41 protein-coding genes, 2 tRNA genes, 1 pseudogene and 2 riboswitches (1 of these 46 cut by a window edge) are annotated in these 46,936 nt (G+C 66.9%); of the genes and pseudogenes, 20 read left to right on the top strand and 24 right to left on the bottom strand.

Annotated features, from left to right (window positions below; all coding sequences use genetic code 11):
• The 8 genes from alr to rnr all read right to left on the bottom strand — a co-directional run.
• The coding region (alr, locus tag IP89_RS15055) for an alanine racemase (RefSeq protein ID WP_043310395.1) at window positions 1-873 on the bottom strand (873 nt) is incomplete at its 3' end.
• A gap of 83 nt (window positions 874-956) precedes the next feature.
• On the bottom strand, window positions 957-2,351 hold the full coding sequence (gene dnaB / locus IP89_RS15050) for a replicative DNA helicase (RefSeq protein WP_043310394.1): 1,395 nt from the start codon (window positions 2,349-2,351) through the stop codon (window positions 957-959).
• A gap of 149 nt (window positions 2,352-2,500) precedes the next feature.
• Window positions 2,501-2,947, bottom strand: a complete 447-nt coding sequence (gene rplI, locus IP89_RS15045; RefSeq protein WP_043310393.1) for a 50S ribosomal protein L9 — start codon at window positions 2,945-2,947, stop codon at window positions 2,501-2,503.
• A gap of 21 nt (window positions 2,948-2,968) precedes the next feature.
• Entirely contained in the window at window positions 2,969-3,862 is an 894-nt protein-coding gene (locus tag IP89_RS15040) for a hypothetical protein (protein WP_043310392.1), read from the bottom strand.
• 37 nt (window positions 3,863-3,899) lie between these two features.
• Complete coding sequence (rpsR, locus tag IP89_RS15035) at window positions 3,900-4,130, bottom strand: 30S ribosomal protein S18 (RefSeq protein ID WP_043310391.1); 231 nt, start codon at window positions 4,128-4,130, stop codon at window positions 3,900-3,902.
• Window positions 4,131-4,158: 28 nt separating this feature from the next.
• On the bottom strand, window positions 4,159-4,572 hold the full coding sequence (gene rpsF / locus IP89_RS15030; RefSeq protein WP_043310390.1) for a 30S ribosomal protein S6: 414 nt from the start codon (window positions 4,570-4,572) through the stop codon (window positions 4,159-4,161).
• Between the two features lie 176 nt (window positions 4,573-4,748).
• On the bottom strand, window positions 4,749-5,504 hold the full coding sequence (gene rlmB / locus IP89_RS15025) for a 23S rRNA (guanosine(2251)-2'-O)-methyltransferase RlmB (protein ID WP_043310389.1): 756 nt from the start codon (window positions 5,502-5,504) through the stop codon (window positions 4,749-4,751).
• Window positions 5,501-8,029, bottom strand: a complete 2,529-nt coding sequence (rnr, locus tag IP89_RS15020; RefSeq protein WP_043310388.1) for a ribonuclease R — start codon at window positions 8,027-8,029, stop codon at window positions 5,501-5,503. The genes rlmB and rnr overlap by 4 nt, the downstream gene beginning before the upstream one ends.
• Before the next feature lie 196 nt (window positions 8,030-8,225).
• On the opposite strand from rnr, the gene IP89_RS15015 reads away from it, so the two are divergent.
• Window positions 8,226-8,312 (top strand) — tRNA-Leu (locus IP89_RS15015).
• 107 nt (window positions 8,313-8,419) lie between these two features.
• Window positions 8,420-8,506 (top strand) — tRNA-Leu (locus tag IP89_RS15010).
• A gap of 99 nt (window positions 8,507-8,605) precedes the next feature.
• Here the strand turns inward: IP89_RS15010 and IP89_RS23915 are convergent.
• The 3 genes and pseudogenes from IP89_RS23915 to IP89_RS15000 form a co-directional block, all read right to left on the bottom strand.
• A complete protein-coding gene (locus IP89_RS23915; protein ID WP_371261953.1) occupies window positions 8,606-9,490 on the bottom strand; it encodes a methyl-accepting chemotaxis protein in 885 nt (294 codons plus the stop codon).
• Window positions 9,464-9,724 (bottom strand): annotated as a pseudogene (locus tag IP89_RS23910) (HAMP domain-containing protein); the annotation flags it as partial. The gene IP89_RS23915 and the pseudogene IP89_RS23910, both read right to left, overlap by 27 nt.
• Window positions 9,725-10,679: 955 nt before the next feature.
• Entirely contained in the window at window positions 10,680-12,125 is a 1,446-nt protein-coding gene (locus IP89_RS15000) for a TolC family outer membrane protein (protein WP_043310386.1), read from the bottom strand.
• Between the two features lie 219 nt (window positions 12,126-12,344).
• Window positions 12,345-12,451, top strand: a riboswitch (TPP riboswitch).
• A gap of 86 nt (window positions 12,452-12,537) precedes the next feature.
• On the opposite strand from IP89_RS15000, the gene thiC reads away from it, so the two are divergent.
• Both thiC and cytX read left to right on the top strand, forming a co-directional pair.
• Window positions 12,538-14,424, top strand: coding sequence for a phosphomethylpyrimidine synthase ThiC (gene thiC, locus IP89_RS14995; RefSeq protein ID WP_043310385.1), 1,887 nt, complete (start codon window positions 12,538-12,540; stop codon window positions 14,422-14,424).
• Between the two features lie 68 nt (window positions 14,425-14,492).
• Window positions 14,493-15,758 carry a putative hydroxymethylpyrimidine transporter CytX gene (cytX, locus tag IP89_RS14990; RefSeq protein WP_043310384.1) on the top strand — a complete coding sequence of 422 codons (1,266 nt, stop codon included), beginning with the start codon at window positions 14,493-14,495 and terminating at the stop codon, window positions 15,756-15,758.
• Here cytX and IP89_RS14985 read toward each other — a convergent pair whose 3' ends face one another.
• Window positions 15,759-16,508, bottom strand: coding sequence for a DUF3298 and DUF4163 domain-containing protein (locus IP89_RS14985; RefSeq protein WP_081963261.1), 750 nt, complete (start codon window positions 16,506-16,508; stop codon window positions 15,759-15,761).
• A 279-nt stretch (window positions 16,509-16,787) separates the two neighbouring features.
• On the opposite strand from IP89_RS14985, the gene IP89_RS14980 reads away from it, so the two are divergent.
• The 11 genes from IP89_RS14980 (at window position 16,788) to ispA (ending at window position 27,296) form a co-directional block, all read left to right on the top strand.
• The gene (locus IP89_RS14980) at window positions 16,788-17,387 is read left to right on the top strand and encodes an NUDIX domain-containing protein (RefSeq protein WP_043310383.1); all 600 of its coding nucleotides are present in this window, start codon (window positions 16,788-16,790) and stop codon (window positions 17,385-17,387) included.
• Window positions 17,378-17,830: a DUF1249 domain-containing protein gene (locus IP89_RS14975; RefSeq protein WP_043310382.1), complete on the top strand. Its 453-nt coding sequence runs from the start codon at window positions 17,378-17,380 to the stop codon at window positions 17,828-17,830. The genes IP89_RS14980 and IP89_RS14975 overlap by 10 nt, the downstream gene beginning before the upstream one ends.
• A gap of 96 nt (window positions 17,831-17,926) precedes the next feature.
• Entirely contained in the window at window positions 17,927-18,742 is an 816-nt protein-coding gene (gene cpdA / locus IP89_RS14970; RefSeq protein ID WP_043310381.1) for a 3',5'-cyclic-AMP phosphodiesterase, read from the top strand.
• A gap of 220 nt (window positions 18,743-18,962) precedes the next feature.
• The gene (locus IP89_RS14965; protein WP_043310380.1) at window positions 18,963-19,571 is read left to right on the top strand and encodes a YqiA/YcfP family alpha/beta fold hydrolase; all 609 of its coding nucleotides are present in this window, start codon (window positions 18,963-18,965) and stop codon (window positions 19,569-19,571) included.
• Between the two features lie 15 nt (window positions 19,572-19,586).
• Window positions 19,587-21,485, top strand: a complete 1,899-nt coding sequence (gene parE, locus IP89_RS14960) for a DNA topoisomerase IV subunit B (protein ID WP_043310379.1) — start codon at window positions 19,587-19,589, stop codon at window positions 21,483-21,485.
• Window positions 21,482-22,474 (top strand): esterase-like activity of phytase family protein, encoded by a 993-nt coding sequence (locus IP89_RS14955; protein WP_081963260.1) that lies wholly within the window; start codon window positions 21,482-21,484, stop codon window positions 22,472-22,474. Before parE ends, IP89_RS14955 begins: the two co-directional genes overlap by 4 nt.
• On the top strand, window positions 22,471-22,998 hold the full coding sequence (locus IP89_RS14950) for a TIGR02281 family clan AA aspartic protease (RefSeq protein ID WP_043310378.1): 528 nt from the start codon (window positions 22,471-22,473) through the stop codon (window positions 22,996-22,998). Before IP89_RS14955 ends, IP89_RS14950 begins: the two co-directional genes overlap by 4 nt.
• 13 nt (window positions 22,999-23,011) lie before the next feature.
• Window positions 23,012-25,270, top strand: a complete 2,259-nt coding sequence (gene parC, locus IP89_RS14945) for a DNA topoisomerase IV subunit A (protein ID WP_043310377.1) — start codon at window positions 23,012-23,014, stop codon at window positions 25,268-25,270.
• Between the two features lie 121 nt (window positions 25,271-25,391).
• A complete protein-coding gene (locus IP89_RS14940; RefSeq protein WP_043310376.1) occupies window positions 25,392-26,099 on the top strand; it encodes a membrane integrity-associated transporter subunit PqiC in 708 nt (235 codons plus the stop codon).
• A 70-nt stretch (window positions 26,100-26,169) separates the two neighbouring features.
• Window positions 26,170-26,412 carry an exodeoxyribonuclease VII small subunit gene (locus IP89_RS14935; RefSeq protein ID WP_043310375.1) on the top strand — a complete coding sequence of 81 codons (243 nt, stop codon included), beginning with the start codon at window positions 26,170-26,172 and terminating at the stop codon, window positions 26,410-26,412.
• The gene (gene ispA / locus IP89_RS14930; protein WP_043310374.1) at window positions 26,409-27,296 is read left to right on the top strand and encodes a (2E,6E)-farnesyl diphosphate synthase; all 888 of its coding nucleotides are present in this window, start codon (window positions 26,409-26,411) and stop codon (window positions 27,294-27,296) included. Before IP89_RS14935 ends, ispA begins: the two co-directional genes overlap by 4 nt.
• A gap of 19 nt (window positions 27,297-27,315) precedes the next feature.
• On the opposite strand, the gene IP89_RS22805 is transcribed toward ispA, so the two are convergent.
• On the bottom strand, window positions 27,316-28,218 hold the full coding sequence (locus tag IP89_RS22805) for a phosphatase PAP2 family protein (protein WP_052081096.1): 903 nt from the start codon (window positions 28,216-28,218) through the stop codon (window positions 27,316-27,318).
• A gap of 188 nt (window positions 28,219-28,406) precedes the next feature.
• On the opposite strand from IP89_RS22805, the gene IP89_RS14920 reads away from it, so the two are divergent.
• From IP89_RS14920 to IP89_RS14900, 5 genes are all read left to right on the top strand, one after another.
• Complete coding sequence (locus tag IP89_RS14920) at window positions 28,407-31,679, top strand: carboxyl transferase domain-containing protein (RefSeq protein WP_043310373.1); 3,273 nt, start codon at window positions 28,407-28,409, stop codon at window positions 31,677-31,679.
• Window positions 31,680-31,690: 11 nt separating this feature from the next.
• Complete coding sequence (locus IP89_RS14915; RefSeq protein ID WP_043310372.1) at window positions 31,691-32,641, top strand: alpha/beta fold hydrolase; 951 nt, start codon at window positions 31,691-31,693, stop codon at window positions 32,639-32,641.
• A gap of 82 nt (window positions 32,642-32,723) precedes the next feature.
• Window positions 32,724-34,619 carry a 1-deoxy-D-xylulose-5-phosphate synthase gene (gene dxs / locus IP89_RS14910; protein WP_043310371.1) on the top strand — a complete coding sequence of 632 codons (1,896 nt, stop codon included), beginning with the start codon at window positions 32,724-32,726 and terminating at the stop codon, window positions 34,617-34,619.
• A 92-nt stretch (window positions 34,620-34,711) separates the two neighbouring features.
• Window positions 34,712-36,925: a methyl-accepting chemotaxis protein gene (locus tag IP89_RS14905; RefSeq protein WP_052081095.1), complete on the top strand. Its 2,214-nt coding sequence runs from the start codon at window positions 34,712-34,714 to the stop codon at window positions 36,923-36,925.
• Between the two features lie 86 nt (window positions 36,926-37,011).
• A riboswitch (cobalamin riboswitch) is annotated at window positions 37,012-37,223 on the top strand.
• A gap of 80 nt (window positions 37,224-37,303) precedes the next feature.
• Window positions 37,304-39,211: a TonB-dependent receptor domain-containing protein gene (locus tag IP89_RS14900; RefSeq protein ID WP_043310370.1), complete on the top strand. Its 1,908-nt coding sequence runs from the start codon at window positions 37,304-37,306 to the stop codon at window positions 39,209-39,211.
• Window positions 39,212-39,270: 59 nt separating this feature from the next.
• On the opposite strand, the gene IP89_RS14895 is transcribed toward IP89_RS14900, so the two are convergent.
• From IP89_RS14895 to IP89_RS14845, 11 genes are all read right to left on the bottom strand, one after another.
• A complete protein-coding gene (locus IP89_RS14895) occupies window positions 39,271-40,074 on the bottom strand; it encodes a helical backbone metal receptor (RefSeq protein ID WP_043310369.1) in 804 nt (267 codons plus the stop codon).
• The gene (locus IP89_RS14890; protein ID WP_043310368.1) at window positions 40,074-40,493 is read right to left on the bottom strand and encodes a hypothetical protein; all 420 of its coding nucleotides are present in this window, start codon (window positions 40,491-40,493) and stop codon (window positions 40,074-40,076) included. The genes IP89_RS14895 and IP89_RS14890 overlap by 1 nt, the downstream gene beginning before the upstream one ends.
• Entirely contained in the window at window positions 40,490-41,101 is a 612-nt protein-coding gene (ribA, locus tag IP89_RS14885; protein ID WP_043310367.1) for a GTP cyclohydrolase II, read from the bottom strand. Before ribA ends, IP89_RS14890 begins: the two co-directional genes overlap by 4 nt.
• Before the next feature lie 123 nt (window positions 41,102-41,224).
• On the bottom strand, window positions 41,225-41,878 hold the full coding sequence (locus IP89_RS14880; protein ID WP_043310366.1) for a TIGR02281 family clan AA aspartic protease: 654 nt from the start codon (window positions 41,876-41,878) through the stop codon (window positions 41,225-41,227).
• Complete coding sequence (locus IP89_RS14875; RefSeq protein WP_156115060.1) at window positions 41,865-42,620, bottom strand: ABC transporter substrate-binding protein; 756 nt, start codon at window positions 42,618-42,620, stop codon at window positions 41,865-41,867. The genes IP89_RS14880 and IP89_RS14875 overlap by 14 nt, the downstream gene beginning before the upstream one ends.
• Window positions 42,621-42,634: 14 nt before the next feature.
• On the bottom strand, window positions 42,635-43,123 hold the full coding sequence (locus IP89_RS14870) for a phosphatidylglycerophosphatase A (protein ID WP_043310365.1): 489 nt from the start codon (window positions 43,121-43,123) through the stop codon (window positions 42,635-42,637).
• A 6-nt stretch (window positions 43,124-43,129) separates the two neighbouring features.
• Window positions 43,130-44,092, bottom strand: coding sequence for a thiamine-phosphate kinase (gene thiL, locus IP89_RS14865; protein WP_043310364.1), 963 nt, complete (start codon window positions 44,090-44,092; stop codon window positions 43,130-43,132).
• A 4-nt stretch (window positions 44,093-44,096) separates the two neighbouring features.
• Window positions 44,097-44,582 (bottom strand): transcription antitermination factor NusB, encoded by a 486-nt coding sequence (nusB, locus tag IP89_RS14860; RefSeq protein ID WP_052081094.1) that lies wholly within the window; start codon window positions 44,580-44,582, stop codon window positions 44,097-44,099.
• The gene (gene ribE, locus IP89_RS14855; protein ID WP_043310363.1) at window positions 44,579-45,055 is read right to left on the bottom strand and encodes a 6,7-dimethyl-8-ribityllumazine synthase; all 477 of its coding nucleotides are present in this window, start codon (window positions 45,053-45,055) and stop codon (window positions 44,579-44,581) included. The genes nusB and ribE overlap by 4 nt, the downstream gene beginning before the upstream one ends.
• A 136-nt stretch (window positions 45,056-45,191) precedes the next feature.
• A complete protein-coding gene (gene ribBA / locus IP89_RS14850; RefSeq protein WP_043310362.1) occupies window positions 45,192-46,271 on the bottom strand; it encodes a bifunctional 3,4-dihydroxy-2-butanone-4-phosphate synthase/GTP cyclohydrolase II in 1,080 nt (359 codons plus the stop codon).
• Window positions 46,272-46,281: 10 nt separating this feature from the next.
• Window positions 46,282-46,936: the 3' portion of a riboflavin synthase gene (locus tag IP89_RS14845; protein WP_043310361.1), read on the bottom strand. The gene runs 8 nt beyond the window's last position; the window shows 655 of its 663 coding nt (coding positions 9-663); its start codon lies beyond the right edge, outside the window — the gene reads right to left on this strand; it ends in the stop codon at window positions 46,282-46,284.

Raw genomic sequence — 46,936 nt, 5'->3', positions numbered from 1 at the left:
CCCGCCGATCCACAGCGGAGTGCCGGCTGGCGCGTGGCGCGGATAACCGTCGGCGTAGCCGCAGCTCACCGTGCCGATGCGCGAGGGCCGCTCGGCGACCCAGCCAGCGCCATAACCAACGCTCTCGCCCGGCGCGACCTCACGCACGGCGATCAGCTGCGCGCTCAGGCTCATCGCCGGCCTCAGGCCCAACTCGGTGGCGGCCAGGTCGGCGAAGGGCGTGGCGCCGTAGAGCATGATGCCGGGACGAATCCAGTCCATGTGCGCGGCCGGAATCATCAGCAGCGCCGCCGAGTTGGCCAGGCTGCGCTGGTCGAAATCCAGGTCGAGCAGCTCGAGGAAGCATTCGAGCTGCACCTCGGTCAGCGAGTGGCCGCGCTCGTCGGCGCAGGCGAAGTGACTGAGTAGGTTCAGCTCGGCCACCTGAGGTGCGCTGCGCAGGCGCGGGAAGCACTGGCGCACGGTCTCCGGGGAGAGCCCCAGGCGATGCATGCCGGAGTCCAGCTTGAGCCAGACATTCAGCGGCCGCGTCAGCTCGGCGGCGAGCAGCGCTTCGAGCTGTTCCGCGCCTTGCACCACCAGGTCCAGGCCCAGGTGCGCCGCCATCGGCAGCTCATCGGCCGAGAAGCAGCCCTCCAGCAGCAGGATGCGCGCCGCATCGTGCATGGCGCGCACCTCGGCGGCCTCCTCCAGGCTAGCCACGGCGAAGCCATCCGCCTCGCTGTACAACGCACTGACCACCTCGCGCACGCCATGCCCGTAGGCATTGGCCTTGACCACGGCAAAGGCCTGACGCCCCGGCGCGCAGCGCTTGGCCAGCTGGTAGTTATGGACGATGGCGGCCAGATCGATGGTGGCGACGAGGGGACGCATGACAGCCTTCCGGAAATGAAACGGGCGCCCATCTTAACCGTTGGGCGCCCGTTTTCATTGAGCAGGATCAGCTCCGTAGAGGGTCAATCCTCTTCGAAGTTGTAGAGCCCCGGCGCCAGGTTGTCGAAGCGCGTGTACTTGCCGATGAACGCCAGGCGGCAGGTGCCGATGGGGCCGTTACGCTGCTTGCCGATGATGATCTCGGCCACGCCCTTGTACTCGGTCTCCGGGTGATACACCTCGTCGCGGTAGACGAACATGATGATGTCGGCGTCCTGCTCGATCGCCCCGGATTCCCGCAGGTCGGAGTTGACCGGGCGCTTGTTGGGGCGCTGTTCCAGCGAGCGGTTGAGCTGCGACAGGGCGATCACCGGGCAGTTGAATTCCTTGGCCAGCGCCTTGAGCGAGCGCGAAATCTCGGAAATCTCGTTGGTGCGGTTGTCGCCGCTGGAGCCCGGGATACGCATCAGCTGCAGGTAGTCGACCATGATCATGCCGATCTCGCCGTGCTCGCGAGCCAGGCGGCGCGCGCGGGCGCGCATCTCGGTCGGCGAGATGCCGGCGGTGTCGTCGATGAACAGCTTGCGCTCGTTGAGCAGGTTGACCGCCGAGGTCAGGCGCGGCCAATCGTCGTCGTCCAGCTTGCCGGAACGCACCTTGGTCTGGTCGATGCGGCCGAGCGAGGAGAGCATACGCATCACGATCGAGTCGCTGGGCATCTCCAGGGAGAACACCAGGATCACCTTGTCGGAACGCAGTACGGCGTTCTCCACCAGGTTCATGGCGAAGGTGGTCTTACCCATGGACGGACGGCCAGCGACGATCACCAGGTCGGCCGGCTGCAGGCCGCTGGTCATGCCATCGAGGTCGGTGAAGCCGGTGGAGATACCGGTCAGGCCCTCGTTGGTGTTGAACAGCTCGTCGATACGGTCGATGGTCTTGACCAGGATCTCGTTGATCCCCACCGGGCCGCCGACCTTGGGCCGCGCCTCGGCGATCTGGAAGATCTGTCGCTCGGCCTCGTCGAGCACTTCCACCGCGCTCTTGCCCTGCGGCGCATAGGCCATGTCGGCGATGTCGTTGCTGATGCCGATCAGCTGGCGCAGGGTGGCGCGCTCGCGGGTGATCTGCGCATAGGCCTTGATGTTGGCCACGGACGGGGTGTTGTTGACCAGCTCGCCCAAGTAACCGAGGCCACCGACCTGGCTCAGGTGGCCTTCCTTGTCCAGCTGCTCGGACACGGTCACCACGTCGAATGGCGAGTTGCGCTCGGCCAGGGTGACGATGGAGCGGAAGATCAGGCGGTGGTCATGGCGGTAGAAGTCGCCATCGGACACCGCATCGGAGACCCGCTCCCAGGCGTTGTTGTCCTTCATCAGGCCGCCCAGCACGGCCTGCTCGGCCTCGATGGAATGCGGCGGCACCTTGAGTGCGGCGGTTTCCAGGTCGTACTGCTGGGGGACGCTGATATCGTTCATGGCACCTGTGATTCCGTAAGCGCAGAGGCTTTGGCAAAGGCCGGCTTTGCGAAAGGCTCTAGAAAAAACAACGGGCACGCACCGCAAAGCAGTGAGTGCCCGATTGTCGGCAGGCTCGCACCTTCGTGCAAGCCCGCAGGTCGCATGCCTTAAGCAGCTACCACGATCACCTTGACGGTGGCTTCTACGTCGGTGTGCAGGTGCACAGCTACGTCGAATTCGCCGACTTGGCGGATGGTGCCGTTCGGCAGACGCACTTCGGCTTTGGCCACTTCGACGCCGGAGGCGGTCAGGGCTTCAGCGATGTCGTGGGTACCGATGGAACCGAACAGCTTGCCTTCGTCACCGGCCACGGCAGTGATGGTGACTTCCAGCTCGGCCAGCTGAGCAGCGCGAGATTCGGCGGAAGCCTTCTTCTCGGCAGCGGCTTTTTCCAGCTCGGCGCGACGAGCTTCGAACGCAGCAACGTTCTCAGCGGTAGCGGCGGTGGCCTTGCCTTGCGGCAGCAGGTAGTTACGACCGTAACCGGCCTTGACGTTCACCTTGTCGCCCAGGTTGCCCAGGTTGGCGATTTTTTCCAGCAGGATAACTTCCATTTGGGTCTTACCTCTTAACTTTTAACCTTCACCGTTCGCGGGACCGGCGCCGTTATTGCGCGTTCGGCGACCGCGAAAATCCATCAGACTATCGATGGTGGCCGCAGCCACCAGTAACGGATAAACCAGCTGCATAAACAGCAGCAGCGACACGTACAGCCCCACCAGCCAGAAGCGCGCCAGGCGCCCTGTTGCGGCCAGGCCATGCAGCAAAGCCACACCGGCAAACGCCAGGGGCACACTGCACAGCGGCGTCAGCATGGCCAGCTCCAGACCCAGATTGGGCGCCAGGAGCATGACCGCCAACAGCCCGAAGGCCAGCGGTGCGGGCAGGCGCAGGGCACGAAACTCGAGCCCGAAGCCGCCGGGGTTGTACAGCGCCGCCTGCCAGTACCGCCCGAGCATCAGGCAGAGCAGGCTGACGATCTGCAGCAACGCAGCCATCAATCCGGTGAGTACCGGGGCGATCAGCGCCTCCAGGCGGGTCCGCTCTTCTACCGACATCTGTTGGTAGACCCCATCGAGCATTTGCGGCATCAGCTTGTACAGCTCACCCGCCATTGCTGTGATGGGTTCGCGGAACACCGCCCCCAGAATCACGCCATACACCAGACCAAGGGGGATGCTGGCCAGCACAACCCTCACCCAGGAGTGACCGGCGCGCAACAACAACGCCAGCCCCAGCGAACCGAGCAGCACCAGCAAGGTGCGCGGTTCACCGAAATGCCACCAGACCACGGCCGGCAGCATCGCCCAGGCGAGGATGCCAACGGCATCTCTCGGCCCCCGCCGCAGCAGCACTAGGCAACTGGCAGCGGCACTCAACCAGAACAACAGCGGCACTGCCGCCGAACCGACCACCACTAGGGTGGCCTGCATGCGGCCGCGCATGATGAAATCAGCCAAGGCGCGCATGCGATTTATCCCTTACTACGAAATCGACGGTCTGCTATCAACGGCCGTGGCTGTCGGTGTAGGGCAGCAGGGCCAGGTAGCGGGCGCGCTTGATAGCGACGGCCAGCTGACGCTGGTACTTGGCCTTGGTACCGGTGATACGGCTAGGAACGATCTTGCCGGTTTCGGATACGTAGGCTTTCAGGGTGTTGAGATCTTTGAAGTCGATCTCTTTCACGCCTTCAGCGGTGAAACGGCAGAATTTACGACGACGGAAGAAACGTGCCATGAATGTGGCTCCTCAATAGATCCGTGGATTACTCGTCAGCGTTGTCGCTGTTGTCACCGTCTTCGCCTTCGGCGGATTCGGTTTCAACGCGCTCACGGCGCTCGCGGCGCTCGCTGCGGTTTTCTTCGGCCTTGAGCATCTCGGACTGACCGGTAACGGCTTCGTCGCGACGGATGACCAGGTTACGGATCACGGCGTCGTTGTAGCGGAAGTTGTCTTCCAGCTCGGCCAGGGCTTTGCCGCTGCACTCAACGTTCAGCATCACGTAGTGAGCCTTGTGAACATTGTTGATGGCGTAGGCCAGCTGGCGACGACCCCAGTCTTCCAGACGGTGGATTTTGCCGCCGTCTTCTTCGATCAGCTTGGTGTAACGCTCGACCATGCCGCCGACTTGCTCGCTCTGGTCCGGGTGAACCAGGAAGATGATTTCGTAATGACGCATGAATGCTCCTTACGGGTTGTAGCCTGCCAACAGAAGGTGGTCAGGCAAGGAGTGAATGACTCGTTTGAACTTGCCGAAGCGAAGGCGCGCAAGCGCCTGCCGTCACGGCAAGGGGCGACATTCTAGAGAAGCCCCCTGCCGCACGCAAGGCGAATTGGCGATTATTTGAACAGCCGTCAGGCCTTGGGCTTGACCGCGCGGCGCTGGCGCACCACCTCGAACAGACAGACGCCGGTGGCGACCGAGACGTTGAGACTGCTGACGCTGCCGCCCATAGGCAGCTTCACCAGATAGTCGCAGTGCTCGCGGGTCAGGCGGCGCATACCCTTACCCTCGGCGCCCATGACCAGCACCGTGGGGCCGGTCATGTCGAGCTGATACAGCTCCTGGTCGACCTCGCCAGCGGTGCCGACGATCCACAAGCCTTTCTTCTGCAGCTTTTCCAGGGTGCGCGCCAGGTTGGTCACCGCCACCAGCGGGATCACCTCGGCAGCGCCGCATGCCACCTTGCGCACGGTGGCGTTGAGAGTGGCCGACTTGTCCTTGGGCACGATCACCGCCTGGGCGCCAGCAGCATCGGCGGTGCGCAGGCAGGCACCGAGGTTGTGCGGGTCGGTCACGCCGTCCAGCACCAGCAACAGCGCCGGGCCTTCGCTACGCTCGAGCAGCTCGTCGAGCATGTTCTCGCCCCAGACCTGGCTCGGGCTGACCTCGGCGACCACACCCTGGTGCACCCCCTCGGCCCACTCATCCAGTTCCTGGCGATCCTTGTTGCCGACCGGGACGCGATTCTGTCCGGCCAGCTCCAGCAGGGCCTGCACTCGCGGGTCCTGGCGACTCTCGGCCAGCCACAGCTGCTTGACCCGCTTGGGATGGTGGCGCAGCAATGCTTCTACAGCGTGCACGCCGTAGACCTTCTCCAGCTGGCTCATCGCTTCGCCTTACGCTTGCTGCTCGGCTTGCCGGCCGCAGGCGCGGCGCCGCCCGGCTTGGGCGCGCCCTTGCGATGGGACGAAGGCTTCTTGGCCGCACCACTCTTGCTCGCCGGTGCCTTGCCGCCACTCTTCTTGGCGCCATCGAGCAGCGCCTTCTTCACGTCGCGACTCTTCTGCACGTCGGTATTGCCGAAGCCGGCAGACTTCGGTGCAGGCTTCTTGCGCCCGTCGCTACCGGCGCGACCACGACCGGCCGGCGCCTTGTCGGCCTTGCCTTCGCTCAGCTCGAACTCGATCTTGCGCTCGTCCAGATCGACGCGCATGACCTTCACTTCCACGCTGTCGCCGAGGCGGAAGCTGCGCCCGCTGCGCTCGCCGGACAGGCGATGGTGCACCGGGTCGAAGTGGTAGTAGTCGCCCGGCAGCGCGGTGACGTGGACCAGGCCCTCGACATAGATGTCCTTCAGCTCGACGAAGATGCCGAAGCCGGTCGCCGCGGTGATCACGCCCTCGAAGGTCTCACCGACGCGGTCCTGCATGAACTCGCACTTGAGCCAGTTGACCACGTCACGGGTCGCCTCGTCGGCACGACGCTCGGTCATCGAGCACTGCTCGCCGAGTTTCTCCAGCGCCGCCTCGTCGTACGGATAGATGCGCGCCTTGGGCATGCTCGCCGCACCGGCGCGCTGCACGTGCTTGGTCTCACGCTTGGAGCGGATCACGCTGCGAATGGCGCGATGCACCAGCAGGTCCGGATAGCGGCGGATCGGCGAGGTGAAGTGGGTGTAGGCCTCGTAATTCAGACCGAAGTGGCCGTTGTTGTCGGCGCTGTACACCGCCTGACTCAGCGAACGCAGCATCACGGTCTGGATCAGATGGAAGTCCGGACGCCCCTGAATGCTGGCCAGCAGCTTCTGGTAGTCCTTCGGCACCGGCGCCTGCTTGCCCTTGTGCAGGGCCAGGCCCAGCTCACCGAGGAAAGCCTTGAGCTTCTCCACGCGCTCGGCCGGCGGGCCGTCGTGCACGCGATACAGCGAGGGCATCGAGTGATCGAGCATGAAGCGCGCGGTAGCCACGTTGGCCGCCAGCATGCATTCCTCGATCAGCTTGTGCGCGTCGTTGCGCTGGGTCGGACGGATCTCGGCGATCTTGCGCCCGGCACCGAAGACGATACGCGTCTCCTGGGTCTCGAAGTCGATGGCGCCACGCTCGTGACGGGCGGCCAGCAGCACCTGATACAAGGAATAGAGCTGCTTGAGGTGCGGCAGGACTTCCTTGTATTCCTCGCGCAGGGACTTGCCTTCGCTGCTCTTGGGCTGCTCCAGCATGTAGCTGACCTTGTTGTAGGTCAGGCGCGCATGGGAATGGATGACCGCTTCGTAGAACTGGTAGTCGACCAGCTCACCGGACTTGGACATGCTCATCTCGCAGACCATGGCCAGCCGGTCGACGTGCGGGTTCAGCGAGCACAGGCCGTTGGACAGCTCTTCCGGCAGCATGGGCACCACGCGCTCGGGGAAGTACACCGAGTTGCCGCGCTTCTGCGCCTCTTCGTCCAGCGCCGAGCCGACCTTGACGTAGTGCGACACGTCAGCGATGGCGACATAGAGCTTCCAGCCCCCGGAGAATAGCTTCCAGCGACTGCTGTTCTTCTCGCAGTAGACGGCGTCGTCGAAGTCGCGGGCGTCCTCACCGTCGATGGTGACGAACGGCAGGTGACGCAGGTCGACCCGGTTCTCCTTGTCCTTCTCTTCCACCTGCGGCTTGAGCTTGCGCACCTCTTTGGTCACCGCATCCGGCCAGACATGCGGGATGTCGTAGCTGCGCAGCGCCACGTCGATCTCCATGCCCGGCGCCATGTAGTTGCCGATCACTTCGACGATGTCGCCCTGCGGCTGGAAGCGCGAGGTGGGCCAGTGGGTGATCTTGATCGCGACGAACTGGCCGATCCTGGCACCACCGGTACGCCCCGGAGTGACCAGCACTTCCTGCTGGATCTTCGGATTGTCGGCCTCGACGAAGCCGATGCCAGCCTCCTCGAAGTAGCGGCCGACGATGGTCTCGTGGGCGCGCTCGATGACTTCGACAATGGCGCCTTCGCGGCGACCACGGCGATCCAGACCGGAAACACGGGCCAGCACGCGGTCGCCATCGAACACCAGGCGCATCTGCGCCGGGCTGAGGAACAGATCGTCACTGCCGTCATCCGGGATCATGAAGCCGAAGCCGTCGCGGTGGCCGCTGATGCGACCGCGGAGCAGGTCGAGCTTATCCACCGGCGCGTAGGTGCCACGGCGGGTGTAGATAAGCTGGCCGTCGCGCTCCATGGCGCGCAGGCGACGACGCAGCGCTTCGAGCTGCTCGTCGGTGGTCAGACCGAACTCCTCCACCAGCTCCTCGCGGGCAGCAGGCGAACCGCGCTCGGACAGGTGCTGCAGGATCAGCTCGCGGCTGGGAATGGGGTTGTCGTATTTTTCCGCCTCACGGGCGGCCTCGGGATCGAGGGATTGCCAATCGGCCATTAAGTGAAATTACCTTTGCGCATATATAGATGGCTTGCCATGTGTGTATTGAAGCGCGAAACGGCACCCAGGGTCAGCAGAATAATTTTTTCGACATCAGGGGTTTACAAGCAAAAACCGCGTCCGTATAGTTCGCCGCCACAACGTTGCTGAGACGTTGTAACACGGAAGCGACTGAGCAATCATAGCTTTCAGTGCCCAGGTGGCGGAATTGGTAGACGCACTAGGTTCAGGTCCTAGCGGTGGCAACACCGTGGAAGTTCGAGTCTTCTCCTGGGCACCACTCTTCAGAAATTGAGCCACCGGCTTGATTTCGAATAAACGGAGCAGCTTCCGTACCGTCAAAAGCGGTGAATGCTGCAAAAAGTCGGCGAGCGATCGTCGCAATGTGCCCAGGTGGCGGAATTGGTAGACGCACTAGGTTCAGGTCCTAGCGGTGGCAACACCGTGGAAGTTCGAGTCTTCTCCTGGGCACCACTCTTCAAGAAAAAACCGAGCCACTGGCTCGGTTTTTTCGTTTCTGCCTGCTGAAAAACCTCTCGACGGGAGCGACCAGGCCGCCCCCTCCGCTCGTTATCAGACCTTGAACTGGGCGAAGCTCGCACGCAGCTGAGCGACGAGGCCATCCACCAGCCTGCCACTGGCCGCCGTCTCGCTCACCGCCTGCGCCGCGCGCTGGGCTTCGCTGTGGATCACCTCGACCCGGCCACGCACGGCCGCAGCTCCCGCGGCCTGCTCGGTCGCGGAGCGTGTGGCACTGTCGATGGCGCCATGTACCTCATCCACCGAAGCCTGCACCGACTGCTGCAGGCGCGCACTGTCGCGCAGCGCCTGCAAACCTTCAGCCGCCTGCCCGCCAGCCTGACCGATCACCGCCACCGCCTCGCGCGCACCCTGCTGCAGAGCGGTGATATGCGCCTGGATATCGCCGGTGGATTGCTGGGTCTTGCTGGCCAGGGCGCGCACTTCATCGGCCACCACGGCGAAGCCACGACCACTCTCGCCCGCCCGCGCCGCCTCGATGGCCGCGTTCAGCGCCAGCAGGTTGGTCTGCTCGGCGATGGACTGGATCACCGTCAGCACCACCTCGATCTGCTCGCTCTGCTGGGCCAGCTTCTCGATTACCGCCGAACCATTCTCTACTCGCGCCACCAGCGCCTCGATCAGGCGCCCGACCTTGTCGGCGATGGCAGCGTTTTCGTGCGCCGCCTGGCGGATCGCCACGACCCGTTGCTGCGCATCGTGCATGGCCTGGCTCTCGTGCTGCGCCGCAGCGGCCATGTCTTCCAGCGCCTGCAGGCTACCGGCCACCTCGTCGCGCTGGCGCCCGGCCGCGGCTTCCGCCGCTGCACTGCGCTGCGCCAGGCTGCGAATTTCCTCGCCGGTGCGCTGCGCCACATCTCCCGCCTCACGGACGATGGGTTGCAGCTTGGCGATGAACTGGTTGACCGCATCGGCCATTTCGCCAACTTCGTCATTGCTGTCGAGCTGCACGCGACGAGTCAGATCGCCCTCGCCGGCCGCCAGATCCTTGAGCGCGCCAATCAGCAACTGCAGGCGGCTGAGCACCCGCCAGCCAAGCACCAGTGCCACGGCGGCCAGGGTCAGCAGGCCAACCACCAGCAGGCCGGTCGCAATCCGCCAACGCAGGCTGTCGGCGGCCTGCTGCACGGTTTCGCTGCCGTTGCGCGCCATGTCGTTGGTCGCCTGCTCGGCCAGCTGCAGGCGCTGCTGCAGGGCCTGGGTACTGTCCTGGGCGGCACCGGAAAGGCTCTTGTCGACCAGCTCGCCGGCATTGCCCACCAGCGTGGCGAAACGGGCGTCCAGCGCGGTCAGCTCCTGCTCGACGCCGTCCAGCGACATACCCAGCTGCACCTTGCCGATGGAGGCGCCCATCGGGTTGATGTCGACCTCGACCATGTGCACCTTGGGATCGCGCGAGGCGGCGTCGACCAGCTTGGCCAGCGCACCATCGCCCTGCCCGGCCGCGACCAGCTCGCGCACCCGCGGGCTGCTGCGATTGAAGTTGCGGGTCAGGCGCTGGCCCTGGGCATCGTAGAACACCGCGAAGAGCACCGCCGGATCACGCTGAACGATACGGGTCAGCGCGGTCAGCGCCGGAGCGTCGTTGTCCCAGATGGCCTTGGGCGCCACACCGGCAAGCATCTGCGCGATGGAGTTGCCGGACTGTTTGAGGTTCTCCTCCAGCACCTTGCGCAGCTGCGCCTGTTCATCCTTGAGCTGGGTGGAGAGGCCACCGGAAAGGCGCTCGCGAGTATTGGTGGAGAGCGCGGCCAGGCCGGCGCGCATCTCATCCTCGGCGCTGCCCAGCTCGCTGGCCAGGCGTTGGCTCTCGCCGCCCAGGCGCTGGGTCAGGTCGTTGACCAGGTTATCGACGGTCGCCCGCGTCAGCCAGACGGCGATACCGACCTGCGCCAGCATGGCCAGGCCGAGAGCGATGAAGACAGGGCGCAGCAGGCGGCTGCGCAGCAGAGAGAACAGAACGGACACAACGAAACTCCTTCCGGTCAGGCGACCCGATGACAGCGCATCGGCCGCTCTTACAAAAGCTGTAACCAAAGCAAGGTATAGGCCAAAAGCGCGCATAAAAAAGCCCCGCACTAGGCGGGGCTTCGATCATCGCACTGACTCAGTAGTCGGAGTTGCCCTTGAGCTGGGCTTCTGCGGCTTTGGCCAGATCCGGCGGCAGGAAGTCCTTGTCCGGGTTGTAGTCCGGCTTGAGGAAGCCGGACAGGGCTTCCAGGTCGCTCGGCGCCAGAGTGCCGGCGGCCTGCTTCAGGCGCAGGTTGTTGAGGATGTAGTCGTAGCGCGCATCGTTGTAGTTACGCACCGAGCTGTACAGCTGACGCTGGGCATCGAGCACGTCGACGATGTTGCGGGTGCCGACCTGGTAGCCGATCTCGGTGGCTTCCAGGGCGCTCTGGTTGGAGATGATCGACTGACGGCGAGCCTGCACGGTCTCCACGTCGGTGTTCACCGCGCGGTGCAGGTTGCGGGTGTTCTCGACGATCTGCCGACGCAGGCTCTCGCGCTCCTGCTCGCTCTGGTTGACGCGCTGGTAAGCCTCGCGCACCTGGGAGCTGGTCAGGCCACCGCTGTAGATCGGGATGTTCAGCTGCAGGCCGATGCTGGTCTGCTCGGCTTCGTCGTTGTAGCGCAGGCCGGAGCCGGTCGGATTGGAGAAGCCGAGGTTGTCGTTGTCGCCTTTCTGGTACTGGGCCACGGCGTCCAGGGTCGGCGCATGGCCGGCCTTGCGCTGGCGCAGGGTCTCTTCGGCGGCGTCGACTGCGTAGTTGCTGGCCTGCAGGTTGAGGTTCTGCTGGGCGGCAGTGTCGACCCAGGCCTTGGCGTCGTTCGGCGTCGGCACCAGCACCGGCAGGGTGTGCAGGATGCCCTCGATCGAGGCGTACTCGTGGTTGGTCAAGGTGACCAGCGCCTGGAAGGCGTCATCCACGGCGCGCTCGGCGAGGATGCGGTTGGCGCGGGCGGTATCGTAACCGGCCTGGGCCTCGAGCACGTCGGTCTTGTCCGACAGGCCCACGTCGAAGCGCTCGTTGGCCTGGTCCAGCTGACGCTTGAACGCCGCTTCCTCGGCCTTGGTCGAGGCCAGGGTGTCCTGGGCGCGCAGCACGGCGAAGTAGGTCTCGGCGCTCTGCAGAATCAGGTTCTGCTCGGTGGCAGAGAGCTGCAGGGCGTACTGCTGGTCGGTGGCCTTGGCCGCCTGGAACTGGAACCAGCGGTCAGCGCGGAACAGCGGCTGACTCAGGTTGGCGCGGTAGGACAGGCCGCTGCGGGTGGCGTCCACGTCGCTGACGTTGGTGTCCACCTTGGTGTCGGTGTGCAGGCTGTCGGCACCGGCAGTCAGGTTCGGCAGCAGACCCGCGCGGGCCTGCGGCACCACTTCGCTGATCGCCGCGTAGTTGGCACGCGCGGCAGCCAGGTCGGCGTTGTTCTTCACGGCTTCGTTATAGACGGTGACCAGATCGGTCTTGGTCGCCAGAGGAGCGTCTTCGGCCCAAGCCATTCCAGAGGTGGCAGCAGCTACTGCGAGCGCCAGCGAGAGTCTGCGTAGCATGATCAGTCCTAGATACGGGGGAATCGGGCAAGGCTAAGGCTGCCGCTGGCGGCGGTCAAGGCGAGCGCAGCGCAACGGTAGGCCGGTTTGCGACAAGCTTTGTTGCTTGTTCGCAACAATGCCCAAGCTTTATAGACCAGAACCCGCTCCGCCGACGAAACGCAGCGTAGAAATAGGTCGGCGATTGCTGCTGTGTACAATTTTTGATTAGACTGCGACCAGTTCTTGTCGGGGCGCCCAGAATCGTGGGCTGAGATCGGAAAGTTCCGGATCCCGTTGAACCTGATCAGGTTAAGGCCTGCGTAGGGAACAAGATGCACTCGCCGCACTACGCGCGAGTTCTCTCGGCACCACCCGTGGTGCGCCTCTCGTCCTCAGGTTCGCTCCGACATCCCACCGAGGAGCCGAGCCGATGAGCGTCAAACAACAACAGAAAAACCTCAGCGAGAGCGCACAGGTCGATCAGCAGTCAATCCAGCCCTTTCCCCGTTCGCAGAAAATCTATGTACAGGGTTCGCGCCCGGACATCCGCGTGCCGATGCGCGAGATCAGCCTGGACGTGACGCCTACCGCGTTCGGCGGCGAAATCAACGCCCCGGTCACCGTCTACGACACCTCCGGCCCCTACACCGACCCGAACGTACAGATCGACGTACGCCAGGGCCTGGCCGACGTGCGCAGCGCCTGGATCGAGGACCGCGGCGACACCGAGAAGCTACCGGGTTTGTCCTCCGAATTCGGCCAGCGCCGCCTGAATGATGCCGAGCTTTCCGCCATGCGTTTCGCCCATGTGCGCAATCCGCGCCGGGCCAAGGCGGGCAAGAACGTCAGCCAGATGCACTATGCCAAGCAGGGCATCATCACGCCCGAGATGGAGTTCGTCGCCATCCGCGAGAACATGAAGCTGATCGAGGCCCGCGAGGCGGGGCTGCTGAAAGAGCAGCACGCCGGCCACAGCTTCGGCGCCAACATCCCCAAGGAAATCACCCCCGAGTTCGTCCGCAGCGAGATCGCCCGTGGCCGCGCCATCATCCCGGCGAACATCAACCACGTGGAGCTGGAGCCGATGATCATCGGCCGCAACTTCCTGGTGAAGATCAACGGCAATATCGGCAACAGCGCGCTGGGTTCGTCCATCGAAGAGGAAGTGGCCAAGCTGACCTGGGGCATCCGCTGGGGCTCGGACACGGTCATGGATCTGTCCACCGGCAAGCATATCCACGAGACCCGCGAGTGGATCATCCGCAACTCGCCGGTACCGATCGGCACCGTGCCGGTCTATCAGGCGCTGGAGAAGGTCGGCGGCATCGCCGAGGACCTCACCTGGGAGCTGTTCCGCGACACCCTGATCGAGCAGGCCGAGCAGGGCGTGGACTACTTCACCATCCACGCCGGCGTGTTGCTGCGCTATGTGCCGCTGACCGCCAAGCGGGTTACCGGTATTGTCAGCCGCGGCGGCTCGATCATGGCCAAGTGGTGCCTGGCGCATCACCAGGAGAATTTCCTCTACACCCACTTCGAGGAAATCTGCGAAATCATGAAGGCCTACGACGTCAGCTTCTCGCTGGGCGACGGCCTGCGTCCGGGCTCCATCGCCGACGCCAACGACGCCGCGCAGTTCGGCGAGCTGGAGACCCTCGGCGAGCTGACCAAGATCGCCTGGAAACACGACGTGCAGACCATGATCGAAGGCCCCGGCCATGTGCCGATGCAGCTGATCAAGGAGAACATGGACAAGCAGCTGGAATGCTGCGACGAGGCGCCGTTCTACACCCTCGGCCCGCTGACCACCGACATCGCCCCTGGCTACGACCACATCACCAGCGGCATCGGCGCGGCGATGATCGGCTGGTTCGGCTGCGCCATGCTCTGCTACGTCACGCCCAAGGAGCACCTGGGCCTGCCGAACAAGGATGACGTGAAGACCGGGATCATTACCTACAAGATCGCCGCGCATGCCGCCGACCTGGCCAAGGGTCATCCGGGCGCGCAGATCCGCGACAACGCCCTGTCCAAGGCGCGTTTCGAGTTCCGCTGGGAAGACCAGTTCAACCTCGGCCTCGACCCGGATACCGCGCGCGCCTTCCACGACGAGACCCTGCCGAAGGACTCGGCCAAGGTGGCGCACTTCTGTTCCATGTGCGGACCGAAGTTCTGCTCGATGAAGATCACCCAGGAAGTGCGTGACTACGCCAAGGACAACGGCCTGACCGACGAGCAGAAGGCCATCGAGGCCGGCTTCGCCGAGCAGGCCGGGCGCTTCAAGGAAGAAGGTTCGCTGATCTACAAGCAGGTCTGACCTGCGCCCAACAGGCCCCGCCCCGCATCGCGGGGCCTTTTCATTCCATCGCTGAGAAAAATAACTAAGTGACCACTGCCAACTACTCCCCCAACCTCGCCGTGCCGCTCACCGAGCGTGCCTTCGGTGCCCGCGACCTGCTCGCCCTGTGGTTCTCCCTCGGCATGGGCCTGATGGTGCTGCAGGCCGGCGCTCTGCTCGCCCCCGGCCTGGGCCTGGCCGGCTCGCTGCTGGCGCTGGTGCTCGGCGTCGGCCTCGGCGCCCTGCTGCTCGGCGCGGTTGGCGTGATCGGCAGCGACACCGGCATGGCCTCGATGGCCGCCCTGCGTCTGAGCCTGGGCCGCCAGGGTGCAGCTCTGCCGGCGCTGCTCAACTTGCTGCAGCTGATCGGCTGGGGCGCGTTCGAAATCATCGTCATGCGTGACGCCGCCAGCCTGCTGGCCGGCAAGTACCTGGGCGCGGACAGCGCCTGGACCAACGCCACCCTGTGGACCCTGGTGTTCGGCGCCCTGGCCACTCTGCTGGCAGTGGCCGGCCCGCTGGCCTTCGTCCGTCGCGTGCTGCGCAAGTGGGGCATCTGGCTGCTGCTCGGCGCCTGCACCTGGCTGACCTGGAACCTGTTCAGCAAGGCCGACCTGGCCACGCTGTGGGCCAGCCCGGGTGACGGCTCGATGAGTTTCGCCCTGGGCTTCGACCTGGCCATCGCCATGCCGCTGTCCTGGCTGCCGCTGATCGCCGACTACTCGCGCTTCGGTAAGCGTGCCGGCGGCGTGTTCGCCGGTGCGGCGCTGGGCTTCTTCGTCGGCTGCCTGTGGCTGATGAGCCTGGGCGTGGCCTACACCCTGGCCTTCGCGGCGCCGGAAGAAGCCAACAGCCTGCTGCTGGCCCTGGCCGGTGCTGGCATGGGTATTCCGCTGCTGCTGATCCTGCTCGACGAGTCGGAGAAGGCCTTTGCCGACATCCATTCGGCCGCCGTCTCCAGCGGCACCCTACTGCCGCTCAAGGTCGAGCACCTGGCGCTGGCCATCGGCGTGCTGTGCACCCTGATCGCCTGGTTCGCGCCGCTGGCGCAGTACGAGCACTTCCTGCTGCTGATCGGCTCGGTGTTCGCCCCGCTGTTCGGCGTGGTGCTGATGGACCACTTCGGCCTGCGCCGCCGCCAGCTGCCGAGCAGCGTACCGCTGCTGCGCTGGGACAGCCTGCTGGCCTGGGCCTGCGGCGTGGCCACCTTCCATGTGCTGGTCAACTTCTACCCCGCCGTCGGCGCCACCCTGCCGGCGCTGAGCCTGGCCGCCGCCCTGCAACTGCTGCTGGGCAAGCTGGCCGGGCGCTGATCAGCCGCGACCGGGGAAGTAGATCGGCTTGAGGATGCCGTTGAGGCGCGAGTAGGGAATGCGCAGGTCGGGGTGGCCGCTGGCATAGGGCGCGATGCGGCCGACCTCGTACTTGAGCATCACCGAGTCGCGCAGCAGGGCCACGTTGGCGGTGCGCACAAAGGGCCAGTTGGCCTGGTATTCCAGGTCCTGGTCCAGGCCATTGGTCTTGAGCCAGGCCTGATAGGCCAACTCGGCCTGCAGCCAGAAAGCCGTCTCGCCGTCCGGCAGCAACAGGTCGTCCTGGCTCAGCAGGCGGCCCTTCTCGCGGTCGTAATTGAGGTAGGCGCGCCCGGGAATGCCGTGGGCGCCACCGGTAAAGCGATAGCTGGACAGCTCGATCACCACCAGGCGGTCGTGCTGTTCCAGCACCTTGGCCTGCAGGTAGCTCATCCAGCCCGGCTGGGCGCTGGCCAGGAACTCCTTCTCGTAAAGTTCCAACGAAGCTGGCGGCGGATCGCCCGGCAGCTCGATGGTCAGCTTGAGCAGCTCCTGCTCGATGCGCGCGTTCAGCTCGGGCAGCTCATTCAGCGTCTGCAGGTCGATGTTGACCAGCGCGCAGTCCTTGGCCGCGCAACCCGGCGCCCGGTGCTCCCAGGCCTGACGGCTGGTGGCCAGCCCCGACTCCGGTTTGGCGGCGAGCAGCATGGCCTGGCAGCCGCCGAGCAGCAGCGTCAGGGACAACAGACCGACAGTGGCGATGCAACGCATGAATTCTCCTCGGGGCGGCGACGGGCGTTTCGACTGCGCGCCGCTACGCGTGTTCCCGGCGCGGCGGCCATTGTCGCCGCGGCCGCGTCACCCTCCAAGCCCAAGCTGTGCAGCAGCGCCAAACAAAAGGTCACATGCGCACCGCTATAATCCGCTGCAGAACGCCGGGGAACGAACACTTCGCCGGCTTGCCAAAGCACCGCCAGGGCGCGCACATTCAAGCCAAGCGCAACGCGCTCGTACATGACGCAGGCACGCCTGCGTAACAGGGGGAAATACATGTCACATGCCGATGTCGAGGTCATCCAGCGCGAGATCTGCTTCAAGGGCTTCTATCGCCTGGACCGCCTGCATCTGCGCCACCGCCAGTTCGCCGGCGGCATGGGCCCGCAGCTCAGCCGCGAACTGTTCGTGCGCCACGACGCCGTCTGCGTGCTGCCGTACGACCCACAACGCGACACCGTGGTCCTGCTCGAGCAGTTCCGCGTCGGCGCCATGGAAAAGAGCGCCAATCCCTGGCTGCTGGAGCTGGTCGCCGGGCTGATCGACAAGGACGAACAACCCGAGGAAGTGGCCCACCGCGAGGCCGAGGAAGAGGCCGACCTCAAGCTCGGCGCGCTCTGGCCCATCACCCAGTACTACCCCTCCCCCGGCGGCTCCGACGAGCTGGTGCACCTGTATGTCGGCCGTTGCGACAGCGAAGGCGTCGGCGGCGTGCATGGCCTGGCCGAGGAAGGCGAGGACATCCGCGTGCACGTCTGGCCGCTGGAAGATGCCCTGCAGGCAGTCAAGGACGGGCGCATCAATAACGCCGCCAGCATCATCGCCCTGCAGTGGCTGGCGCTGAACCGCGCCGAAGTGCGGGGGCTGTGGTCATGAACCTGCTGCGCGAGCGTTACCGGGTCGACCTGGTCGAGCTGCAGGCCGCTTGCGAAGCCAACTACGCGCGCCTGCTGCGCCTGCTGCCGGACATGCGCGCCGCGCAAGGCGAGCGCCGCGTCGCCCTGAGCCAGGGCGACCTGCTGCTCGGCGTGCTGCTAATCCGGGTCACCGAGAACTGCCCCTACACCACCACCCTGGAGGTGCGCCAGGAGCACAGCCTGACCTGGCTGCCGGTGCCGCGCCTGGAAGTGCGCGCCTACCACGACGCGCGCATGGCCGAGGTGATCGGCGCGGAAAATGCCCGGCGCTTCCGCGGCATCTACCCCTATCCCAACGCTGCCATGCACCAGCCGGACGAGAAGACTCAGCTCAACCTGTTCCTCGGCGAATGGCTGAGCCACTGCATCGCCTGCGGTCACGAGCTGGTGCCCGTGCTGTGATCACAACCACGCAAATGTGACGGGTTCACGTTTGCCGGGTTTACCGAATCGCATTTCACCCACCATAATCCTGGGAACCCGCTCAGGAGTTGGCCTTTGTCGCGCCCGTCGTCTCTTGTCCCCGACCGTCCGATACTGCTCGTGCAGTTGTCGGACAGCCACCTTTTTGCCGAACAGGACGGCAAACTGCTGGGCATGGACACCCAGGACAGCCTGCAAAAGGTGATCGAACGGGTACAGGCCGAGCAGACCGACATCGACCTGATCCTCGCCACCGGCGACCTCTCTCAAGACGGCAGCGTGGCTTCCTACCAGCGCTTCCGCGAACTGACCGCCTGTTTCGACAGCGCCGCCCGCTGGTTCCCTGGCAACCATGACGAACTGCCCGCCATGCACCAGGTCTGCGCCGACAGCGATCTGCTGCAGCCGGTGATCGACCTGGGCGGCTGGCGCATCATCCTGCTCGACTCGTCGATTCCCGGCGCGGTGCCCGGTTATCTGGCCGACGACCAGCTCGAACTGCTCGAGCGCGCGCTGAGCGAAGCCCCCGAACGCCATCACCTGGTGTGCTTCCACCATCACCCGGTGTCCATCGGCTGCAAGTGGATGGAGCCGATCGGCATCCGCAACCCTGACGCCCTGTTCGCCGTGCTGGAGCGCCACGCCCAGGTCAAGGCCGTGCTCTGGGGCCACGTGCACCAGGAGTTCGACCAGCAGCGTGGCGGCATCCGCCTGCTCGCCTCGCCCTCCACCTGCGTGCAGTTCGCCCCGGGCAGCGAGGAATTCCAGGTCGACACCTCCGCCCCCGGCTACCGCTGGCTGCGCCTGCATGCCGACGGACGGCTGGAGACCGGCGTCTCGCGCGTCACCGGCATCCACTTCGAGGTGGACTACAGCATCAAGGGCTACTAAGAGCCGGTTTCCGACCATGCTGCGCGTCGGAAAAACTGCGTTGAAGGTGGCTTCGGAATGCTCATTTACCCCAGTAAACTCGCATGCGAGCCCAGTCCGCTTCCTCAGCCCCCTTCGCCTAGTTTTTCTCTAGCTCGCACGGCCGGAAACCGGCTCTACGCCTAAGCCTCGGCCATCAGTGCTTGCGGCTGGCGCCGCCTAGCTTGTAGCCTCCCGCTCCATGAATCCCAGCATCCTCTATATCCACGGCCTCAACAGTTCGCCGGCCTCGACCAAGGCCAGCCAGCTGCTCAAGGTGGCCGAACACTGCGGCATCGCCCAGCATCTGCGCGTGCCGGCCCTGCATCACCACCCGCGCCAGGCCCTGCAGCAGCTGCAGGCGGCCATTGCCGAACTGGGTAGCCCGCTGCTGGTCGGCAGCTCGCTGGGCGGTTACTACTCCACCTTCCTCGCCGAGCAGCATGGCCTCTCCGCCCTGCTGATCAATCCAGCCGTGCGTCCGCACCGCCTGTTCGGCGGCAAGGAGGTCGAGCAGACCAACCACTACACCAACGAGACCTGGCTGCTGACCCACGACCACGTCGCCGCCCTGCAGGAGCTGGAGACAGCCGAGCCGCAGGACGCCGCGCGTTATCGCGTGTGGCTGCAGACGGCCGACGAGACGCTGGACTACCGCCAGGCCGAGACCTTCTACAACGGCTGCAGCCTGGATATCCGTGAAGGTGGCGACCACAGCTACCAGGGCTTCGCCCAGCGCATCCCGGAAATCCTCGCGCTGGCCGGCTTCGCCCCCGCCCTCTGGGCCGACTTCGACTTTTCCACCCTTTAATAGACAAGAGACACCATGGCCCAGCAGAACGCCTACAACGCCGATGCCATCGAAGTACTGTCCGGTCTGGACCCGGTGCGCAAGCGCCCGGGTATGTACACCGACACCGCGCGGCCCAACCACCTGGCCCAGGAAGTCATCGACAACAGCGTCGACGAAGCGCTGGCCGGCCACGCCAAGGTCATCCAGGTCATCCTCCATGAGGACAACTCGCTGGAAGTGATCGACGACGGCCGCGGCATGCCGGTCGACATCCACCCGGAAGAAGGCATCCCCGGCGTCGAGCTGATCCTTACCAAGCTGCACGCCGGCGGCAAGTTCTCCAACAAGAACTACCAGTTCTCCGGCGGCCTGCACGGCGTGGGCATCTCGGTGGTCAACGCCCTATCCAACCAGGTCGAGGTCAAGGTCAAGCGCGATGGCAGCGAGCACCGCATGACCTTCGCCGACGGCTTCAAGGCCACCGACCTGGAGGTGATCGGCAGCGTCGGCAAGCGCAACACCGGCACCAGCGTGCGCTTCTGGCCCGACCCGCAGTATTTCGATTCGCCGAAGTTCTCCATCAGCCGCCTCAAGCACGTGCTCAAGGCCAAGGCCGTACTGTGCCCCGGCCTGGAAGTCACCTTCAGCGACAAGAACAGCAACGAGACCACCCGCTGGTACTTCGAGGACGGCCTGCGCTCCTACCTCACCGACGCTGTGAGCGAGTTCGTACGCCTGCCCGAAGAGCCGTTCTGCGGCTCGCTGGCCGGCAACAAGGAGGCGGTGGACTGGGCCCTGCTGTGGCTGCCAGAAGGCGGCGAATCGCTGCAGGAAAGCTACGTCAACCTGATCCCCACCGCCCAGGGCGGCACCCACGTCAATGGCCTGCGCCAAGGCCTGCTGGACGCCATGCGCGAGTTCTGCGAGTTCCGCAACCTGCTGCCGCGTGGCGTCAAGCTGGCCCCGGAAGACGTCTGGGAGCGCATCGCCTTCGTCCTCTCGATGAAGATGCAGGACGCTCAGTTCTCCGGGCAGACCAAGGAGCGCCTGTCCTCCCGAGAGGCTTCGGCTTTCGTCTCCGGCGTAGTGAAAGATGCCTTCAGCCTGTGGCTCAACGCCCATCCGGAAACCGGCCTGCTGCTGGCCGAGCAGGCCATCGGCAACGCCGGTCGCCGCCTCAAGGCCGGCAAGAAGGTCGAGCGCAAGAAGATCACCCAGGGTCCGGCGCTGCCCGGCAAGCTGGCCGACTGCGCGGGCCAGGACCCGATGCGCTCCGAACTGTTCCTGGTCGAGGGTGACTCCGCCGGCGGCTCCGCCAAGCAGGCCCGCGACAAGGAGTTCCAGGCCATCATGCCGCTGCGCGGCAAGATCCTGAACACCTGGGAAGTCGACGGCGGCGAAGTGCTGGCCTCGCAGGAGGTGCACGACATCGCCGTGGCCATCGGCATCGACCCCGGCTCCAACGACCTGTCGCAACTGCGCTACGGTAAGATCTGCATCCTCGCCGACGCCGACTCCGACGGCCTGCACATCGCCACCTTGCTCTGTGCATTGTTCGTCCGCCACTTCCGCCCGCTGGTGGAAGCCGGCCACGTCTACGTCGCCATGCCGCCGCTGTACCGCATCGACCTGGGCAAGGAGATCTTCTATGCCCTCGACGACGCCGAGCGCGACGGCATCCTCGACCGCCTGGTCGCCGAGAAGCGCCGCGGCAAGCCGCAGGTCACCCGCTTCAAGGGTCTCGGCGAGATGAACCCGCCGCAGCTGCGCGAGACCACCATGGACCCCAACACCCGCCGCCTGGTGCAGCTGGGTCTGGACGACTTCGAGGCAACCCGCGAAGTGATGGACATGCTGCTGGCCAAGAAGCGCGCCAGCGACCGCAAGAGCTGGCTGGAGTCCAAAGGCAACCTGGCCGAGGTCCTGGCGTGAGGTTGAGCCTGGCCCTGGCCGGCGTGCTGCTGGCCGGCACGACGTTCGCCGCGGAAAAGCCGGCCGAGCCCGTCCAGCTGGAACTGCTCGCCGAGCATCCGGTGGAAGGTATGGCCGCCGGCAACCTGTCCGGCCTGACCCGCTGCGGCGAGGAGTGGCTGACGGTGTCCGACCGCGAGGACGACCGCCTGTACAGCCTGAAGCCGGGCGACGGTGCCTGGCAGGCCGAGGCCGAAATCTTCGACGCACCGCTGGTACCTGCCAGCGCCCTGCCCTGGGGCCTGCGCATGCGCACCTGGGTGGCCAACCTGGTACGCGGCGGCGAGCTGGACTTCGAAAGCATCAGCTGTGACGACAAGGGCAACCGCTACCTGCTCAGCGAGGCGCACACCGCCCTGCTGCAGGTCGGCCCCAGCGGCATCGCCGAATGGCTGCCGCTGCCCGACGGGCTGATCCGCCAGGCTCGCGCCAGCGGCATGCTGCTGCGCCACAACGCCCTGCTCGAAGGCCTGGCCATCGACCCAGCCGGCGCGCGCCTGTGGCTGGCCGCCGAGCGCGAGCGCCGCGGCCTACTGGTGCTGCACCTAGAGAAGGGCCGCTGGCGTTGCACCGGCGGCTGCATCCTGATGTCCGAGGCCGGCCAGCGGCGCTCGCCGCTCACCCCTCAGAGCGACAAGCGCTACCCGCGCAGCTTCGGTGACCTAGCCTTCTTCGACGGCAAGCTGTTCACCCTGGAGCGCCTGGAGCACCGCATCTGCCGGCGCGACCCGAGCACCGGCGCGGAAGAGAAATGCTGGTCGTTCGTCGCCGCAGCCCTGGCCGATGGCCGCCGCTATCCCGAGCCCTACGGCGTCGCCGAAGCCCTGTGGCTGGACAAGAACGGCGCCTGGCTGGGCCTGGACAACAACGGCCTGGCCCGCGCCGACGGCGAACGCCGCCCGCTGCTCTGGCAGTTCAAGGCGCCGGCAGGCGGCTGGAGCGCGCCATGAGCGAACGCCCCGCCGGCCAGCGCGCCGCCCGCGTGATGCTGATCCTGGCCTGGGTCGCCGCCCTGGCCCTGGCCACCCACTGGTTCGGCAACTGGGAGAAGCAGCGCGACAACCCCAATCGCCAGCCGCAGTCGGTGCATGGCGCCGACTACATCGAGGTGAGCCTGGCCAGCAGCCGCGGCGGCCATTACATACTGGACGGACAGATCGACGGCCGTACCGTGACCTTCCTCCTCGATACCGGCGCCAGCGCCGTGGCCGTGCCGCAGAAGCTGGCCAGCGAACTCGGCCTGCAGCCTGGCGCGCCGGTACAGATCCGCACCGCCAACGGCACCGTCACCGGCGCGCGCACCCGCCTCGGCCTGCTGCAGCTGGGCGATATCCAGCTGCGCGACGTGGCGGCCCTGATCACGCCCGGCATGGAAGGCGAAGAGGTGCTGCTCGGCATGAGCGCCCTCAAGCAACTCGAATTCACTCAAAAGGGCGGCACCCTGGTGCTGCGCCAATCAACATCTTTGAAATGACCCTGAGGCACGCATGAGCGACTCCCTCGATTTGAGCCTGGAAGGCGTGGAACGCCGTTCCCTTGCCGACTTCACCGAGCAGGCTTATCTCAACTACTCCATGTACGTGATCATGGACCGCGCCCTGCCGCATATCGGCGACGGCCTCAAGCCCGTGCAGCGCCGCATCGTCTACGCCATGAGCGAGCTGGGCCTGGACGCCGACTCCAAGCACAAGAAGTCGGCGCGGACCGTCGGTGACGTGCTCGGTAAGTTCCACCCGCACGGCGACAGCGCCTGCTACGAGGCCATGGTGCTGATGGCGCAGCCGTTCAGCTATCGCTACACCCTGGTCGACGGCCAGGGCAACTGGGGTGCGCCGGACGATCCCAAGTCCTTCGCCGCCATGCGTTACACCGAGGCGCGCCTGTCGCGCTATTCGGAAGTGCTGCTCAGCGAGCTGGGCCAGGGCACCGTGGACTGGGTACCGAACTTCGACGGCACCCTGGACGAGCCGGCCACCCTGCCGGCGCGCCTGCCCAACCTGCTGCTCAACGGCACCACCGGTATCGCTGTGGGCATGGCCACCGACGTGCCGCCGCACAACCTGCGCGAAGTGGCCAGCGCCTGCGTGCGCCTGCTCGATGAGCCGAGCGCCACGGTCGAGCAGCTGTGCGAGCACATCCTCGGTCCGGACTTCCCCACCGAGGCGGAAGTCATCACGCCCAAGGCCGACCTGCTGAAGATCTACGAAACCGGCCGTGGCTCGGTGCGCATGCGCGCCGTGTACCGCGTCGAGGACGGCGATATCGTCGTCACCGCCCTGCCGCACCAGGTTTCCGGAGCCAAGGTGCTGGAGCAGATCGCCGCGCAGATGCAGGCCAAGAAGCTGCCGATGGTCGCCGACCTGCGCGACGAGTCGGACCACGAGAACCCCTGCCGCATCGTCATCATCCCACGCTCCAACCGCGTGGATGCCGACGAGCTGATGACCCACCTGTTCGCCACCACCGATCTGGAGTCCAGCTACCGGGTCAACACCAACGTCATCGGCCTCGATGGCAAGCCGCAGGTGAAAGACCTGCGCACCCTGCTCACCGAGTGGCTGCAGTACCGCGTCGGCACCGTGCGCCGTCGCCTGCAGTTCCGCCTGGACAAGGTCGAGAAGCGCCTGCACCTGTTGGAAGGCTTGCTCACCGCCTTCCTCAACCTGGATGAAGTGATCCACATCATCCGTACCGAGGATTCGCCCAAGCCGGTGCTGATGGAGCGCTTCGCCCTCACCGACATCCAGGCCGACTACATCCTCGACACCCGCCTGCGTCAGTTGGCCCGCCTGGAAGAGATGAAGATCCGCGGCGAGCAGGACGAGCTGGCCAAGGAGCGCGAGAAGCTGCTGGCCCTGCTCGGCAGCGAAGCCAAGCTGAAGAAACTGGTGCGCCAGGAAATCCTCGCCGACGCCGAGAAATATGGCGACGACCGCCGCTCGCCGATCGTTGCCCGTGCCGAGGCCAAGGCGCTGTCGGAAACCGAGCTGATGCCGACCGAGCCGGTCACCGTGGTGCTCTCGGAAAAAGGCTGGGTGCGTTGCGCCAAGGGCCACGACATCGACGCCACCGGCCTGTCGTACAAGGCCGGCGACGGCTTCAAGGCCGCCGCACCCGGCCGCTCGAACCAGTACGCGGTGTTTATCGACTCCACCGGACGCAGCTATTCGCTGGCCGCCCACTCGCTGCCATCGGCCCGTGGCCAGGGCGAGCCGCTCACCGGCCGCCTGCAGCCGCCGCCAGGCGCGAGCTTCGACTGCGTGCTGCTGCCGGAAGACAGCGCCCTGTATGTGATCGCTTCCGACGCCGGCTACGGCTTCGTGGTCAAGGGCGAAGACCTGCAAGCCAAGAACAAGGCCGGCAAGGCCCTGCTCAGCCTGCCCAACGGTTCGCTGGTTGTGCCGCCCAAGCCGGTGGCCAGCGTCGAGGACAACTGGCTGGCGGCAGTGACCACCGAAGGTCGTCTGCTGCTGTTCCCGGTCCGCGACCTGCCGCAGCTGGGCAAAGGCAAGGGCAACAAGATCATCGGCATCCCCGGTGAGCGCGTGGCCAGCCGCGAGGAATACCTCACCGACCTGGCCGTGCTGCCCGATGGCGCCACCCTGGTACTGCAGGCCGGCAAGCGCACGCTGTCGCTCAAGCCGGACGACCTGGAGCACTACAAGGGCGAGCGTGGCCGCCGTGGCAACAAGCTGCCACGCGGCTTCCAGCGCGTCGACTCGCTGCTGGTGGAAAGCCCGGCCTGAGTTCAAGCGCAGCGCAAAGGCATGCCGTAGAGCGCCGCGGGCTGGAGTCCGCGGCCGCTTTGACGGATCATGTGCGGCCTTGACGTACGATTGGCCGCCCGCGCGGCCCTCAGGTGAAACGATGAGACTGCTGCGCCTTCCCTCCGTATTGCTGCTGACCGGCCTGCTCGGCCTGGTCGGTTGCACGGTGCATCAGCCGGTACCGCTGTATCAGCTGGACAACGGCAACGCCCAGATCCCCAAGCAGACCCAGGGCCTGGCCGTGCTGCTCGGCCCCGTCTCGGTGGCTGACTACCTGCAACGCGAAACCCTGCTGCAGCGCCAGAACGACGGCACCCTGCTGGCCGCCGACGACGCCCGCTGGGCCGGCAGCCTGGCCGCCGACATCGACCAGCTGCTGCTGCGCCAACTGGCCTGGCGCCTGGACAGCCAGCGCACCGTGCTGGCGCCGACCGCCGCCGACTTCAAGCCGGACGTGCAGGTACTGCTGAACATCATCCGCCTGGACTCCGGCCCGACTCACCCCGCCGTGCTGGAAGCCCAGTGGCGCCTGCTCGACAAGGGCGGCCAGCTGCGCGACAGCCAGCTGCTGCGCCTGGAAGAGGCCCATAGCGGCACCACCGCCGACCAGGTCCAGGCACAGAGCCGCCTGCTGCGCCAACTGGCCCAGCGCCTGGCCGAGGCCATCGAGCCGCTGCGCAACCAGCCGATCGCCGAAGCACCGAAACCGGCCGTCACGCCCAAGCCGGCCAAGCCCAAGGCCGAGCAGCAGCCGCGCATCCCGCTGGTAGCACCGACCCGTAGCAACGGCGAAGTCCTGCGTTTCTGACCCCGTTTGCCCCGTGGCGCGCCGCTCTGCTAGTGTCGCGCCCGTTCCAATTCCCCGCCGAGACCTGCCCATGGCCCGCAAGAAAGCCGCCGTCGACTTCGAAACCTCCCTCGCCGAGCTGCAGAGCCTGGTCGAGCGCCTGGAGAGCGGCGAACTGTCGCTGGAAGATTCGCTGGGCGCCTTCGAACAGGGCATCCGCCTGACCCGTGACTGCCAGGCCGCCCTGGCCCAGGCCGAGCAGAAGGTGCAGCAACTGCTGGAGCGCGACGGCGAGCTGGAAGAAGTGCCCTTCGACGCGGACCAGCAGGCATGATCGCCGCCTACCAGCAGCGCTGCCAGGCGCGCGTCGACGCCTCCCTGGAAGAACTCTTCGATGCCCCGCGCAGCGAGCTGGCGCGCCTGTACCAGGCCATGCGCTATAGCGTGGTCAACGGTGGCAAGCGCGTGCGCCCGCTGCTGGTGTACGCCGCCTGCGAGGCGCTGGACGGCGATCTCGACCGCGCCGACGGTGCCGCCTGCGCGGTGGAACTGATCCACGCCTACTCGCTGGTACACGACGACCTGCCGGCGATGGACGACGACGACCTGCGCCGCGGCCAGCCGACCACCCATATCGCCTATGACGAAGCCTGCGCCATCCTCGCCGGCGACGGCCTGCAGAGCCTGGCCTTCGCCGCCCTGGCCGACGCCCGACGCAACCCGCTGGACCCCAACCTGCGCCTGGCCATGGTTCTCGGCCTGGCCCGTGCCGCCGGCCCCGCCGGCATGGTCGGCGGCCAGGCCATCGACCTCGAATCGGTGGGCCGCCGCCTCGACCAGCCGGCGCTGGAGACCATGCACCGGCACAAGACCGGCGCCCTGATCGAAGCCAGCGTGCAGCTCGGCGCCCTGGCCAGCGGCAATGCCGATGACGCCAGCCTGCGCTCGCTGCAGCAGTACGCCCGCGCCATCGGCCTGGCCTTCCAGGTGCAGGACGACATCCTCGACGTGGAGAGCGACACCGCGACCCTGGGCAAGACCCAGGGCAAGGACGAGGCCAACCACAAGCCGACCTACCCCGCCCTGCTCGGTCTGGAACAGGCCAAGGCCTACGCCTTGGAACTGCGCGACCAGGCCCTGCACGCCCTGCGCGGTTTCGGCGAAAAGGCCGAGCCGCTGCGCGAACTGGCCCGCTACATCGTCGAACGGCGCAGCTAAGCGCGCCGTTCGCTTCGCCTCAGGCGACTGCGCCCAACGGCGCCACTGATTCTTCCTCTCGTAGCGCCTTCAATAGCCCCAGGCGCACCAGCAGCCAGGGCATCAGCCCAGCCACGAACAGCCCCATCGCCAGCCCGCGCAGGGCCTGCCACAGCTGTGGTTCCCAGGGCCAGGCGGCTCCGGCCAGCTTCAGCAGCTTCTGCAGCAGGATAAAGGCGGCCGCACCGAGCACTGCCGCCGCCAGGCGCTTCCACAGCGCCACCTCGGCGGAGAAGCGCAGGCGCCGATAGCCGGCCAGCACGCCGCACATCATCCCCGCCAGCAGTGGCACATAGCTCGGCGCCTGCCGCCCTGGCCAGCTCAGCCAGGCGGCGACGAACACCAGCAGGATCAGGCCTTGCAGCCAGACCTCGGCGGTCTCGCGCCAGCCATTCCAGCGCCGCGCGAGCTCGAACAGCAGCAACGTGGCGATGCCCAGCAGCGAGCCGCCGAGCACATCCTCGACATCGTGGGCGCCGAGATACAGGCGGCTGAAAATGATCCCGCTCACCACCACGCCACTGACCAGCCAGGCCCAACCCCGGCGCAGCTCCCAGGCCAGCCAGAACCAGATCACCACGGCGATCTGCGCATGCCCGCTGGGCAGGCCGAAGCTGTCGCCCACTTCGTGATCCATGCGCAGGGCGATGTCCGGGCGTGGGTCCTGCCAGAAGTCCTTGAGCCAGGCATTGACCAGCGCGGTGACGGCCACCAGCACCAGCAGGCGCAGAAAGACTCCGCGATTCCAGGCCCAGTAGCCCAGCGGCAGGAAGAACAGGATGAACTTCTCGTAACCAAGCAGGGTGAAGAAACGCATCAGCGGGGTCAGCCCGTCGCTGCGCAACGGCAGCACCCAGTCCAGGCTATGCAACAACTCGTTCATGGCAATCCTTGCAGCGATAAGCGAAGCGCCACAGATAGCGCCCGCGGCCGGCGCCGACAAGGGCCGATTCGGACAAAAGATTCACCACCCTGAGTAATGGGTATTCGTCGCGGCACAGTTGGCTGCGGCGAACGGCGGCGACTGCCTAAGATGCTCGCATCACAAGAACCAGACCGGAGCCGCCGGCCATGCCCTTTTCCGCCCTGCTGATCGCCAATCGTGGTGAGATCGCCATCCGCATCGCCCAGGCCTGTGCCGACCTCGGCATCCGCTCGGTCGCCATCCATGCCGAGGACGACGCGGCCTGCCTGCACACGCGCAAGGCCGACCTCGCCGTGCCGCTCAAGGGCCGTGGCGTACCGGCCTATCTGGACATGGATCAGCTGATCGCCATCGCTCTTGAGCAGGGCTGCACGGCGGTGCATCCCGGCTACGGTTTTCTCGCCGAGAACGCCGAGTTCGCCCGGCGCTGCCAGGCCGCCGGTCTGACCTTTGTCGGCCCGGCGCCGGAGACCCTCGAACTGTTTGGCGACAAGGCCGCCGCTCGCGCCCTGGCCGAGCACTGCGCGGTGCCGCTGGTACCGGGGCTCAATCGCGCGGTGAGCCTCGTCGAGGCCCAGGCATTCCAGGCCGAACACGGCGCGGTGATGGTCAAGGCGCTGGCCGGTGGTGGCGGCCGCGGCATGCGCGCGGTGAGCGCGGCCGAGGAGCTGGCCGAGGCCTATGCGCGCTGCCAGTCCGAGGCGCAAACGGCCTTCGGCAACGGCGATCTGTACATCGAGAAACTGGTGCAGCGCGCCCGTCATATCGAGGTGCAGGTTCTCGGCGACGGCAGCGCCGTCAGCCATCTGTGGGAGCGCGACTGCAGCCTGCAGCGACGCAACCAGAAGCTGGTGGAGATCGCCCCCAGCCCCGACCTGGATGCCGCCAGCCGTGAGGCGATCATCGCCTGCGCGCTGCGCCTGGCCGGCGAGGTCGGCTACCGCGGCATCGGCACCTTCGAGTTCCTCCTCGACCTGGACAGCCCCGGCCACTTCTACTTCATGGAGGCCAACCCGCGGGTGCAGGTCGAGCACACCGTCACCGAGCAGGTGACCAGCGTCGACCTGCTGCACACCCAGCTGCGCCTGGCCGCTGGCAGCCGCCTGAGCGAACTGGGCCTGGCCACTCCGCCTGCCTTGAGGGGCAGCGCCGTGCAGCTGCGCCTGAATCTGGAAACCCTGCAGGCCGATGGCAGCGCACGCCCGGCCGCCGGCGTGCTGAGCGCCTACCAGGCGCCGTCCGGCCCCGGCCTGCGCGTCGACGGCCACGGCTATGCTGGCTATCCGGTCAGCCCGGCCTACGACTCGCTGCTGGCCAAGCTGATCGCTACCGCCGCCGACTACCCGAGTGCCCTGCGCCGCGCCTACCGTGCCCTGTGCGAGGTGCGCCTGGAAGGCGTGGCGAGCAACCTGCACCTGCTGCAGAACCTGCTGCAGCGCGAGGAAGTGGCCGGCAACCAAGTCGACACCCGCTTCGTCGAACGTCACCTGAGCGAACTGCTCGCCGCCCACGGCGCCGCACACCCGCACCGCTACTTCGCCGGCAGCGGCGCGCCGGACACGGCGGCGCAGCGCGGCGTCGATGCACCGCCCGGCACTATCGCCCTGAGCGCGCCGAGCAGCGGCGTGCTGGTCGCCCTGCAGGTGGCCGAGGGTGACGCCGTGGCCGCCGGGCAGGTGGTCGCCGTGCTGGAAGCGATGAAGATGGAATTCGAGGTGCGCGCCGAGCGTGGCGGCATCGTCCGCGCCCTGGCCGTCGCGCCCGGCGATGCGCTGGCCGAGGGCCAGGCCCTGCTGTTCCTCGAACCGGCCGAAGTGGCCGACGCGGGCGGCGCCAGCGAAGAAAGCCTCGACCTTGAGCATATTCGCGCCGACCTCGCCGAGGTGTTCGAACGCCACGCACTGCTGACCGACGCACGCCGCCCCGCAGCCGTGGCCAAGCGGCGCAAGACCGGCCAGCGCACTGTTCGTGAAAATCTGGCGGACTTGCTGGATGACGGCAGCTTCATCGAATACGGCGCCATGGCCCTGGCCGCCCAGCGCCGCCGGCGCTCCGCCGAGGAGCTGCTGGAGCTGAGCCCGGCCGACGGCCTGGTGGCCGGCATAGGCACGGTCGGCGCCGCGCAGTTCGGTGAGCAGGGCGCGCGCTGCATGGCCATCGCCTACGACTACACGGTATTCGCCGGCACCCAGGGCGTGATGAACCACAAGAAGACCGACCGCATGCTGGCCCTGGCCGAGCAGTGGCGCCTGCCGGTGGTGCTGTTCGCCGAGGGCGGCGGCGGCCGGCCAGGCGATACCGACTTCGTCGGCGTGGCCGGGCTGGACTGCCACACCTTCGTCGGAATGGCCAAGCTGTCCGGCCTGGTGCCGACCGTGGGCGTGGTCTCCGGCCGCTGCTTCGCCGGCAACGCCGCGCTGCTCGGCTGCTGCGACGTGATCATCGCCACCCGCAACGCCAGCATCGGCATGGCCGGCCCGGCGATGATCGAAGGCGGCGGCCTGGGCAGCTTCAAGCCCGAGGAAGTCGGCCCCACCAGCGTGCAGGGCCCCAACGGGGTGATCGACGTGCTGGTGGAGGACGAAGCCGAAGCCGTCAGTGTGGCCAGGCAGTACCTGTCCTACTTCCAGGGCCGCCAGACGGACTGGCACTGCGCCGACCAGCGTGAGCTGCGCCACCTGATCCCGGAGAACCGCCTGCGCGTCTACGACATCCGCCAGGTCATCGACACCCTGGCCGACGAGGGCAGCGTGCTGGAGCTGCGCCGCCAGTTCGCCCCCGGCCTGATCACCGCCTTCATTCGCATCGAAGGCCGGCCGTACGGCCTGATCGCCAACAACCCGGCCCACCTGGGCGGCGCCATCGACGCCGTGGCGGGCGACAAGGCCGCGCGCTTCATGCAGCTGTGCGAGGCCCATGACCTACCCATCGTCTCGCTGTGCGACACCCCCGGCTTCATGGTCGGTCCGCAGGCCGAGCAGCAGGGCACGGTGCGCCATGTCTCGCGCATGTTCGTCACCGCCGCCAGCCTGTCCGTGCCCTTCTTCACCCTGGTGCTGCGCAAGGGCTACGGCCTCGGCGCCCAGGCCATGGCCGCCGGCAGCTTCCACTCGCCGCTGTTCACCGCCGCCTGGCCCAGTGGCGAGTTCGGCGCCATGGGCCTGGAGGGCGCGGTACGTCTGGGCTTCGCCAAGGAGCTGGCGGCGCAGCCGGACGACGCCAGCCGCCAGGCACTGTTCGACAAGCTGGTGGGCAAGGCCTACGCCAACGGCAAGGCTCTGAACATGGCCAGCTACCTGGAGATCGACGCAGTGATCGACCCGGCCGAGAGCCGCGCCTGGCTGCTGCGCGGCCTCAACGCGGCGCCCGCGCCGGCACCGCGCACGGGCAAGAAACGGCCCTTCGTCGACACCTGGTAAGGAGCATCTCCATGCACATCGAACATCAGCTGCTGGCGGTCAACGGTATCGAGCTCAGCCTGTACAGCGCCGGCCCGGAGAACGGCAAACCGGTGTGGCTGCTGCACGGTTTCCCCGAGTGCTGGTACGCCTGGCACCCGCAGATCGAGGCGCTGGCCGCCGCCGGCTACCGGGTATTCGCCCCGGAGATGCGCGGCTACGGGCAGAGCAGCGCACCACAGGACCCGGCCGCTTACGACCTGATAACCCTGTGCGGCGATATCCAGGGCGCCATGGACGCCCTTGGCCAGACCCACGTCGCCGTGGTCGGTCATGACTGGGGGGCGCCGGTGGCCTGGCACCTGGCTCTGCTGGAACCCGAGCGGGTGCAGGCGCTCGGCGCGTTGTCGGTACCCTTCGGCGGGCGGCCCAAGCGCCCGGCCATCGAGATGATGCGCGAGGCCTACGCCGGGCGCTTCCACTACATCCTTTACTTCCAGGAGCCGGGCCTGGCCGAGGCTGAGCTGGACGCCGACATCGGTCGCAGCCTGCGCCTGCTGCTCGGCGGCCTGGAGGGCGCGCTACTTGGCGACAAGCCGGCCGATGCCAGGCTGTTCGATGGCCTCAGCGACCTGCCGCTGCCGGCCTGGTGCCCACCCGAGCTGTTCGCCGTGTACGAACGCACCTTCGCCGGCCGCGGCTTCCACGGTGCGCTGAGCTGGTACCGCAACTTCGAACGCAGCTGGCAGCGCACCGAGCCGCTGGGCGCGCTGCGAGTAGAGCAACCGACCCTGTTCCTGCTCGGCGAGCGCGACCCGGTCGGCCGTTTCGAGGCGCCGACACTCAAGCGCATGGCCGACAAGGTGCCACGCCTGGAACAGCATCTGCTACCCGGCTGCGGCCACTGGCTGCAGAGTGAGGACGGCCCGCGGGTCAACGCGCTGCTGCTGGATTTCCTGGCGCGGCACTACCCGGTCGGCTGATCGCGCTACAGGTCGTTTGGGCTGTTTCCGGCGCTTCAGGTAAACTGCCGCATCTTTTGTACGCCTAATAACGATCTGCCTGATGCCGACCACCTTCCACGAGATCCCTCGCGAGCGTCCCGCTACGCCTCTGCTCGACAGCGCCGATACCCCAGAGGGCCTGCGCCGTCTGGCCGAGAGCGAGCTGGAGACCCTCGCCGACGAGCTGCGCCAGTACCTGCTGTACAGCGTCGGGCAGACCGGCGGGCACTTCGGCGCCGGCCTCGGCGTGGTCGAGCTGACCATCGCCCTGCACTACATCTTCGATACGCCGGACGATCGTCTGGTGTGGGACGTCGGCCACCAGGCCTACCCGCACAAGATTCTCACCGGACGCCGCGAGCGCATGGGTAGCCTGCGCCAGAAGGACGGCCTGGCCGCCTTCCCGCGTCGCAGCGAGAGCGAGTACGACACCTTCGGCGTCGGCCACTCCAGCACCAGCATCAGCGCAGCACTGGGCATGGCCATCGCCGCACGCATGCAGGGCAGCAAGCGCAAGGCGGTGGCGGTGATCGGTGACGGCGCGCTGACCGCCGGCATGGCCTTCGAGGCGCTGAACCATGCGTCCGACGTGAAGGCCAACATGCTGGTCGTGCTCAACGACAACGACATGTCGATCTCGAAGAACGTCGGCGGTCTGTCCAACTACCTGGCCAAGATCATCTCCAGCCGCACCTATTCGAGCATGCGCGAAGGCAGCAAGAAGATCCTCTCGCGCCTGCCCGGCGCCTGGGAGATCGCGCGCAAGGTCGAGGAACACGCCAAAGGCATGCTGGTGCCCGGCACCCTGTTCGAGGAGCTGGGCTGGAACTACGTTGGCCCCATCGACGGCCACGACCTGCCCACACTCGTCGCGACGCTGCGTAATATGCGCGACCTCGACGGCCCGCAGTTCCTCCACGTGGTGACCAAGAAGGGCAAGGGCTTCGCCCCGGCCGAGGTCGACCCGATCGGCTATCACGCCATCACCAAGCTGGAGCCGATCAACGCCCCGGTTGCGCCCAAGCAACCTAGCGGTCCTAAATACTCCAGCGTATTCGGCCAGTGGCTGTGCGACATGGCCGCCGAAGACGCGCGCCTGGTCGGCATCACTCCGGCGATGAAGGAAGGCTCCGACCTGGTGGCCTTCGCCGACAAGTTCCCCGAGCGCTACTTCGACGTCGCCATCGCCGAGCAGCACGCGGTGACCCTTGCCGCCGGCATGGCCTGCGACGGCGCCAAGCCGGTGGTGGCGATCTACTCCACCTTCCTGCAGCGCGCCTACGACCAGCTGATCCACGACGTGGCCGTGCAGCACCTCGACGTGCTGTTCGCCATCGACCGCGCCGGTCTGGTCGGCGAAGACGGCCCAACCCACGCCGGCAGCTTCGACATCTCCTACCTGCGCTGCATCCCCGGCATGCTGGTCGCCACGCCCAGCGACGAGAACGAGCTGCGCCTGCTGCTGACCACCGGCTACCACTTCCAGGGCCCGGCAGCCGTGCGCTATCCGCGCGGCAGCGGCCCCAACGCCGCCATCGACCCGACCCTGGAACCGGTGGAGATCGGCAAGGCCGTGGTCCGTCGCCAAGGCAAACGCACCGCCCTGCTGGCCTTCGGTGTGCAACTGGCCGAGGCGCTGCGCGTCGGCGAGGCAGTGGACGCCACCGTGGTCGACATGCGCTTCGTCAAACCCCTCGACGAAAGCCTCCTGCGTGAACTGGCCGCCAGCCACGCGCTGCTGGTGACCATCGAGGAAAACGCCGTGATGGGCGGTGCCGGTAGCGCGGTGAGCGAGTTCCTCGCCGCCGAAAACCTGCTCAAGCCACTGCTGCACCTGGGCCTGCCGGACTACTACGTGGAGCACGCCAAACCGGCGCAGATGCTCGCCGAATGCGGCCTGGACCAGACCGGCATCGAATCCGCCATCCGCGCCCGCCTCGCCCAGCTCGACGCCTGATCCCTACTCCCGCACCGGCCCGCTTCTTGCACTATCGTTCCGAATAATCATAAGGAACGGGGCCGCCTGCGGGCGCCAGGGAGCTTTATTTAATGCCGCTGCTCAGTCATCGAATGGATTTCAATGGCGCCGAGCGCCGCTGGCTGCCCTGGTTCGGCAGGACCGGCAAGCTGGCCATGCGCTGGTCCTGGCTGCTCAATCGCGGCCAGGCTGCCCAGGTCGAGAAGACCTTCGCCGGCCTGGCGCAGACCCGCGTCGACCTGCTGATCGGCTGGGCCCAACAGCACTGGCAGGCACTGGAGCTGGTCGGCAACGGCCTCGGCCAGGGCTGGCCGAACTTGCCCAGCGAAGCCCTGGAACAAGCCAGGGCGCACATGCCCGAAGTCTCCGAGCTGTTCGTGGTGGCCGCCGATGGGCGCATCCTCGCCTCCAGCCACGCAGCGCGCAACGGCCAGCGCCACGATCCGGAGGCCCTCGCCGCCGGGCTCAAGGCACCCTTCCTGCGCGGCCCTTATCTGGATGAGCTGACCCTGCAGCTGGGCGCCACTACCTCGCAGTTCCACGACGCAGTCACCCTGATGTTCCATCAACCGCTGCGCCACGCCGGCCAGGTGGTCGGCTGCCTGTGCGCGCGCATCCCCAACGACGTGCTCAGCGATCTGATCCAGCGCGAGGCCGGCCACGTCTACCGTGACTCCGGCGACAACTACCTGTTCATGGTGCAGAGCGCCTACGACCCGGCCATCGCGCCCGGCACCGCACTGTCGCGCTCGCGTTTCGAGGACGCCACCTTCAGCGGCGGCGACAACCTGAAACAGGGCATTCGCACCCCGTTCGGCACCATTCGTGTGCAGAAGCACACCGAGTTCGAACTGCGCTTCACCGCGCCGGCCACCGGCCAGCTGCACCCCGGCGTGCGCGAGACCATCCGCCACGGCAGCAACATGTTCGTGCTCTACCCCGGCTACCCGGACTATCGCCACGTGCCGGTGATCGGCGCCGGCCTGACCCTGCGCATGCCTGGCTCGCCGGACACCTGGGGCATGATGTGCGAGGGCGACCTGGAGGAGGTCTACCGCCGGCGCAGCCTCAGCTACTCGCTGAGCCGCCAGCTACTGCTCGGCCTGTGCGCCCTTGGCGGCCTGCAGATGATCCTCGACGCCCAGCTGCCGCAACAGGCCAGCGCCATCACCTTCGCCGCCGCTGGCCTGCTGCTCGGTGCCTTCTGGGCCTTCAGCCTGCGCCCGCGGGCGCGCAAGCTGCAGGCGCTGTCGGACTTTTTCCTGGAAACCGCCGAGTGCGGCGCCCCGCTGAGCAGCCGCCTCGGCGTGGAACGCTTCGGCAGCGACGAGGCCGGCGCCCTGGCCGGCTGGATCAACAGCTTCGTCGACAAGATGGACCACACCATGCAGGGCATCGTCGGTGCCGGCGAGGCCCTGCAGCAGACCTCCGACACCCTCGGCCGCACCGCCAGCAATGCCTCGCAGTGCGCGAGCCAGGGCCAGGCCGCGGCGGTGTCCACGGCGCGGGCGATGATCGAGGTCAACCGCAGCATCGGCCAGGCCACCGAGCACATCCTCGACAGCGAGAGCGCCTCGCGCCAGGCCCTGCAGATGAGCCGCCAGGGCAGCGACGCGGTGCGCCAGAACGCCGAGGACGCGGGCCAGCTGGCCGCGCGCATCGAGCAGTCGAGCCAGGCCCTGCAGGCGCTGAACCGGCAGACCGAGGAGATCCAGCACATCACCGAATCGATCCGCGCCATCGCCGACCAGACCAATCTGCTCGCCCTCAATGCCGCCATCGAGGCGGCGCGGGCCGGCGAGAGCGGGCGCGGCTTTGCCGTGGTCGCCGACGAGGTGCGCAACCTGGCGCAGCGCACCGCGCAGTCGACCCAGGAGATCGCCAGCACCCTCGGCGGCGTGCGCCAGCAGACGCTGGAGGCCATGGCCGTGATGCAGGCCTGCCAGGACGCCGCCGAGCGTGGCGTAACGCGCTCGCACGAGGCCAATACCGCGCTGCAGCGTATCCAGAGCGAAGTCGAGTCCATGCAGGGCCGCCTCGGCCAGATCAGCCAGTCGATGCAGCAGCAGCTGAGCCAGGTGCAGGCGGTGACCGACCAGGCCCAGGCCATCACCGGCGCGGCCGAGCGCAGCAGCCAGAGCGCCGCCGAGACCCGCCAGGCGGCCCAGGCCCTGGCGCAACTGGTGCTCGACCTGCACAAGACCGCCAGCCGCCTCAGCCACCAGGACGGTAGCGAGCGCGCGACGACAAGCGGGCTGACCCGGCGCCATTCGGCCACCGCCTGACCCGCCCGTCGTACATGAGCAGAACTCACGCTCACTACGGCTAAACTTGCTTGAGGTTCATCACGCCGTGCACTAAGGTGCGCGGCGTTTTTGTATTCCGCCAAGGTGCGCCGCCCAGATCGGGTGACGTGAAACGGGAAGCCGGTGCGCTCGTACGAGCAATCCCGGCGCTGCCCCCGCAACGGTAATCGACCGCAGCCCTAGGCTGCAGGTCCGCTCCAAGCCACTGGGTCATCCCGGGAAGGCGAGCGGATCGGTGTCGAGAGCCCGGAGACCGGCCCTGGCGAATTTCGACTGGTGTTGCGGAGGGCCGCACCGTCAGGCGCCGCCGTGCGCCTGTCCCGCCCTCCTCGAAGCTCGAACCTTTGAGGATCATCGATGAAGCTGTCTCGCCTTGCCCTCGCCGTGGCACTCGCCCCCGGCCTGTCCTTCGCCGCCGCCCCTTCCCGGGACGAGGCACTCAAGCTCGCGGATACCGTGATCACCGCCAACCGCGACGTGCAGGCACGTGGCGAGAGCAGCGCGGCGGTCAGCGTATTCACCCGCGAGGACATCGAACGCCTGCGCCCCAGCAGCGTCGGCGAACTGCTGTCACGCGTCCCCGGCGTGCAACTGGTGCGCAACGGTGGCCGCGGCGCCAATACCAGTCAGTTCATCCGCGGCACCAGCAACGCGCAGAGCCTGATCCTGGTCGACGGCGTGCGCATCGGCTCGGCCTCTTCCGGCGGCGCGGCGCTGCAGTTCCTCAGCATCGAGCAGATCGAGCGCATCGAAGTACTGCGCGGCTCACGCTCGGCCATCTATGGCGCCGACGCCATCGGCGGCGTGGTGCAGATCTTCACCCGCCGCGGCGAAGGCGAAGGCCTGCATCCCGTCGTACGCCTGGCCGGCGGCAGCCAGGGCACCTGGGAACGCAGCCTCGGCCTCTCCGGCGGCAACGAGCGCACGCGCTACAACCTGACCGGCAGCCTGGAAGAGACCGACGGCATCGACCGCTCCGACATTTCCTACGGCTCGGACGCCGACCACGATGCCTACCGCAACCGCAGCTTCGGCCTGAACCTGGCCCATGCGCTGAGCGATGACCTGGAGATCGGCCTGAGCGCCGTCGACCAGCGCGGCAAGAGCGAGTACGACAACCCCTACGGTCGCTACGACAACAGCACCTTCCTCAGCTACCCGGCGCAGAACTGGAGCGAGTTCAGCCAAAGCACTGTGGCCGCCTACCTGGACGCCAACTTCAGCGACAACTGGAGCAGCCGCCTCGAACTGGGACACAGCGAAGACAAGCAGGAAGACTTCGACAAGCTCTACCCGGCCCGCGATGTGTTCAATACCTACCGCGACTCGGCCGCCTGGCTGAACACCCTGGAACTGGGCAGCGGCCACCAGTTGCGTGTCGGCCTCGACTACCTCGAAGACAACCTGCACAGCAGCACCGCATACAGCGAAGAGAGCCGCTGGAACCAGGCCGCGTTCATCCAGCACGGCTACCAGGGCGAACACTTCTCCACCGAGCTGGGCCTGCGCCACGACAAGAACGAGCAGTACGGCAGCGAGAACACCTGGAACGCCGCCCTGACCCTGCCGCTCAACGAGGCCAACGACCTGGTGCTGTCCTACGCCGAAGGCTTCCGCGTGCCGACCTTCAACGACCTGTACGGCCCGGCCGACTGGGGCGCCAACCCCGACCTCAACCCCGAGCGCTCGAAGAGCTACGAGCTGCAGTGGCGCAGCCAACTGGCTGAGGGCACACGCCTGGAAGCCTCGCTGTACCGCACCGACATCCGCGACCTGATCACCTATGTGTGGGATTCGAGCACCTTCATCGGGCGCAACTACAACGTCGACGAGGCGCGCATCAACGGCTTCGAGGCCAGCCTGCAGCAGCAGCTCGGCGCCTGGACCGGCAACCTGTCGCTGAGCATCATCGACCCGCGCGATCGCGACAGCGGCCATACCCTGGCGCGCCGCGCCAAGCGCCACCTGAGCCTGGACCTCGATCGCAGCTTCGGCGCCTTCGGCGTCGGCGCCACCTGGCAGGCCTTCAGCCAGCGCTACGATGACGATGCCAACCAGCGTGAAATCGCCGGCTATGGCGTGCTCGACCTGCGTGGCAGCTGGAAGGCCAGCCCGGAGCTGGCCTTCGACCTCAAACTGGCCAACGTGCTGGACAAGGACTACAGCAACGCGCTCTACCAGTACGCCGGCGACTATCGCTACTACGGTTACCAGGAAACGCCACGCAGCCTGCTGCTGGGGCTGACCTGGACCCCGGAACTGTAAGCGTCGAGCCAAACGACAAGGGCCCCATCCGGGGCCCTTGTCGTTTCAGCTGATCCACTTCAGTCGCTGCGTGCCTGCTGCAACAGCTCGCACAGCTTGGCGGTGGCCGCCAGCATCTGGAAACTCGGCCGCTCCAGGCCCTTGTCGGGCACCGACCACAGCTGATTCAGGCGCACCGCCGGCACCTGCGGCCAGGCCCGCCAATGTTCCAGCTCAGCGCCGCTGCCACCGAGGATCACCTGTGGCTGACGCGCCAGCACGGCCTCGATGCTGACCTGCGGCGCCGGCAAGCGCACATCCGCAAACACGTTGCGCGCACCACACACCGCCAGGGCATCGCCGAGAATCTGCTCAGCGCCGATGCTGTACAGCGGCTGATGCCAGACCTGATAGAACACCGCCAGCGGCGGCTCGCGACGATAGCGCGCGCGCAGCTCGGCGATGCCGGCGCGGAAATCGTCGCGTAGCTGGCGACCACGCTCGGCGCGCCCGACCCGCTCGCCGATCTCGGCAAACTGCTCGGCCAGAGACTGCAGGTCGGGCGGTGCGCCCTGGTAAAGCGGGATCTGCAGATCGCGCAGCTGCTGCAGCTGGGCCTCGGGCAGGCTGCCCGGCGCCAGCAGCACCAGATCGGGCCGCAGGCTGAGCAGGGTCTCCAACTCGAGCGTGCCGAAACGCCCCACCGAAGGCACATCAGCCAGTTCGACCGGTCGCGGGCCGCCGTCGAGCAAGCCGACCAGGCGCTGTTCAGCGCCCAGTTCGAGGATGATTTCCGACATCGAGGGTGCCAGGCTGACCACCCGCTCGGCCGCTAGCAGCGGCGTGGCGCAGGCGAGCAGGCAGGCCGCCAGCAGCGCGCGCATCAGCCCAGCTGGCGGGGGATGCGGTACAGGCAGAGCAGCACCACGCTACTCAGGGCCATGAGGATCAGGGCAACGGCATTCAACCCGCTGAACAGGGCGATGGCGGCGATCCAGGCCGGCAGGCCGGCTCCGAGGAAGGCCTTGCGTCGCACGCGGGCCAGTTCCAGCCAGGCGTCGCGCTCGGCTTCGCCGTCCAGCGCCTTCTCGGTGGCGATCAGGGCGCGCTTGTAGGCAGAGAACAGCGGCAGGCTGACGAACATGGAGGCCAGGCCGGCGATGAACAACGGCATTTCCAGCACAGTGCCCAGAGCCTGGCTGCCACCGAACAGCAGGTTGAGGAAGAACAGCGGCGCCAGGGCGAAGCCGAGCCAACGCCACCACTCCAGGGCCAGTCGGCGACGCACCTCGGCGCGGGTCACTCTTCTTCCGCCTGGTGCTTGAGGCCCAGCATATGGCCGAGCTTGCCGGCCTTGGTCGCCAGGTACTTGCGGTTGTGCGGGTTGAGACCGGTCTCCAGCGGGCGGCGCTCGGCCACGCGTACGCCGAAGCCTTCCAGCGCCTTGACCTTGCGCGGGTTGTTGGTCATCAGGCTGATCGCGCGGATGCCCAGGTGATCGAGCATCGGCTGGCAGATCGAGTAGTCACGCTGATCGGCGGCGAAGCCCAGGCGCTCATTGGCCTCGACGGTATCGGCACCACCATCCTGCAGCTCGTAGGCGCGGATCTTGTTCAGCAGGCCAATGCCACGGCCTTCCTGGCGCAGGTACAGCAGCACGCCACGGCCCTCGGCGGCGATGGCACGCAGGGCAGCTTCGAGCTGGGCGCCGCAGTCACAGCGCTGGCTGAACAGGGCATCGCCGGTCAGGCATTCGGAATGCAGGCGGCCCAGCACCGGCTGGCCATCGGCGACATCACCGAGGGTCAGCGCCACGTGCTCCTTGCCGGTCGCCTCTTCGAGGAAACCGTGCATGGTGAACACCGCGAAGGGTGTAGGCAGTTTGGAGGCGGCGACGAAGACGACGGACACCGGTTGCTCCTGTTGAGGTTCGGCAGAAAAGGCCGGCATTGTACCAGCGCAGGCGGCGCCCGGCGCAGCCTGAATTATCGGCGATAAGGATCGAAGTGGCCGATGGATCGCTCGGTCGGGCCGCTAGAACTTGGACTCCAGCTGCAGCACACCGTTTTCCTCGCGCCAGCGCACCCGACTGAGGAAGCTCATGCCCAGCAGCACCTCGGTGGGCGAATCACCTTCCAGCACCACGCCCTCGACACCTAGCACCTCCAGGCCGCCAACCTTGACGCTGTCGAGCTTGATGCGCCAGCCGCGGATATTGCCGCCGGCGGTGCTGGCCACCATCGGCATGCCCACGACCCGGTAGTCGATGCCCAGGCGCCGGGCCTGGCCCTCGTTCATCGCCACCGAGGTGGCACCGGTATCGACCAGGAACTGCACCGGGTGACCATCGACAGAGCCGGCGACCCAATAGTGGTTGCCGGCGCCGCGGCTGATGCTGAGCTGAGCCTTCTGTGCTCCCGCAGAGGCTCCCGCCTGGTTGTACTCGCGGCTCATACCATAGCTGCGCTGCACGCCGTCCACCTCCAGCAGCGCGCCCTTGCTGTCGGCGCTGATCACCTTGACCCCGCCGGGGCCGGTCTGGCCGTTGCGTACCAGCTTGCGCTGGCCGTCCACCAGCAGCACTGCGGCGCCGGGGAACAGGCCGACCACCTGCACCTGGGTCTCGGCCTGCAACAGGGGGCTCAGGGCCAGCAGCAGGCTGGCGGCGAACAGCTCAAGGCGACGCATCGGGGATCTCCATGTCCTCATCGAACGGATAGGGCTGCTGCCACTGGTGGAACAGCGGTCGCAAGGCGCCGCTGCGCACCAGAATCGGCATGCGCCGATCGAACAGTTCGGCCAGCGCGCGGCCGCGGGCAGTATCGGCAAAGCCGACATAGAGCGGCAAGCGGATCAGTGGCGTAGTGCGAAAGCGCGCAGGGTCCGAGCCCTCGCGCAGCACCTCGTCGACCTCGGTGGAGGCATCCAGATAGAAGTCGGCGTGGCCCAGCTCCAGCATTCGCAGGATGCCGACACGGCGCTCGATCTCCTGGAAGCGGCTCACACCCGGCAGGTAATGCTGGTAGTCGTAGCCGCGCATCCAGGCCAGGCGGTACTCGCCGATGTTCTGCAGCGTGGGCTGCGGCGTACTGCTCAGCGACAGGGCGAGGATACGGTCGGCATCGTAGGGCCAGCGCGGGTAGAACACGCCCTCGGATATCTCGTCGCGGTAGGAGCCCAGCCAGGCATCGGCCTCACCGCGCTGCACCAGGCCGATCGAGCGGGTGTAGGGCACGATGCGGAATTCGACGCTGACACCGGCCGGCTCGAACACCTGGCGCATGATGTCCCAGGCCAGGCCGCTACCGTCGGGATTGGTATGCGCCGGCCAGTGTTCGCTGACCATCTGGATATCCTGCGGCACGGGCTCCGCGGCCTGGACAGCAGACCAGCCCAGGCACCACAGCACAAGCAGCCAGCATGCACGCATCGACAGCCTCCGAATCAGGCCAGGCCCCAGACCAGCAGTTGCATTGCCACCCAGGCGAACACCCCGGCCAGCACGTCGTCCAGCATGATGCCGACGCCACCATGCACGTGCCGGTCGATCCAGCGAATCGGCCAGGGCTTGAGGATGTCGAACAGGCGGAACACCAAGAAGCCTAGCAGCAACCACTGCCAGCCCTCGGGCACCAGCCACAGGGTGATCCACATGCCGACCATCTCGTCCCAGACGATGCCCTCGTGGTCGTGCACGCCCATGTCCTCGGCCACCCGCCCGCACAGCCAGAAGCCGAACAGCATGGTCACGCCGAGCATCAGCCAGTAGCCCCAGTCCGGCAGCATCTGCCACAGCGGGATGAACGGTATCGCCACCAGCGAGCCCCAGGTGCCCGGCGCCTTGGGCATCAGCCCCGAGCCGAAGCCGAAGGCGAGGAAGTGCCAGGGATTGCGCCACACCTGCGGCGCGACTTTCACGACTTCAGTCACCATGCATCTCTATGTTTGTTGTGCGAAATGTTGATAGCCCGCCCGTGGCGGCTCCAGACGCCTGCCCTCGCCGTCCAGCAGCTGTACGCCCTGCCCTGTCACGACGCGGCCGATTACCACGGTCTCTGGCCATTGGGCCCGCAGCGCCGGCAGGAGTTCGCCCGGCAGGGTAAAGGCCAGGCGATAGTCGTCGCCACCAGCCAGCGCACAGTCCAGCGCCCGCTCACCCGCCAGGTCGCGCAGGGCGGGCGACAGCGGCACGTGGTCACGCTCGATCTGCAGTTCCACACCGGAAGCCGCGGCGATATGGCCGCAATCGGCCAGCAGGCCGTCGGAGATATCCAGTGCCGCCGTGGCCCGGCCACGCAGCCACTGGCCGAGGGCCAGCTGCGGCTGCGGCGCCCAGTAGCGCTGCAGCAGATAGTCGGCCGACTCGCCTGGCACCTGCTGCGCGCCCAGCACCAGCGGCAGCGCCCCAGCACCGTCGCCCAGGCTGCCGCCGACGCAGAGCAGATCGCCCGCACGCGCGCCGCTGCGGGTCAGCGCCTGGCCACTCGGCAGGCGGCCGAATACGGTCAGGGTCAGACTCAGCGGGCCGCGCGTGGTGTCACCACCGACCAGGGCAATGCGGCAGTGCCCGGCCATTTGCGACAGACCGCGGGCGAAGCCCTCCAGCCAGGCCGGCTCGGCCGTGGGCAGGGTCAGCGCCAGGGTGAAGGCGAGCGGCTCGGCGCCCATGGCAGCCAGGTCGCTGACGCTCACCGCCAGGGCTCGCTGGCCGAGCAGGAAGGGATCGCAGGAATGGGGAAAGTGCACGCCGTCCACCAGGGTGTCGGTGGACAGGGCCAATTGCTGGCCGGGCGGCAGTTGCAGCAGAGCGCAGTCGTCGCCGATGCCGAGGGCGACGCCTTCGGCCGCCTGCGCACAGGGCGCGGCGGCGAAGTAGCGACGAATCAGCTCGAACTCGCCCAAAGCCTCAGCGCTTGCCGGCGTTGACTTCCGGCCCGCGCAGGGTCGGCGCCAGCTTGTCCAGCACACCGTTGACGAACTTGTGCCCGTCGGTGGCGCCGAAGGTCTTGGCCAGCTCGATGCCCTCGTTGATCACGACCTTGTAGGGCACGTCGACGCGGCTCTTCAGCTCCCAGGCGGACAGGCGCAGGATGGCCAGCTCGACCGGGTCCAGCTCGTCCAGCGGGATGCTCAGCAGCGGCGCGAAGGCCTCGTCGAGCTCGGTCTTCTGGTACGCCACGCCATGCAGGATCTCATGGAAGTAGGCACCGTCGACGCCGCTGAAGTCGTTGTCGACGCGGAACTGCGCTTCGATCTCGTTCAGCGACTGACCGGCCATGTGCCACTGATACAGCGCCTGCATGGCCAGGCTGCGGGCCACGCGGCGCTGCGCGATCTTGCCCTTGGCCTTGGGCTGCGGAGCGTCCTGGCTGTCGTCGTGATTCAGGCTCACTTGGCCTCCAGGGCCGCCAGCAGGCTGACCATTTCCAGGGCGGACAGAGCAGCTTCGGCGCCCTTGTTACCGGCCTTGGTGCCGGAGCGCTCGATGGCCTGCTCGATGGAGTCGACGGTCAGTACGCCGAAGGCGACCGGCACGCCGTATTCCATGGACACCTGGGCCAGGCCCTTGGTGCACTCGCCGGCGACGTATTCGAAGTGCGGGGTACCGCCACGGATCACCGCGCCGAGGGCGATGATGGCGGCGAACTCGCCGCGCTGGGCGACTTTCTGGGTGACCAGCGGGATTTCGAAGGCGCCCGGCGCGCGGATGACGGTGATGTCGCTTTCCTTCACGCCGTGGCGGACCAGGGCGTCGACGGCGCCGCTGACCAGGCTCTCGACGACGAAGCTGTTGAAGCGGCCAACCACCAGGGCGTATTTGCCTTGCGGGGCGATGAAGGTACCTTCGATGGTCTTCAGGGTCATGGGCGAGTCTCGGTTCGGATAAAGAGCCGGAATGCCTGAGGCACTCCGTGATGAAAAAGTTAAGCCCACTGGCGGGGCACTGACCAAGGGCTGCGGCCGATCTAGACGCGGCGCGCAGCACTCCTGGCTCAGGGCCTTATTCGGCGGGCAGGTATTCTACAACTTCCAGGTCAAAGCCGGATATGGCGTTGAACTTCATCGGCGAGCTCATCAGGCGCATCTTGCGCACACCCAGATCACGCAGGATCTGCGAGCCGGCACCGACGGTGCTGTAGGTAGCAGGGCTCGGCGTCGGCTGCTTGTTCAGATGGGCGAACAGCTCCGGGCCGGTGAGCGGGTTGCCGAGCAGCAGCACCACGCCGCTACCGGCCTTGGCCACTTCGGCCATCGCCGCGCGCAGGCTCCAACGCCCGGGCTGCTTGACCAGGAACAGGTCGCGCAGCGGTTCCATGTTGTGTACGCGAACCAGGGTCGGCTCCTCGGCGCACACCTTGCCCAGGGTCAGAGCCATGTGCGCGGTGTTCTCCACGCCGTCACGGTAGGTGACCAGGGTGAACTGGCCCAGCTCGGTGTCCAGCGGCTGCTCACTGACGCGCTCGACGGTGCGTTCGTGGATCAGGCGGTAGTGGATCAGGTCGGCGATGGTACCGATCTTCAGGCCGTGCTCCGCGGCGAACTTCTCCAGCTCCGGGCGACGGGCCATGGTGCCATCGTCGTTCATGATCTCGCAGATCACGCCGGAAGGCTCGAAGCCGGCCATGCGCGCCAGGTCGCAGGCCGCCTCGGTGTGGCCGGCGCGGGCCAGCACGCCGCCGGGCTGAGCCATCAGCGGGAAGATGTGGCCGGGGCTGACGATATCGTCGGCAACCGCGTTCTTGGCCACGGCGGCCTGCACAGTGCGTGCGCGGTCGGCGGCGGAGATGCCGGTGGTCACACCTTCGGCAGCCTCGATGGAGACGGTGAACTTGGTGCCGAAGCCGGAGCCGTTGCGCGGCGCCATCAGCGGCAGCTTGAGCAGCTCGCAGCGCTCGCGGCTCATCGGCATGCAGATCAGGCCACGGGCGAAGCGGGCCATGAAGTTGATGTGCTCAGCGGTGGTGCATTCGGAGGCGATGATGATGTCGCCTTCGTTCTCGCGGTCCTCGTCATCCATGAGGATGACCATCTTGCCGGCGCGGATGTCTTCGATCAGTTCTTCTGCGGTATTCAGGGCCATGCTGGCAATCTCACTTGTTCAGGTAGCCGTGTTCGGCGAGGAAGGCTTCGCTGATGCCGGAAGCGTTGGGTTCGGCGGCCTTGTCGCCGAGCAGCAGGCGCTCCAGGTAACGCGCCAGCAGGTCGACCTCGAGGTTGACCTTACGTCCCGGCCGGTAGTCGGCCATGATGGTTTCGACCAGGGTGTGCGGCACGATGGTCAGCTCGAACTCGGCGCCGTTGACGGCGTTGACCGTCAGGCTGGTGCCGTCGACGGTGATCGAGCCCTTGAGCGCGATGTACTTGGCCAGCTCGCGCGGTGCACGCACGGTGAACTGGATGGCGCGGGCATTTTCCTCGCGCTTGACGATCTCGCCGACGCCGTCGACGTGGCCGCTGACCAGGTGACCGCCGAGGCGGGTGGTCGGGGTCAGGGCCTTCTCCAGGTTGACCCGGCTGCCGGCCTTCAGATCGATGAAGGCGGTACGCGCCAGGGTCTCGCGGCTGACATCGGCCCAGAAGCCGTCGCCAGGCAGCTCGACCGCGGTCAGGCACACGCCATTGACCGCGATGCTGTCGCCCAGCTTGACGTCGCCCAGATCCAGCTTGCCGGTCTCGACGTAGACGCGCACGTCGCCGCCCTTGGGCGTCATGGCGCGGATGCTACCGATGGATTCGATTATGCCG

The organism is Pseudomonas sp. ML96 (assembly GCF_000761545.1).
Classification (GTDB): domain Bacteria; phylum Pseudomonadota; class Gammaproteobacteria; order Pseudomonadales; family Pseudomonadaceae; genus Aquipseudomonas.
The sequence above is the reverse complement of the archived record's forward strand: the minus strand, read 5'-3'. Positions and strand labels throughout refer to the sequence as shown.

Bases quoted from the DNA above. Each gene is read 5' to 3' on its own strand.
- dnaB (WP_043310394.1), bottom strand. From the start codon at position 2,351: ATGAACGATATCAGCGTCCCCCAGCAGTACGACCTGGAAACCGCCGCA.
- rplI (WP_043310393.1), bottom strand. From the start codon at position 2,947: ATGGAAGTTATCCTGCTGGAAAAAATCGCCAACCTGGGCAACCTGGGC.
- IP89_RS15040 (WP_043310392.1), bottom strand. From the start codon at position 3,862: ATGCGCGCCTTGGCTGATTTCATCATGCGCGGCCGCATGCAGGCCACC.
- rpsR (WP_043310391.1), bottom strand. From the start codon at position 4,130: ATGGCACGTTTCTTCCGTCGTCGTAAATTCTGCCGTTTCACCGCTGAA.
- rpsF (WP_043310390.1), bottom strand. From the start codon at position 4,572: ATGCGTCATTACGAAATCATCTTCCTGGTTCACCCGGACCAGAGCGAG.
- rlmB (WP_043310389.1), bottom strand. From the start codon at position 5,504: ATGAGCCAGCTGGAGAAGGTCTACGGCGTGCACGCTGTAGAAGCATTG.
- rnr (WP_043310388.1), bottom strand. From the start codon at position 8,029: ATGGCCGATTGGCAATCCCTCGATCCCGAGGCCGCCCGTGAGGCGGAA.
- IP89_RS23915 (WP_371261953.1), bottom strand. From the start codon at position 9,490: ATGGCCGATGCGGTCAACCAGTTCATCGCCAAGCTGCAACCCATCGTC.
- IP89_RS15000 (WP_043310386.1), bottom strand. From the start codon at position 12,125: ATGCTACGCAGACTCTCGCTGGCGCTCGCAGTAGCTGCTGCCACCTCT.
- thiC (WP_043310385.1), top strand. From the start codon at position 12,538: ATGAGCGTCAAACAACAACAGAAAAACCTCAGCGAGAGCGCACAGGTC.
- IP89_RS14985 (WP_081963261.1), bottom strand. From the start codon at position 16,508: ATGCGTTGCATCGCCACTGTCGGTCTGTTGTCCCTGACGCTGCTGCTC.
- IP89_RS14980 (WP_043310383.1), top strand. From the start codon at position 16,788: ATGTCACATGCCGATGTCGAGGTCATCCAGCGCGAGATCTGCTTCAAG.
- IP89_RS14965 (WP_043310380.1), top strand. From the start codon at position 18,963: ATGAATCCCAGCATCCTCTATATCCACGGCCTCAACAGTTCGCCGGCC.
- parE (WP_043310379.1), top strand. From the start codon at position 19,587: ATGGCCCAGCAGAACGCCTACAACGCCGATGCCATCGAAGTACTGTCC.
- IP89_RS14950 (WP_043310378.1), top strand. From the start codon at position 22,471: ATGAGCGAACGCCCCGCCGGCCAGCGCGCCGCCCGCGTGATGCTGATC.
- parC (WP_043310377.1), top strand. From the start codon at position 23,012: ATGAGCGACTCCCTCGATTTGAGCCTGGAAGGCGTGGAACGCCGTTCC.
- IP89_RS14940 (WP_043310376.1), top strand. From the start codon at position 25,392: ATGAGACTGCTGCGCCTTCCCTCCGTATTGCTGCTGACCGGCCTGCTC.
- IP89_RS14935 (WP_043310375.1), top strand. From the start codon at position 26,170: ATGGCCCGCAAGAAAGCCGCCGTCGACTTCGAAACCTCCCTCGCCGAG.
- ispA (WP_043310374.1), top strand. From the start codon at position 26,409: ATGATCGCCGCCTACCAGCAGCGCTGCCAGGCGCGCGTCGACGCCTCC.
- IP89_RS22805 (WP_052081096.1), bottom strand. From the start codon at position 28,218: ATGAACGAGTTGTTGCATAGCCTGGACTGGGTGCTGCCGTTGCGCAGC.
- IP89_RS14920 (WP_043310373.1), top strand. From the start codon at position 28,407: ATGCCCTTTTCCGCCCTGCTGATCGCCAATCGTGGTGAGATCGCCATC.
- IP89_RS14915 (WP_043310372.1), top strand. From the start codon at position 31,691: ATGCACATCGAACATCAGCTGCTGGCGGTCAACGGTATCGAGCTCAGC.
- dxs (WP_043310371.1), top strand. From the start codon at position 32,724: ATGCCGACCACCTTCCACGAGATCCCTCGCGAGCGTCCCGCTACGCCT.
- IP89_RS14905 (WP_052081095.1), top strand. From the start codon at position 34,712: ATGCCGCTGCTCAGTCATCGAATGGATTTCAATGGCGCCGAGCGCCGC.
- IP89_RS14900 (WP_043310370.1), top strand. From the start codon at position 37,304: ATGAAGCTGTCTCGCCTTGCCCTCGCCGTGGCACTCGCCCCCGGCCTG.
- IP89_RS14895 (WP_043310369.1), bottom strand. From the start codon at position 40,074: ATGCGCGCGCTGCTGGCGGCCTGCCTGCTCGCCTGCGCCACGCCGCTG.
- IP89_RS14880 (WP_043310366.1), bottom strand. From the start codon at position 41,878: ATGCGTCGCCTTGAGCTGTTCGCCGCCAGCCTGCTGCTGGCCCTGAGC.
- IP89_RS14875 (WP_156115060.1), bottom strand. From the start codon at position 42,620: ATGCGTGCATGCTGGCTGCTTGTGCTGTGGTGCCTGGGCTGGTCTGCT.
- IP89_RS14870 (WP_043310365.1), bottom strand. From the start codon at position 43,123: ATGGTGACTGAAGTCGTGAAAGTCGCGCCGCAGGTGTGGCGCAATCCC.
- ribE (WP_043310363.1), bottom strand. From the start codon at position 45,055: ATGACCCTGAAGACCATCGAAGGTACCTTCATCGCCCCGCAAGGCAAA.
- ribBA (WP_043310362.1), bottom strand. From the start codon at position 46,271: ATGGCCCTGAATACCGCAGAAGAACTGATCGAAGACATCCGCGCCGGC.